Source organism: Pseudomonas sp. LB-090624, from assembly GCF_003205205.1.
Classification (GTDB): Bacteria; Pseudomonadota; Gammaproteobacteria; order Pseudomonadales; family Pseudomonadaceae; genus Aquipseudomonas.
Window position 1 is genome coordinate 1 of the sequence record NZ_QJRL01000031.1, and the last position, 51985, is coordinate 51985.

Sequence of the window (51985 nt, forward strand, 5' to 3'; positions counted from 1 at the left end):
CCTTGAGCGACGGCACCACCGTCATCACCGTGCCGGCCAACAGCACCGTAGGGACTGCTACCGTCACCGCTCCGGACAACGTCTACGTCGGCAGTAACCCGGCGGTGATCAAGTCGATCGCCTCGGTCAGCGGCGATGACGTCGGCAAGTTCGAGAAACTGACCCTGGATAAAACCCAGGTGACCACCACCGTTACCGACGAGCCAGGTGTGGGCACTCCGGGCACTGGTAACCAGGGTGATGTCACCACCGTCGGCATCAGCGGGACCACTTCGCTGACCGAAGGCGACACCGGCCATTACACGCTGACCTTGAGCAATGCGTCGAAGTCCGAGGTCACCATTACCCTCAGCTACAGCGGCACTGCCAAAAATGGTGAGGACTTTACCGGTGTCGCCACCGTGAAAATTCCAGCCAACAGCAGCAGCACCACGTTCGACATCGCGACCATCGACGACAAGCTGGTCGAGGGGACCGAGAACTTCGTGGTGAAGATCGACGCCGCCACTGGTGGTAACTTCGAGAACCTGCAGGTCGACAGCAGCAAGTCGAGCGTGACCACGACCATTCTGGACAACGACCACCTGCCAGTTTCGCCTGGCGGTGCGGTGTTCGGTGTGGAAGACACTGACTACGTCTTCGCCTGGAGTGATTTCAAGGTCACCGATGCCGATGGCAACACCGGCTTGTCAGTAACCATTTCTTCGCTCCCGGCCGCGGGCACCCTGCAGTTCTTCAACGGGACTGCATGGGTGAACGTGACCGCTGGCCAGGTGATCAGCCAGGCTGATATCACCGCCCAGAACCTGAAGTTCGTACCGGCTCAGAACCAGTCGGGTGCGGACAACTATGGTGGCAACGGCGTGGGTAACCAACAGGCCGATTACGCGCAGTTCAAGTTCAAGCCGAACGACGGCACCAACCTGGGCAGCGAAGTGACCATGAAGGTCGACATCAGCCCGGTTGCCGACAAACCGACATTGAGCTTCGGCAGCGCCGATGTTGCGTCCAAAGGCCTGACCAAGGAAGTCTGGACTACCCTCAAAGGCCTGGGCACCGATGGCAATGGCATTACCGGTGATGCGCTCAAGACGGTCTTTGCCAACTCCGGCAACGCTGCCTCCAGCTCCACCACCACCAACGTGCAGTCTGATGGCAGCGTCACTGCCGGCACCGGCTCGAAAACCTCGGGCCTGATCTACCTGGAAGCCGGCAAGACCTACACCTTTAGCGGCACTGCTGATGACAGCTTCGTGGTCACCATTGGTGGCAAGACTGTGGTCACGGCCACCTGGGGTGGCGGTGGCCAGGTTTCGGGCACCTTCACCCCGAACACCAGCGGCTACTACCCGATCGAGGTCTACCATGCCAACCAGTCCGGTCCGGGCAGCTATGACCTGAACATCCAGGTAGGCTCGGGTGCGGTCACTGACCTGAACAGCTCGAACGTCAAGATGTACCAGAACGTGACCGAGATGGCCAATGCTGGCCTGGGCGTGTCCGACCTGCATACCGTAAATGGTCAGAGCTACTACGACGGCTACAAGCTGAACGAAGGGCCGGAAGGTGGCTCGGTGAAATTGGTCGGTATTACTACCGCCCTGACCGATACCGACGGTTCAGAAACCCTGAGCGTGACCCTCAGCGGTATTCCGAAAGGCACTGTACTCAGCGATGGCGCAGGCCACACGGTCACGGTAGGCAGCACTCCAGTGGATGTGACCGGCTGGAAGCTCGGCAGCCTGACCTTGACTCCGCCGGCCTACTACAAAGGCTCGTTCGACATCACTGTCATCTCGACTGCCACTGAAAGCCTGGGCGGTTCGGCCATGACCACTGGCAACATCCCGGTGACTGTGTACGCCGCGACCTACAAGGCCAGCGTGGGCACCGCGGGCAACGACACCATGACCGGCAGCGAAGGCAACGACATCATTGTCGCCGACGTGGCTGGCCTTAATGTGGTCCAGGGCAAGAACTACAACATCGCCTTCATGGTCGACAGCTCGGGCAGTATGAGCGACAAGTCGATTTCCGACGCGAAGGCGCAGTTGGCGTCGGTGTTCAACTCACTCAAGTCCAGCCTGGGCTCCGACACTTCGGGTACCGTGAACATCTTCCTGGTCGACTTCGATACCCAGGTGAACAAGAACGTAGCGGTGAACCTTGCCGACCCGGATGCCCTGAGCAAGTTGCAGGCGGTATTGAACTCGATGGTGGGCGGCTACTACGGTGGCGGTACCAACTATGAGGACGCGTTCAAGACCACTGCCAACTTCTTCAAGAGCACCATGGCTACCAGCAACACCGGTGCAGAAAACCTGACCTACTTCATCACCGACGGTAAACCCACGTACTACCAGAACGGCGAGTCGACCAACCCGCGTCTGTGGACGGGCGGCAAGTACCTGGACGATGTGGTCAACGTCAACAACTACAAGATTGGTGACTCCTTCAGCACCATGGTCGACAGCACCCACAAGCTGGAAATCAGCAGCAACGGGACGGTCACGCTCTATACCTACCGGAGCAGTGGTCGCCTGGATTCGACCAGCGACTTGGGCACCATCCATGCCCAGGGTGACGGTACCTACGAGCTGTCCAATCTGGCCGGCAACGGCGGGACAAGCTCGAATAACCTTTCCAATGCGGCTGATGGCTCGACGGCGAGTTTCAACCTGCTTTCTGGCGTGACCAAAGTGCAAGCCATCGGCCTGAACAGTGATGTCACGCTGAGCGACCTGTCGCCGTACGACAGCGCTGGCAAGCCACAGACCAACATCGATCCGTCCGACCTGGCCAAGGCGATCCTCGGCCACTCCGAAGCAACGGTACCGGGTGCTGATACCATCGACGGTGGCAACGGCAACGACATCATCTTCGGTGACCTGATCACCCTCAACGGTGTGGTGAGTGAGGGCTATCAGGCCCTGCAAACCTATGTCGCGCAGAAGAGTGGGGTCGAAGTCAGCGCCGTCAGCACCAGCAATGTGCACCAGTACATCAGCGAGCACTACAGCGAATTCGATATCTCTGGCGCCAAAGATGGCAACGACATCCTGTCGGGCGGCAATGGCAACGATATCCTCTTCGGCCAAGGTGGTAACGACACGCTCAACGGTGGCAAAGGTAATGACATCCTGCTGGGCGGTACTGGCAATGACACCCTGATCGGTGGCGAGGGCAACGATATCCTGATCGGTGGCAGCGGTGCCGACACCTTCGTGTGGAAGGCTGGCGACATTGGCAGCGACGTGATCAAAGACTTCAAGGTGGCCGAGGGCGACCGGATCGACCTGAAGGACCTGCTGCAGGGCGAGAAGGGCAGCACCATCGACAACTACCTGAAACTCTCCACGGTGGAAGGCACGACTACGTTGCAGGTCAGCAGCGAAGGCAAGCTCAACGCCGAAGGTGGTATCGCCAACGCCGACGTGACCATCAAGCTGGAAGGGGTGAACTGGTCCAACACCACGATCAACTCGTTGATCAGCGGTGCTGACCCGACCATCATCATTCACAACAAGGACAGCTGATTGCTGATGCGTTAGCGGGCTGCTCTGCAGCCCGGTCGCTGGCAAGCCAGCCCGCATAGGTACAGTGCAAGCCTTCAAGGTTGTGCTACCCCTGTGGGCGCTGGCTTGCCGGCGATTGGCCGCGCAGCGGTCACGGCTCTTTCCTGCCATCTCTCGACAGCGCATACTCTGGCGCCGGGCCTGCGTGCCTGCTGATCTTTGCCTATGCTGCTGCCTACCAACAAGGAATCAACGTGACGAGGGACACCGCCATGTTCTACGTGCAACGCAATGCTGCTGGTGAGTTGCTGCGGGTAGAGGCAGCCGCTTTTGACCAGTTCACCGAAATGCTACCCGCTGATCATGCCGATATTCAGGAGTGGTTTGCCGACGATGTCGTGGAAAACAGCCTCAACCAGCTCAAGCAAAGCGACTTGGACATGATCCGTGTGCTTGAAGACCTGATTGATGTACTGACCGCCAAGGGTGTGTTCAAGATCACCGATCTGCCCGCAGGCGCACAGGCCAAGCTGCTCAACCGTTCCACGGCGCGCAAGGCGCTCAGCAGCCTGAACAACCTGATCGATGAGGAGGAGCAGGGCGGGCTGATCTGAGCAAGGCTCGGTGCTATGGTTATTCTTTAAAGGTATTTAAATTATTCTTCTTATGACTTTATAGTCGCTTCCACTGCGTACCCGTCGACCAATCGATGCGCCGCACGACTTGAACCCACACGGGAAATCCCCGTGCGTTTCTGATCGTTGCGCGCCATTGAAGTCGCGCACTGCGTGGGAGTGAAAAATGTCAGCCGCCTCGAACGCCTTGTCGACCATCGACAGCGCCCAGCCGCAATCCTTCGAAATCCGCCCGTTCGCCGGTGCCGTCGGCGCCGAAATCATCGGCCTGGACCTCGCCACACCGCTCAACGCTGGGGATTTCGCGCGTATCCATCGCGCCCACCTCGATCACCATGTGCTGGTGTTCCGCGACCAGCGCATCAGCCCAGATCAACAAATTGCCTTCAGCCGGCGCTTCGGCGAATTGCAGATCCACGTGCTCAAGCAGTTCCTGCTTGCCGGCCACCCCGAGATCCTGATCGTTTCCAACATCATCGAGAATGGCCAGAACATCGGCCTGGGTGATGCCGGCAAGTTCTGGCATTCAGACCTGTCCTACAAAGCGTTGCCCAGCCTTGGCTCCATGCTGCACGCCCAGGAACTGCCCAGCGAAGGCGGGGACACGCTGTTTGCTGACATGCACAAGGCCTGGGACGCTGTGCCTGACGCCCTGCGCAAAGTGGTCGAGGGCCGCGATGCAGCCCACTCCTACACCGCCCGTTACGCCGAAACCAAGTTCGAAGGTAATTGGCGCCCGATCCTGACTGCCGAGCAACTGGCACAGGTTCAGGAAGTGATTCACCCGGTGGTGCGCACTCATCCGGAAAACGGCCGCAAGGCACTGTTCGTCAGCGAAGGCTTCACTACCCGCATCCTCGGCTTGCCAGATGACGAAAGTCGCGACGTGCTGCAGCAGCTCTACGCCCTCAGCGTGCTGGAGCAGAACATCTACCGCCACCAGTGGCGGCCCCACGACCTGGTGTTCTGGGACAACCGCTCGCTGATTCACCTGGCCACCGGTTGCCCCGCCCACCTGCGGCGCAAGCTGTATCGCACCACTATCCAGGGCGATGCCCCTTTCTGACGTCTGAGGAATACCATCATGCGCAAATCCATCAGCCGCCTGGCGGCAAGCATCGGCCTGGGCGCTAGCCTGGTCGTCGGCAGCCTGGCGGCCCCCGCCGTGGCACAAGCAGAAGGCAAGATTCGCATCGCCGAGCAGTTCGGCATCGTCTACCTGCTGCTTAACGTGGTGCGTGACCAGCACCTGCTCGAGAAACACGGCAAGGAGCAGGGCATCGACATCGAAGTCGACTGGGCCCAATTGTCGGGTGGTTCGGCGATCAACGACGCCCTGCTTTCCGGCTCGGTCGATATCGCCGGTGCTGGGGTCGGCCCGCTGCTGACCGTCTGGGACCGCACCAAGGGCCGGCAGAACGTCAAGGCTGTGGCCTCGCTGGGTAACTTCCCGTATTACCTGGTCAGTAGCAACCCCAATGTGAAGACCATCGCCGACATCTCCGACAAGGACCGCATCGCGCTGCCGGCGGTAGGCGTGTCGGTACAGTCGCGCTTCCTGCAATACGCCGCTGCCCAGCAATGGGGCGACAAGGAATACAACCGCCTCGACAAGTACACCCTGGCCGTACCGCACCCGGACGCCACCGCCGCGTTGCTGGCCGGTGGCACCGAGCTGAACGGTCACTTCTCCAACCCGCCGTTCCAGGACCAGGTGCTGGCCAACAAGGACGTGCACGTGGTGCTCAACAGCTACGACCTGCTCGGGCCCAACTCGCCGACCTTGCTGTTCGCGACTGAAAAATTCCGCAAGGACAACCCGAAAACCTACAAGGCCTTCGTCGACGCCTTGGCTGAAGCCGCAGACTTCGCCCAGAAGGACAAGGCCGCTGCCGCCGACACCTACATCCGCGTGACCAACGCCAAGATCGACCGCGACGCGCTGATCAAGCTGATCGACAACCCGCAGTACGAGTTCACTGTCACGCCAAAGAACACCTACAAGCTCGCCGATTTCCTGTATCGGGTAGGCGCCATCAAGCACAAGCCGGAATCGTGGAAGGACTACTTCTTCCAGGATGAACGCCCGCTGCAGGGGAGCTGACTGATCATGACCGCCCCTTTGCCAGGCCACACGGTCAGCAACCTGAGCCGTGTCGTAATGCCACCTTTGCTGAAGGTGGATAACCTCAGCCTCGAATACCGCACCGCGCAACGCGTGGTGCGTGCCACCCACCAGGTCAGCTTCGAAGTCGATCGTGCCGACCGTTTTGTGCTGCTCGGCCCCTCTGGCTGCGGCAAGTCCACCTTGCTCAAGGCGGTTGCCGGGTTCATCCAGCCACAGGAAGGACAGATTCTGCTGCAAGGCCAGGCGGTACGTGGCCCCGGCCCTGACCGCATCGTGGTGTTCCAGGAGTTCGACCAGCTGCCACCATGGAAAACGGTGAAGCAGAACGTGATGTTCCCGCTGTTGGTTTCGGGTCAGCTCAAGCGCGCCGAAGCAGAAGAACGGGCACTGCATTACCTGGACAAGGTCGGCCTGGCGGCCTTTGCCGATGCCTATCCGCATACCTTGTCGGGGGGCATGAAGGCCCGCGTGGCGATTGCCCGTGCCTTGGCTACGCAGCCGAAGATCCTGCTGATGGACGAGCCATTTGCTGCACTGGATGCGCTGACCCGACGCAAGATGCAGGAAGAGTTGCTGCTGCTGTGGGAGGAGGTGCGCTTCACCCTGCTGTTCGTCACCCACTCCATCGAAGAAGCGCTGGTGGTCGGCAATCGCATCCTGCTGTTGTCGCCGCACCCGGGGCGGGTGCGCGCAGAAGTGCACAGCCACCAATACGACTTGGGCAGTCTGGGCGGCAGTGACTTCCAGGCCAGTGCCCGGCGTATCCATCGTTTGCTGTTCGACGAGGCAGAGGTCCCGGAACAGTCCGACGACCTGGGCTTCAACGACATTCGCATCGCCTACTGAAAGGAGCTTCAGCCATGACCACTACACCTGTACGCCAGGAATACGAGGTGCAGCTGCAGCCCCTGCTCAGTGTGCCGGTGGAGCGCCGATTACCGTTGGCCCAGCGCCTGTGGCAGCAGGGCTGGTTGCGCAAAGCGGTAATCCTGCTGGTAATCGCCGTGCTGTGGGAGGCCGCTGCGCGATACCAGGGTAACGACCTGCTGCTGCCCAGCTTCCTGCAAACAGCTGCAGCCCTGTGGGGCGGCTTGATCAGTGGTGAGCTGCCGGCCAAGGTCGGGGTTTCGTTGGTGATCCTGCTCAAGGGCTATGTATTGGGTATTGTCCTGGCCTTCGGTTTGACCAGCCTGGCGGTTTCCACCCAATTAGGACGGGACTTGCTGGGCACGCTCACTTCGATGTTCAACCCGCTGCCGGCCATCGCTTTGCTGCCGCTGGCCTTGCTTTGGTTCGGGCTGGGTGACAACAGCCTGATCTTCGTGCTGGTGCATTCGGTGCTGTGGGCATTGGCACTAAATACCTACGCAGGTTTTCTCGGCGTGTCCGAGACCCTGCGTATGGCTGGGCGCAACTATGGCCTGAAGGGGCTGCGGCTGGTGCTGCACATCCTGGTACCGGCGGCCTTGCCATCGATTCTGTCGGGTTTGAAGATTGGCTGGGCGTTTGCCTGGCGCACCCTGATCGCCGCCGAATTGGTGTTCGGCGCCAGCAGTGGCAAGGGCGGGCTGGGATGGTACATCTTCCAGAACCGGAACGAGCTGTACACCGACAAGGTGTTCGCCGGTTTGGCGGTAGTAATCCTGATCGGTTTGCTGGTGGAAGGGCTGGTGTTCAATACCTTGGAGCGGCTGACGGTGCGGCGCTGGGGCATGCAGCGCTGACCTGTACTGGCCCTATCGCCGGCAAGCCAACTCCCACAGGAGATTCACAAGCCTTGGGGGCGGTGGCATACCTGTGGGTGCTGGCTTGCCGGCGATAGGGTCACTACAGGTTCAATCAAGGTACTGCGCCGCCGCATTGCTCAGGATCCTGCCAATTTCTTCCCGCAACCCCGTAGGCTGTTCCACCACCACGCCATCGCCATGGCTCAACAGCCACCAACGCAGCGGCCAGCCATCGCTCACCGTGCCCCGCAACCGATGCCCATGCTCCAGCGCCGTCAGCTGCATGTCGCTGCTCAAAGGCGCTTCCCGCAACTGCCGCGCCAGCGCATCACTGATCCGCGCCACCAGCTCCACGCCCTCGCCCTGGACCGGTTGCAGCGCATCACCGCGCAGGTGCGTGAGCAGGTCGAAGTTACCGCGCAACTCGCCTACGGCACTTGCCGACCAGTGCCAGCCGAACGGAATGCTCTTGTCATTGCGCTCCAGGGGAAAGATCAGCGACAGCTCATTGAGGTCTCGCTCGACAGTGCGTTTGCTGACCGTAAAGCCCACATCGCGCAGGCGCCACACCAATTCGGCGCTGGTAATGCCAGGAGAGCGGCTGGGTAGCTGGCGCAGCAGCGCCCACTGACGGCTGAGGGTGGCGCGAGTGGTGGCGAACGGCAAAAGATAACGTCCTTGTCTAGGCTTTGCTGCAACAGGATGGCCGCAGGCGTGAAGTATGGCAATTGGCCACAGCCTGCTCAGATCAAGGAACTCGCATTTGGTTGCCTTGTGCCGAATCGTTCGCGACAGGTTTTGACGTGACGTCACGCAAAATCACGCCTCATCACAGCCGAAGGTTGGGGTTGTGCGTCGTTCAATGAGGATGAACATGTCTGCTGTCAGCAATATCCATTCGCTGCTTGCCCGCCTTTTGCCTGAACGGGTCATCGCCCCACCTGCGCCTGTCGGTAGGCGGCATCGAATGTTTGCCGGTGTGGGCCTGCCTAGCCAGCGTTCATTGCTGGTCAATCGCCTGGACGAGGCCAGCGATCTGCAGACGGTGTATGCCGACCTGCGCCACCAGGCCTTGCAAGGCAGCGTGGCGGCCCTGAATGACCTCGGCTGGATCTGGCTCAACGGCAAATACTGGCGTGCCGATACCGTACTGGCGGGGCACCTGCTGCGCATGGCCGCGTTGCAGGGCAATGCCGCCGCCTGGTTCAACCTCGGGCAGCAGCACTATTTTGGCAAAGGCATCGATCCATCCTACGTTCAGGCGGCCGATTGCTATCGGCAAGCCTTTGAGCGCGGCATGTTGCACGCGGCGGCGGCATTGGGCGACCTGTATGAGGAGGAAGTGTGCGACGGCGCTCTGGACTGGCAGGTCGACCTCGTGCAGGCCTACCAGTGGTTCATGCGCGGTGCAGAACGGGGCGAGGCGCGCTGCCGTTTTGAGGTGGGTTACCGGTTGATGCACGGGCTGCATGTGGCGGCTGACGTCAAGGCCGCGCTGTACTGGCTGGAACTGGCGGCAGCGGCCGGGGTGGTGCAGGCAGCCGAGGAGTTGGCTGTGCATTTCAGCAGCCGTGACGGAGTGCGATACCAGGAGTGGCGCGACCGCGCAGTGCACATGGGCAGTACGCTAGCTCTGACCATGAAGCTGGAAGATCAGATACAGCCCTGATTCTGTCGCCTGTACTGGCACTGCCGCCGGCACAGGCAGCCAAATACCCCCAGCATGAACAACAATTCATCCATACCCCTGGTCAGCCCCTGTTGACGACAGGGGGAGGCACAGGCGTATATTGATAGTTAGCAAACTATGAATATCCTTGGTTCCTTCAATGTCCCTTGATCTCCTGCGCCTGCAAGTCAGCAGCGGCATGGTGGTTGCCGCTCGCCATTGGCGGCGCATTTGCCATGCTGCGCTGACCGGTTACGGCATTTCCGAGGCTTGCGCCGCGCCACTGCTGATGATCGTGCGTCTGGGTGACGGCGTGCACCAGGTGGCTGTGGCCCAGGCCGCCGGGCTGGAAAGCCCATCGCTGGTGCGCCTGCTCGATCAACTGTGCAAAGCCGGCCTGGTCTGCCGCAGCGAGGACCCACTCGACCGCCGCGCCAAGGCCCTGAGCCTGACCGGCGAAGGCCGCGCCTTGGCCGAAGCCATTGAAGCCGAGCTGGTGCGCCTGCGCCGCGATGTGCTGCACGGCATCGACCAGGCTGACCTGGAAGCCGCCTTGCGGGTGCTGCGCGCCTTTGAGGCGGCCGGCCTGGGCAGTACGGGCGGCGTGGCATGAACGGCTTCTTCAGCTCCGTCCCCCCGGCGCGCGACTGGTTCTACGGCCTGCGCACCTTTGCCGCATCCATGATTGCCCTGTACATCGCCCTGCTCATGCAGCTGCCGCGCCCCTACTGGGCGATGGCCACGGTGTATATCGTCTCCAGCCCGTTCGTAGGCCCGACCAGTTCCAAGGCCGTTTACCGCGCCGTGGGAACCTTGCTCGGGGCCGGCGGGGCGATTTTCCTGGTGCCGCCGCTGGTGCAGTCACCGTTGCTGCTGAGCATTGCCATCGCCCTGTGGACCGGCACCTTGCTGTTCCTCTCACTGAACCTGCGCACGGCAAACAACTACGTCCTGATGCTGGCGGGCTACACCCTGCCAATGATTGCGCTGGCGGTTGTGGATAACCCGCTGGCTGTGTTCGACGTAGCGTCTTCCCGTGCCCAGGAAATCTGCCTGGGGATCGTCTGTGCGGCGGTGGTCGGAGCCATCTTCTGGCCGCGCCGGCTGGCGCCCGTGGTGGTTGGCGCCACCGGCAACTGGTTCGCCGAAGCGATTCGCTACAGCGACACCTACCTGGCCCGCGATGTCAGCGCCGACAAGGTCGGCGGCATGCGCGGGGCGATGGTCGCCACCTTCAACTCGCTGGAACTGATGATCGGCCAGCTCGGTCATGAAGGTGCTGGCCCGCATACCTTGAAGAATGCCCGCGAACTGCGTGGACGGATGATTCACCTGCTGCCGGTGATCGATGCGCTCGATGACGCGTTGGTCGCCCTTGAAGGCCGCGCCGCGGCCCAGTTCGCCCAGCTGCAGCCTGTGCTTGCAGCCGCCCGCGAATGGCTCAAAGGCACGGCCGACAGTGCGTCGGTGGCGCGCTGGACCGCATTGCACGAGCAAATCGACCGCCTGCAGCCCGCTGCCGCCATGCTCGACCAGCGCGCCGAACTGCTGCTGTCCAACGCCCTTTATCGCCTGACTGAATGGGCCGACCTGTGGCAGGACTGCTGCGCGCTGCAACATGCCTTGCGCACTGACGACGCCACGCCATGGCGTGCGGTCTACCGCCACTGGCGCCTGGGCCGCCTGACGGCATTCTTCGACCGCGGCTTGATGCTCTATTCGGTGGCCTCCACGGTTCTGGCAATCGTGGTCGCCTGCGGCTTGTGGATCGGTCTGGGCTGGAACGATGGCGCCAGTGCGGTGATTCTCGCTGCCGTATCTTGCAGCTTCTTTGCCGCCATGGATGACCCGGCGCCGCAAATCTACCGGTTCTTCTTCTGGACCTTGATGTCGGTGATTTTCTCCAGCCTGTACCTGTTCCTGGTACTGCCCAACCTGCACGACTTCCCGATGCTGGTGCTGGCCTTCGCTGTACCGTTCATTTGTGTCGGTACCCTGACCGTGCAGCCGCGTTTTTACCTGGGCACCCTGCTGACCATCGTCAACACCTCGACCTTCATCAGCATCCAGGGCGCCTACGACGCCGACTTCTTCACTTTCCTCAACTCCAACCTGGCCGGCCCGGTTGGCCTGCTGTTCGCCTTTATCTGGACGTTGGTGATGCGCCCGTTCGGCGTAGAGCTGGCGGCCAAGCGCATGACCCGCTTCGCCTGGCGCGACATCGTTGAAATGACCGAGCCAGCGACCCTGGCCGAGCACCGTCAGGTCGGTGTGCAAATGCTCGACCGCCTGATGCAGCACCTGCCGCGTCTGTCGCAAACCGGCCAGGACAGCGGTGTGGCCCTGCGCGATCTGCGCGTCGGGCTGAACCTGCTCGACCTGATTGCCTACCTGCCGCGCGCTGGCCAGCAGGCCCGTGAACGGCTGAACACGGTAATCGAGGAAGTCGGCGCGCACTACGCTGCTTGCCTGCGTGCCGGCGAACGCCTGCATGCCCCGGCCGCACTGCTGCGCAACATGGAGCGGGCGCGGCTGGCGCTGAACCTTGACGAGTTGTACGAGCGTGGCGATGCCCGCACTCATTTGCTGCACGCTCTGAGCGGCCTGCGCCTGGCGCTGCTGCCCGGGGTGGAGGTGATGCTCGAGCCCGCCGAACAACCACAACTGCCACCCGGCCTCGACGGAGCGCCCCTGTGATTGGTGAACTGGATATCAGCGGGGTGTTCCTGCCCACGCTGCTGGTAATGATGTTTGGCACCTACCTGCTGTTCCTGGGGGTGCACGCGGTGCTGTTGCGCGTGCATTTCTACCGCCTGGTCTGGCACCGGGCGTTGTTTAACGTTGCCCTGTATGCCGTGCTGCTTGGCGCGGTGGACCACTTTTGTCGAAACCTGATGCTGCCATGAAAAAACCTTTGCTGACCCTGGGCCGTGTGGTCCTGACCTTGCTGGTAGTGACCTTCGCCGCCGTGCTCGTATGGCAGATGGTGGTCTACTACATGTTTGCCCCCTGGACCCGCGACGGCCACATTCGTGCCGACGTGATCCAGATCGCACCCGATGTGTCGGGGTTGATCCAGAGGGTCGAGGTGCGCGACAACCAGACCGTCAAGCGCGGCGATGTGTTGTTCACCATCGACCAAGACCGCTTCACCCTGGCGCTGCGCCAGGCCAAGGCCACGTTGGGCGAGCGCCAGGAAACCCTCGCCCAGGCCTCCCGCGAAGCGCAGCGTAACCGCAAGCTGGGTAACCTGGTGGCCGCCGAGCAGTTGGAAGAAAGCCAGTCCCGCGAGGCCCGCGCCCGCTCCGCCGTCAGCGAGGCGCAGGTGGCGGTCGATACCGCACAGCTCAACCTCGATCGCTCGGTGGTCCGCAGCCCGGTGGACGGCTACCTCAACGACCGCGCGCCTCGTAACCACGAGTTCGTCACTGCCGGCCGCCCGGTGCTCTCGGTGGTCGACAGCGCCTCGTACCATGTCGATGGCTACTTCGAAGAAACCAAGCTGGGCGGGATCCACATCGGCGACGCCGTGGACATCCGCGTGATGGGCGACAACACCCGCTTGCGCGGCCATGTGCAAAGCTTCGCCGCCGGCATCGAAGACCGCGACCGCAGCAGCGGCGCCAACCTGCTGCCCAACGTCAACCCCGCGTTCAGTTGGGTACGCCTGGCCCAGCGCATTCCGGTGCGCATTGCCTTTGACGAAGTGCCGCAAGACTTCCGCATGATCGCCGGGCGGACTGCCACGGTGTCGATCATCGAGGGCCCGCGTCCATGAAACAGTTGATCCTGGCTGGCCTCTGCCTGTCACTGGGGGCTTGCATGATGGTCGGCCCCGACTACGAGGTGCCGAAGGACGCGGCGGTGCAACGCAGCGACCTCAACGGCCCACTGCGCCAGGATGCCGACAGCGTGGTCTCGGCGCCGGTGCCCGAGGACTGGTGGCAGCTGTATCAGGATCCACGTCTGAACGAGCTTGTACGCCAGGCCCTGAGCGCGAACACCGAACTGCGCGTGGCTGCCGCCAACATCGCCAAAGCCCGCGCTCAGGTGGACGTGGCCGAATCGCAAGGCGGCTTCAACGGCGGGGTCAAAATCGGTGCCCAGCGTTTGCAAGAGGCTGGCCAGGCATTCTTGCTGACCGAGAAGGTGCCGGTGGCCAACATTGGTGAAGCCATCGTCAGCGCTTCTTATCAGTTTGACCTGTGGGGTACCTTCAAGCGCGGCACCGAGGCGGCCAAAGCCAATGCCGACGCTGTCCAGGCTGCGGCCGACACCGCCCGTATCACCTTGGTCGCGGATGTGGTCAAGGCCTACACCCAGGTGTGCTCGGCCAACGAGGAGTACCACATTGCCCGCGAGTCACTCGATTTGCAGGAGCAGAGCGTGAAGCTCAACCAGCGTTTGCGTGATGCCGGGCGCGGTGATGAAACCCAAGTCACGCGTTCGCAGACCCAGTTCAAGTCGTTGCGCGCCGAACTGCCACGCTTCAAGGCTGAGCGTGAGACCGGCATGTACACCCTGGCCGCGCTGCTCGCCAGGCCCGTGGACCAGCTACCTGCCGGTACCGCTGATTGTGCCGAGCTGCCGCACCTGAACCAGCTGGTTCCGGTGGGCGACGGCGCGGCCTTGCTCAAGCGCCGCCCTGACGTCCGCCAGGCCGAGCGCCAGCTGGCTGCAGCCACTGCCTACATAGGTGTAGCGACCGGCGCGCTGTACCCGGACATCAGCATCGGGGCCCAGGTGGGGACCATTGGTATTCTCGAGGACCTTGGCGACCCTTCGACGAATCGTTGGGGCTTTGGCCCGCAGATCAGTTGGAGCATTCCCACCAACGGCACCCGCGCCCGCATTCGCATGGCCGAAGCCTCGACCCAGGCAGCCTTGGCCAGCTTCGACGGGGTGGTGCTGAACGCCATCCGTGAGACCCAAACCCGCCTGGCGCAGTACAGCGCCCTGCTGGACCGGCGCGATGCCCTTGCCGAAGCGGAGAAGTCGGCGAAAGAAGCGGCGGACCAGACGCACCGGTATTACCAGGCAGGGCGTGAGTCGTTCCTGGCGGATTTGCAGGCGACGCGAACGTATACCGATGTGCGTGCGCAGCTGGCGGCGGCCAATAGCCAAGTGGCGCTGGGGCAAATTGGGGTGTTCCTGGCGTTGGGTGGGGGGTGGAAGGACACCGTCAAGCCTTGAGGTCAGAGTGTCGAGGCGCTGAAAGAGCCAAGGCAGGTCAATAACCTTCAGGAATCTGGGGCCGCTTTGCGGCCCATCGCCGCCAAGTCAGCTCCGATAGTTTCCGGGCCACCCTAAGGTTGAATGCCATCCCGCTTCATCTGATTTGTAGCAAGATTTTTCATGAAATCCGCCCAGCACCCTTGAGGGAAGCAAAGTGGAAGTGAACAATGTTCTCTTTCGCATTCCCTTCGAGACTGGCCATGAAAACCCGTTCCCGTCTGCTCGCCTGGCTGCCGGCTTTGTTGCTTGGCCCGGTGCTGGCGCTGTGCAGCACTTTGGCGCTGGCCGAAGCCCCCGCTGAGGCTACCAAAGCGCTGCATTTGCTCGACTACATTGGCGCTGACTACCCGCCGACGGTGCAAGACGGCAAGGTGATCGACGATGGTGAATACCGCGAGCAGCAGGAGTTCAGCACGGTATTGGCCGACTTGGTCAGAGGCCTGCCAGCAAATGCCGAGCAAGCGGCTCTCATGCAGGGCGTCCAGGCGCTGCGCCAGGCCATCGACCAGCGTCAGGACGGCCCGGCGGTGGCCAAGCAGGCCCGCCAGCTGGGTGCACGCCTGGCCGTGGCCTACGAGGTCAGCCAAGCTCCGGTGATCACCCCGGACGCAGCCCGTGGCGCTTCGCTATACGCACAAAACTGCTCGATCTGCCACGGTGACACTGGCGCGGGCGATGGCCCGGCAGGCATCGGCCTGGAACCAGCACCCGCCAACCTGCGCGATGTTGCGCGCCTTGATCAGTTGAGCCTGTTCGACCTGTACAACACGCTTGCCCTGGGCATCGACGGCACCGAGATGCCGTCCTTTGCCGACCAGCTGGACGACCGCCAGCGTTGGGACGTGGCTGCCTACATCGCCAGTTTCACCGCCAAGCCGGAAGCCGGAAAAAGTGACAAGACCTGGAACATCGCCGATCTGGCTCGCCAGACCCCGGCCGAAGTCGCCGCCAGCGAAGGTAATGCGGTTGTAGCATCGTTCCGCGCCCAGCGTGCCCAGCCGCCACAGGTCAAACGCGGCCCGGCGCAATTGCTCGAATACACTGCCAGCACCCTGGACAAAAGCCTGGCGGCTTACCGCGCAGGCGACCACGACCAAGCCTACGACTTGTCGGTGGCGGCCTATCTGGAAGGCTTTGAGCTGGTAGAAAGCTCGCTGGACAACATCGACACCCAAGCGCGCAAGGACACCGAAAAAACGCTGATGGCTTATCGTCAGTCTCTGCAGGATGGCTTACCTCTGTCTCAGGCCGAGCAGCGTCTGGCCGAAGCCAAGGCCAAGCTTGAGCAGGCAGCCAAATTGTTGGGCAGCGATGGGCTGAGTTGGTCGCTGAGTTTTGTCTCCGGCCTGCTGATCCTGCTGCGCGAAGGGCTTGAAGCCATTCTGGTGCTGGCGGCGATCCTGGCCTTCCTGCGTAACACCGGTCAGCAGTCGGCGGTGCGCAGCGTCAATATCGGCTGGTGTCTGGCGCTGGTGGCCGGCTTCGCCACCTGGGCCTTGGCGGCGTACGTGATCGATGTAGGTGGTGCCCAGCGCGAGCTGCTGGAAGGCTGCACGGCGCTGTTCGCCGCGGTGATGGTGCTGTGGCTTGGCGTGTGGATGCATGACCGCCGCCATGCCGCTGCCTGGCAGGACTACATCAAAAGCAGCCTGGTCAGCGGCGGCGGGCGCTTCGGCTTTGCCGTGCTGGCGTTCTTTTCGGTGTACCGCGAACTGTTCGAAGTGATTCTGTTCTACGAAACCCTGTGGCTGCAGGCCGGCCCTGCCGGGCACCAGGCGGTGCTGGCGGGTGGCGCCACGGCATTGGTCCTGCTGGTAGGTTTGGCGTGGGTCATCCTGCGTGGGTCGGCCAAGCTGCCGCTATCGCTGTTCTTCAGCATCAACGCCGGGCTGCTGTGCGTGCTGTCGGTGGTGTTCGCCGGGCATGGCGTGAAGGCGCTGCAGGAGGCTGGAGTGCTGGGCACGCGGCCGGTTGGGTTCTTCGAATTCGACTGGCTGGGGATTCACCCCGATGCCTACTCGCTGTCGGCGCAGGCGCTGGCCTTGCTGGCCATTGTGTTGCTGTTCGGGCGCTCGCGCCTGGCGGAGAAGCGCAGGGCGGCGGCCAACTGACTGGAACCTGCACGGTCACTGTCGGAGCGGGTGAACCCGCTTCCACAGTGACCATGCAAGGTCTCAGATTGCGCAAGCCTGATGCTCAGGCCGGCTGTGGCACCTTGAGAATGTTCTGCAGCAACTGAACACTTTCGACAGCGTCGTGACCCAGGCTGGTCAGGTAACCGCCATCCGGTTGATCGGTCAGCCCTTTCTCATGCAGGCGCTGCGCAGCCGCGATCAGGGCGGGGGATGCGGTGCTGGTTATCTTTATGCCTTCCTGGCTGCTGTCGTGTTTGAACAGCGCGAGTACTTCCATTTCGTCGATCAAATCGGGGGTAAAAGGCATGGCAACTCCTGACTTCCAGACAAGGATTACGGCACTTTCTATGGTGCCTGACCTTCGAGTGTAGCCGGGTTATTCGTCGTCGCCTTGATCCATCTCAGGCGGCAGCTCCGGCAGCGCTCGCAGAGCGTTCTCATACCACTCGCCGTTGAACGCACGGTCCTCTACCAGCATGTTGTCGATCTCGAAGGCCAGCACGTGGGCCATCAGGTTGAGAATGTCTTCACGCTCATAGCCGACCAGGGTCAGCTTGTTGAAAGTGGCCTTGGCTGCAGCCGGCTCGCCGCTTTCGATCTGGTTTTCGATGGCCTGGGTCAGCGTTGCCTCGGCAAAGGCTTCGTCGTCATTGTCGATGTCGGTGGGCTCACTCATCGCGGTACTCCTGGGATGTGATGCAACAGTGTGCCATGCCTGTGGCGGCAATGCCCGGGCATTGACGGGGTGCATGACGCTGGTCAGGGGCCGCCGATCGGTCTATAAAAGCCCAGCCAACCCCTTACGGCCCGGAGGCTGTTACCTCATGCTCAAGCTTCATGGATTCTCGGTCAGCAACTACTACAACATGGTCAAGTTGGCCCTGCTCGAAAAAGGCCTGCCTTTCGAGGAGGTCACTTTCTATGGCGGCCAGGCACCACAGGCGCTGGAAGTGAGCCCGCGGGGCAAGGTGCCGGTGCTGCAGACCGAGCAAGGCTTTCTCAGCGAAACCAGTGTGATCCTCGACTACATCGAACAGACTCAAAGCGGCAAGGCACTGCTGCCGGCCGACCCGTTCGAGCAGGCCAAGGTGCGCGAGCTACTCAAAGAAATCGAGTTGTACATCGAGCTGCCGGCGCGTACTTGCTACGCCGAGTCGTTCTTTGGCATATCGGTCGAACCGCTGATCAAAGAGAAAGCGCGTGCTGACCTGCTGGCCGGGTTTGCCACGCTCAAGCGCAATGGGCGCTTCGCGCCTTATGTAGCGGGTGAACAACTGACGCTGGCAGACCTGATGTTCTGCTTCTCGGTCGACCTGGCTAATGCCGTGGGCAAGAAAGTGCTGAACATCGACTTTTTGGCGGACTTCCCGCAGGCCAAGGCGCTGCTGCAGCTGATGGCCGAAAACCCGCACATGGCGCGGATCTTGGCGGACAAGGAAGCGTCGATGCCGGCCTTCATGGAGATGGTTCGAAGCGGTAAACGCTAAGATTTGTGTCGGGCCATTCGCGGGTAAACCCGCTCCTACAGGTACAGCACAATCATTGTAGGAGCGGGTTTACCCGCGAACGGGGGCGAAGCCCTCGCCCTGAGGGTTCAGCGAGTCGCCAGCAAGGCCTTGCCACGAACAACGGCCGCACGCACCTGCGCCGGTGCCGTACCACCAATGTGGTCACGCGCATTCACCGAGCCTTCGAGGGTCAGCACGGCGAAGACATCCTGTTCGATCTGGTCGCTGAACTGGCGCAGTTCGTCCAGGCTCATCTCGGCCAGGTCCTTGCCTGTGTCCACACCATACTTCACCGCATGGCCTACGATTTCGTGGCAGTCACGGAACGGCAGGCCACGGCGTACCAGGTAGTCGGCCAGGTCGGTCGCGGTGGAGAAACCACGCAGGGCCGCTTCACGCATGATCGCGTGCTTGGGCTTGATCGCCGGGATCATGTCGGCAAAGGCACGCAGCGAGTCGCGCAGGGTGTCGGCGGCGTCGAACAGGGGTTCCTTGTCTTCCTGGTTGTCCTTGTTGTAGGCCAGCGGCTGGCCTTTCATCAGGGTCAGCAAGCCGGTCAGTGCGCCGAACACACGGCCGGTCTTGCCTCGTACCAACTCTGGCACGTCCGGGTTCTTTTTCTGCGGCATGATCGAGCTGCCGGTGCAGAAGCGGTCGGGCAGGTCGATGAACTGGAACTGGGCGCTGGTCCACAGCACCAGCTCTTCGGAGAAGCGCGACAGGTGCATCATCGCCACGCTGGCCGCGGCGCAGAATTCGATGGCGAAGTCACGGTCCGAGACGCCGTCCAGCGAGTTGCCACCCACAGCCTCGAAGCCCAGCAGCTTGCAGGTGAGCTCGCGGTCGATCGGGTAGGTGGTACCGGCGAGCGCGGCGCTGCCCAGTGGCATGCGGTTGGTGCGCTTGCGGCAGTCGACCAGGCGCTCGTAGTCCCGGCTGAGCATTTCAAACCAGGCCAGCAAGTGGTGGCCAAAGGTGACCGGTTGCGCCGTCTGCAGGTGCGTGAAGCCGGGCATGATGGTTTCGGCCTCGCGCTCGGCCTGCTCGAGCAGACCCTGCTGCAGGCGGGTGATTTCGGCCAGGATCAGGTCGATCTCGTCGCGCAGCCAAAGTCGGATATCGGTGGCTACCTGGTCGTTGCGGCTGCGGCCGGTATGCAGCTTCTTGCCGGTGATGCCGATACGGTCGGTCAGGCGTGCTTCGATGTTCATGTGCACGTCTTCGAGGTCGACGCGCCAGTCGAAGTTGCCGGCCTCGATTTCGCCCTGAATGGTCTTCAGGCCATCGATGATAGTGTCGCGCTCGGCATCGCTGAGCACGCCGACCTGCGCCAGCATGGTGGCATGGGCGATCGAACCCATGATGTCGTGGCGGTACAGGCGCTTGTCGAAATCGACCGAGGCGGTGAAACGGGCGACGAAGGCGTCGACGGGCTCACTGAAGCGGCCGCCCCAGGACTGATTGGTCTTGTCGGTGCTCATGGATTCACTCATTGCAGGCGTGAACGAAAAAGTGGCGCCGATGATAGCAGGGTTGGGCTGGCTGCCGCAGGGCACCGGTCGAGAGAAATGCCCGGAAAATGGCTGATAAGGATTTCAAGGAATGAACGGCAGTGTTCCACGGACCGTCTACAGTTGGACAGAGGACTGGCAGTGAATCTGCCAGCCGAGTGAATCTTTGGCCATCGCACCGGTCTAGAGCGTGACCGCAGTGTCGCTCGAACCACATCTGTCTACGCTATACCTGTGCGAGACTCATTCAGGAATCCAGCGCAATTATGAATGTCCTGATCGTTGATGACGAACCCCAAGGCCGTGAACGCCTCAGCCGCCTGCTTGGCGAACTGGAGGGTTACACCGTACTGGAGCCTAGCGCCACCAACGGCGAAGAGGCCCTGGCGCTGATCGAAAGCCTTAAACCCGATGTGGTCCTGCTGGACATCGGCATGCCAGGCCTGGACGGCCTGCAGGTGGCTGCTCGCCTGTGCGAGCGCGAGGCGCCGCCGGCAGTGGTGTTTTGCACCGGGGATGATGAATACGGTGCCGAGGCATTCAAGGACAGTACCCTCAGCCATGTGACCAAGCCTATTCAGGCCCAGGCGCTGCGCGATGCGTTGCGCAAGGCCGAAAGACCCAACCGCGCCCAGTTGGCAGCGCTGACCCGGCCGGCTAACGAAGGTGGCGGCCCACGTAGCCACATCAGTGCACGCACGCGCAAAGGCATCGAGTTGATCCCTTTGCCCCAGGTGATCTACTTCATCGCCGACCACAAGTACGTGACGTTGCGCCATGAAACCGGGGAAGTGCTGCTCGACGAACCGCTCAAGGCACTGGAGGACGAATTTGGCGAACGCTTCGTGCGTATCCACCGCAATGCGCTGGTCGCCCGCGAGCGTATCGAACGCCTGCAGCGTACCCCGCTGGGGCACTTTCAGCTTTATTTGAAGGGCCTGGACGGCGATGCCCTGACCGTCAGCCGCCGGCATGTGGCCGGTGTGCGCAAGATGATGCAGACCCTCTGAGGGCGTCTGCGCAACCCTGCGGCCGGGCGCTGCCCTTGTGGGGGTGGCCTTGTGTCGCGGGAGGGCCGTAAGGCCGCTCCCGACCACAGCCGCGCAGGACCTGTTGATCCGTATCTGCAAGCGATACCGGCGATGCTGTTATCATCGGCGGCATTTCTCTGGATCGGGGCGTTTCATGTCCACTCGCGAAATCCGCATTGCCACCCGTAAAAGTGCCTTGGCCCTGTGGCAGGCCGAATACGTCAAAGCCCGCCTCGAGCAGGCCCACCCCGGTCTGTTGGTGACCTTGGTACCTATGGTCAGCCGCGGTGACAAGCTGCTCGATGCGCCGCTGGCAAAAATCGGCGGCAAGGGCCTATTCGTCAAGGAGCTGGAAACCGCCCTGCTGGACAACGAAGCCGACATCGCCGTGCATTCGATGAAGGACGTGCCGATGGACTTCCCCGAAGGCCTGGGCCTGTACTGTATCTGCGAGCGCGAAGACCCGCGCGATGCCTTCGTTTCCAACACCTTTGCCAGCCTCGAAGCGCTGCCTGCCGGCAGCATCGTCGGTACCTCCAGCCTGCGCCGTCAGGCCCAGCTGCTGGCGCGTCGCCCGGACTTGCAGATCCGCTTCCTGCGCGGCAACGTCAACACCCGTCTGGCCAAGCTCGATGCCGGTGAGTACGACGCCATCATCCTCGCCGCGGCCGGGCTGATCCGCCTTGGCTTCGAAGACCGCATCACCTCCACAATCAGCGTCGATGACAGCCTGCCGGCTGGCGGCCAGGGTGCGGTGGGCATCGAGTGCCGCAGCGCCGACCATGAAATCCATGCCCTGCTGGCGCCGCTGCACCATGCCGATACGGCCGACCGGGTAGTGGCCGAGCGCGCCTTGAACAAACACCTGAATGGCGGTTGCCAGGTACCCATCGCCTGCTACGCGGTGCTTGAAGGCGACCAGCTGTGGTTGCGTGGCCTGGTTGGTCAGCCGAGCGGCGGCAAGCTGCTGGTGGCTGATGCTCGTGCCCCCCGCTCGGCTGCCGAGAGCCTTGGCGTCCAAGTGGCGGAAGACCTGCTGGGGCAGGGCGCCGACGCCATCCTCAAGGAAGTCTACGGCGAGGCCGGCCACCCGTGAGCCAATGGCGCCTGTTGCTGACCCGGCCTGCCGAGGACTGCGCGGCGCTGGCGCAAAACCTGGCAGCAGCGGGGGTGGCCAGCAGTTGCTTGCCGCTGCTGGAGATCGAGCCGGTAGAGCCCGAGGCTCCGCAGCAGTTGTTGCTGCAAGCCCTGAATGGCTTCCAGGCAGTCATCGTGGTCAGCAAACCGGCCGCCCGGCTGTTGCTCGAGCAACTGACCAAGGCCAGCTTGCAGCCGCCACGGCAAAACTGGTTCACGGTAGGCGAGGCCACTGCCGCAGTGTTGCAGGATGCTGCCCTTGAAGTGAGCTACCCACCACGGGGCGATGACAGCGAGGCCTTGCTGGCGTTGCCGGCACTGCGCCAGGCAGTTGCCGTACCTGCAGCGCGAGTCTTGATCGTACGCGGCGTCGGAGGTCGCGAACTGCTTGCAGAGCGTCTTGCAGAGCAAGGTGCTAGTGTCGAATATCTGGAACTGTATCGTCGCTGCCTCCCGGTTTACTCCCCAGGTACGCTGATGCGCCGCATCGAAGCGGAACGCCTCAATGGCCTGGTGGTCAGCAGTGGGCAGGGTTTCGAACATTTGCAGCAAATGGCCGGCGCCGATTGGCCGCAGCTGGCCCGGCTACCACTGTTCGTGCCTAGCCCGCGGGTCGCCGAGCAGGCCAGGGCCGCCGGGGCCCAACAGGTTGTGGATTGCCGTGGCGCCAGTGCCGCGGCCTTGCTGGCAGCCGTGCAGCGCAGCGCTGCACCTGCCTCTTAAGGCGCTAAGCTGAATGCGATGCGCCCCCATGCAAAGGATGGATACGTGAGCGAGACTGTCTTGTCCAATAACGATCAGCCGTCGGCACAGGCGCCGGCGGACCCCGTTACCGCCCCACCTGCCAAGCGCTCCGGCAGTGGTCTGGCAGCGCTGGCCTTGCTGCTGGGCGCGGCCGGGGTGGCGGTAGGTGGGTGGGGTGTCTGGCAGGTGCGTCAACTGCAAGGCAGCGAGTTCAACCAGGGCCAGCACATCGAGGCGCTGAACCAGCGTGCCGAGGCCCTGCAGCAGCGTGAACAGCAGATCAGCGCGCAACTGGCCAGCCTACCGGCAGCCAGCGAGCTCGAAGACCGCCGCCGCCTGGTGGCGCAATTGCAGGGCGACCAGCAGCGCCTTAGCCAGCGGGTAGAAACCGTGCTGGGTGAAAGCCGCAAGGAGTGGCGCCTGGCCGAAGCCGAGCACCTGCTGCGCCTGGCCACCCTGCGCCTATCGGCTCTGCAGGACATCACCAGCGCCAAGGCGCTGGTCGAGGGCGCCGACGAGATCCTGCGTGAGCAGAGCGACCCGGGTTCCTTCGCCGCCCGTGAGCAACTGGCACGCAGCCTGGCCACGCTCAACAGCACCCAGCAACCCGACCGTACTGGCCTGTTCCTGAAACTCGCTGCACAGCGTGAGCTGGTACAACAGTTGAGCGCCCAGTCGCCTGAGTTCGAGAGCAATGCCGATGCACTTGGCGCACTGACCGCCGACGGCGATGGCGCCAGCCGCCTGTCGCAGTGGTGGGACGAGATCTCCAAGTATTTCCAGATCGACTTCAACGCCGATGAGAACGTGCGGCCGCTGCTGGCCGGGCAACAATTGAACCAGCTGCGCCTGGCCCTGAGCCTGACCATCGAGCAGGCACAGTGGGCGGCGCTCAATGGTGATGCCAAGGTCTACACCCAGGCGCTGGACGATGCCCGCAGCGTGCTGCTGGCCAACTTCAACGCTGACAACCCGCAAAGCAAGGCCATGCTCGAAAGCCTCAATGCCCTGGCTGAGCAACCGGTGTCGGTGGTAACCCCAGACCTCAGCGAAAGCCTGGCGGCAGTGCAGGCCTATATCCAGCGCCGCCACTTGCCGGCCGAGGCTGAAGGGGGCAAGCCATGAAGCGTGTCTACCTGCTGGCCGTGCTGGCTATAGTGGTTGCCGCAGCGTTGGGCATCGCAGTCGCCAAGCATAGCGGCTACGTGTTGATCTCCTATGGTGGCTTCCGTTATCAGTCGGGGCTGTGGGCAGCCCTTGCCGGGTTGCTGGCGGTGGTCTTGTTGTTGGGGTTGCTGCGTTACCTGGTCGGCCTTGTGCTGACCTCAAGCGGTGTGGTCAACCCATGGTCGCGGCGCAACCGTAGCCGGCGCATTCGCCTGGCCATCGAGCAGGGCCAACTCGACCTCGCCGAGGGCCGCTGGGCCAGTGCCCAGCGCCACCTGCACCGTGCCGCCGAGGCCGAGCGCCAACCGCTGCTGTACTACCTGGGTGCCGCGCGTGCGGCCAATGAGCAAGGCCGTACCGAAGACAGCGACAACTTGCTGGAGCGCGCCTTGGAGCGCCAGCCACAGGCGGAGCTGGCCATTGCCCTGACCCATGCCCAGTTACAGATGGACCGTGGCGAAAGCGATGGTGCTCTGGAAACCCTGCTGGCCATGCAGGAGCGCCACCCACACAACAGCCAGGTGCTGCGCCTGTTGCAGCGCCTGCACCTGGAGCGCGGCGATTGGTCGGCCTTGATTCGTCTACTGCCCGACCTTCGCAAGGGCAAGGTGCTGCCGGCTGCGGAACTGGCCGCCCTTGAGCAACGCGCATGGGGCCAGAACCTGAGCCTGGCGACTACCCGTGGCGAGGACGCGCCAAGTGCCCGCCAGGCCCTGGAGCGGGCCTGGCAGCAACTGACTGCGGCCCAGCGCCAAGAGCCACAGCTGGTGCTGGCCTACGCCGAGCAACTGCGCCAGGTAGGCGCCCAGAGCGAGGCCGAGCAAGTACTGCGCACGGCCCTGAAACGCGAGTATGAGAGCCACCTGGCCCGTCTGTACGGCCTGGTGCGCGGCGAGGACCCGGCGCGCCAGCTGCAAACCGCCGAAGGCTGGCTCAAGGCTCACCCGCAAGACGCCAGCCTGCTACTGACCCTGGGCCGCCTGAGCCTGCAGAACCGGCTGTGGGGCAAGGCGCGTGACTACCTGGAAAGCAGCCTGCGCATGGAACGCAACCCTGAGGCTTGTGCCGAACTGGCCCGCTTGCTCGCTGGCCTGGGCGAGACCGAACGCAGTAACCAATTGTTCCAGGAAGGCCTTGGCCTGTTGGACGAACGCCTGCTGGCTTTACCGCTGCCAGAAGGCGTTCGCGCCTGACCTACCCCAAGGCCCGCGCCAAGGTGCGGGCTTTGGGGGCGGGTAATTTATCCACCGCTGCCAGTTAAATCTGACGTCCGCTTCTTCAGTCGCCTCCTACCTTGGCTCCGGAAATTTCCTACGTTATTCAGCGACTTGTCGTTGCTGTCGTGCCTTGAAACAAAGGGCGTCTTTCCTCTACCGTTTCAGGCCTCTATCTCTTCCCCGGGACCTGAACCGCCTATGCTGCCGGCCCGTTTGCGCACGTTTTTCCTTCCCGCCTGCCTGGCCGCACTGGCAGTGCTCGCCGCGTCCATGTACCTGGAAAACGTCCTTGGGCTGGTGCCGTGCCCGTTGTGTCTGAGCCAGCGGCTACTGCTTGGCGTATACGGGCTGCTAAGCCTGGCAGCGCTGGTGCAGGCACCGGGCACCCGCGGCATTCGCCTTTATGCACAAGTGACGCTGGGGTGCTCGCTGGCCGGCGCATTGTTGGCAGCACGGCATGTCTGGTTGCAGGGTGCAGGCGGTGCCAGCCATGTATGCCCGGCGCCGATCGGGCAGCTATTGGTGAACTCCTGGAGGGAAGCGACGCGGCAACTTCTGTTCGGCGGCCCGGATTGCCACTCACTGACCTGGAGTTTTCTCGACCTGACGCTGCCGGAGTGGAGCCTGCTGGCCTTCCTATTACTAGCGGCGCTGCCCTTGAGTTACCTGCTGGCGTATCGTTTCCGCAGCCTGGCAGGAACATGACCTGGCGCAAGGCTGGATCATTAGCGCGACCAATGGCGATGTATCAGGGGATTAAACACTTGTATGAACTTTGTCCTCTGCGTACCTTGAAGGGCAGCACGCGCGGGAATAATCTCGCAGCACGTATACCGAAAACACAACTGCTCGATGCCGTCCTGCTGATGTCACCTTTGTGCTGCGCGGTCGTGGTGCGAGGTGCAGCGGCATCTACCCAGAAGGGAAGAGATTGCCATGCTCGATAGTTGTCAGAATGCCCAGGAACGCTGGGGTGGGGTTCACGACCTGATCGACCGTTGGTTGAAGGCGCGCCAGGACCTGGTGCAGTCTTTCGGCGCACTGCGTGATTTGAAGCCAGCCTTCGCCGACAAGGACACAAACGGAGACTTTTGCGGCCTGCTTGTCGACTACTGTTCGGCGTGGCATTTCGAGGTCTGCGAACAGCTGGTCAGTGAGGCCAAGGCTTTCGACGATGAGAGAGCGCTGAAATTGGCCGAAGAGATCAATCCGCGGATCAACGACATCACCCAGATCGCGCTGGCCTTCAATGACCATTGCGCGAAAGGCGGGTGCAAGGACACCGAACGCTTCGCTAAAAAACTAGGCAAGCTGGGTGGCCTGCTGCATGAACGCTTCGAACTTGAAGACTGCCTGATCGAAGTGCTGCATAACGCGCACAAGGAACAAGGCGCGGTCGAGGCCTGAGGGTTGGCGTCAGTCGCCAACCGCCAGCAGTTCGATCTCGAACACCAAGGGTGTATAGGGTGCGATCAAGTCACCCGCGCCCTCGGCTCCGTAGGCTTGTGCTGATGGAATCACCAGGCGCCATTTGGCGCCGGCGTGCATCAGCGGCAAGGCTAACTGCCAACCTTCTATCACCGAGTCCAGGCTGAACCACTGTGGTGTCTGGTTCTGGTCGAATATCGAGCCATCCGGCAATTTGCCCACGTAGCGTACCTGCACCTTGCCGCCGGGTTTCGGCTGCGCACCCGTGCCTGCCTGCAGTTCGCTGTAGAGGATGCCCTGCGTTAACTCACGTACGCCATAACGCCCGCGCTCATTGGCCATGAAGCGTTTTTCGGCCGCTTGGAGTTTTTGCATCTCAGCATCACCCTCCTGCGCCTCATGCTGTTGAAGCACGGCCTGCATCCGAGCGTTGTCGAGCTTCAGCGGCTGTCCCTGGTAGGACTGGCGTAACCCATCGACCAGCGCGTCCAGCTGCAAGCCTGGCATATCCTGGCGCAGCCGCTCACCCAGGCTGGCGCCGAGGCTGTAGGCGAGGTCGTGATCATCGGTCTCGGCCGAGGCGATGGGGGCCAAAAGACATAAACCTAAAACAAGATATCGAGGCATGGTCGGTTCCTGCGCCAATGAGCGGGGGAGTATGCCAGCGTTCCGTTTTTGATTGTGTGCTCGCGCCCCTTGCAAAAAGAGACCTTGTGTTGCGAAAGGGGGGGGGCGAGGCTCGAGAGGATGGGCTGCAAGTCAGATAAGTGCCAAATTCCAGCAATGATTTATTCAGCAACTACACTTGCACGGAGCTGCAAGATAACAACTTTGCCCAGGCATGCAACGCGGCGTAAATATTACTGTCAACATGCCCTAGCGGCGGTAGCAGCAGAAGCATAGTATGAGCCGCAATCTCGTCAGCCAGGAGGTAAACCATGTCGGCCAAAAAGAAGCCAGTAAGTACGCCGTTACACCTGCTCCAACAACTTTCGGGCAGCCTGCTCGAACACTTGGAAGAGGCCTGCTCGCAAGCGCTGGCTGATGCGGAGAAACTGCTGGCCAAGTTGGAAAAGCAGCGTGGCAAGGCGCAGGAAAAACTGCACAACGGTCGCCTGAAACTGCAAGACGCAGCCAAGGCCGGTAAAGCCAAGGCGCAAACCAAGGCACAAAAAGCCATCGGCGAACTTGAACACCTGCTCGACTCCCTCAAGGAACGTCAAACCCAGACGCGTTCTTATATTCAACAACTCAAGCGTGATGCTCAGGACAGCCTCAAGCTCGCCCAGGGGGTAGGCAAGGTTCGTGAAGCCGCGGCCAAGGCCCTCGATTCGCGTGCTGCCAAACCAGCGGCCAAGCCAGCTGCCAGGGCGTCTGCTGCCAAACCAGCAGCCAAGCCTGCTGCCAGAACTTCTGCTGCCAAGCCTGCGGCGAAGCCAGCTGCCCGAACCACCGCTGCTGCCAAGCCTGCGGCGAAGCCAGCTGCCCGAGCCACTGCTGCTGCCAAGCCTGCGGCGAAGCCAGCTGCCCGAGCCACTGCTGCTGCCAAGCCTGCGGCGAAGCCAGCTGCCAAAGCCACTGCTGCCGCCAAGCCTGCGGCGAAGCCAGCTGCCAAAGCCACCGCTGCTGCCAAGGCTGCGGCGAAGCCAGCTGCCAAAACTGCCGCCGCTGCCAAGCCTGCGGCGAAGCCAGCTGCCAAAGCCACTGCTGCCGCCAAGCCTGCGGCGAAGCCAGCTGCCAAAGCCACAGCTGCTACCAAGCCTGCAGCCAAGCCAGCGGCAGCCAAAGCCACTGCCACCAAGCCTGCCGCGAAACCAGCTGCCGCCAAGCCTGTAGCCAGCAAGCCAGCCGAAGCCAAACCGTCTACGCCTACCGCCAGCACTCCGGCTGCCGCAAGCAACTCGGCCACTCCCCCCGCTGCGGCAGCACCCTCGGCACCTGCCGGCACCCCGGCTCAGGCGCCGTCTTCGGCGTCCTGAAGCGCAGCCGCCGCGACGCGCAACTGAACCAGCGCGTCGTTGTGGTGTGTCTGGTCCGGCGCCAGCCGGGCCAGCCAGTCATCCGTGGGTGCATGGGAATCCGCGGACCACTGCCGCGCATGCTCCTGCAAGCGTTCCAGCAAGGCCTTCTCGGCCTGCAATTCCAACCCTTTGAGTCGCTCACGCAACAGCCCCAGCTGGGCATCAGCCTGCGCTGCCGTTCGCCATTGCTGGCGCAGGCTGCGTAGCGGGGCGATCACTTCGCGTTGCCAGGGCTCGGCAACTGCTCTCAAGGCCTGCGCACGCTCGTCTAGCACTGCAACGCCACGCGCCTGCAGCCAGGTTGCGCACAGGAGCAGGCAGACATCGCCACCCAGCGCTTGCAACTCGAGGCAGGCCGCTTCCACGCCGGGCCTGGCATACAAGGCCAGGGCGTGATTCCACAGGTCGGTGTGCATGGTTCCACTCGCGCTATGGGCCGAGGAAGCTGGTAGACTCCGCGACCATCATGATCAGACTATCCAACCTCACTTTACAGCGTGGTCCGCAGCGCTTGCTAGAAGGCGCCGAGATGACCCTGCACGCCGGTCACAAGGCCGGCCTGATCGGCGCCAACGGTGCCGGAAAATCCAGCCTGTTCGCCTTGCTGCGCGGTGAGCTGTCGCCCGATGCCGGCGATTGCCAGTTGCCCGGCGACTGGCGCATCGCCCACATGCGTCAGGAGGTCGACACCCTCGACCGCCTGGCCGTGGACTATGTGCTCGACGGCGACGTGCGCCTGCGCAAGGTCCAGGCCGAACTGGCCATCGCCGAGCAGGCCCACGACGGTACCGCTCTGGCGCGCCTGCACAGTGAGCTGGAAAGCGCCGACGGTTACACCGCCGACGCGCGCGCGCGCAAGCTGCTGGCCGGCCTGGGCTTCACCAACGAGCAGATGGACCGCCGTGTCGGAGACTTCTCCGGTGGCTGGCGGATGCGCCTGAACTTGGCCCAGGCGCTGATGTGTCCGTCCGACCTGCTGCTGCTCGACGAGCCCACCAACCACCTGGACCTCGATGCGATCCTGTGGCTGGAAGACTGGCTCAAGGGCTACCCCGGTACTCTGTTGTTGATCTCCCACGACCGTGACTTTCTCGATGCCGTGGTCGACCACGTGCTGCATGTCGAGCAGCGTAAGCTGAACCTCTACAAGGGTGGTTACACCGCCTTCGAGCGCACCCGCGCCGAGCGCCTGGCGCAGCAGCAGCAGGCGTACGAGAAGCAGCAGGCGCAGCGCGCGCATATGGAAAAGTACATCGCCCGCTTCAAGGCACAGGCCACCAAGGCCCGCCAGGCGCAGAGCCGGATCAAGGCCCTGGAGCGCATGGAAGAACTGTCTGCGGCGCACGTCGATTCGCCGTTCGACTTCGTCTTCCGCGAGTCGCAGAAAATCTCCAGCCCGTTGCTGAGCATGTCCGAAGGCCGCTTGGGTTATGGCGACAAGGCCATCCTCGATAAGGTCAAGCTACAGCTGACCCCCGGTGCGCGCATTGGCCTGCTGGGGCCCAACGGCGCTGGCAAGTCGACCCTGATCAAGAACCTTGCGGGTGAACTGGAGCCGCTGTCGGGCCGCCTGGTCCGTGGCGAGAACCTGGCTGTTGGCTACTTTGCCCAGCACCAGCTGGACTCGCTGGACGACAAGGCCAGCCCGCTGCTGCACCTGCAGCGCATCGCCTCCACCGAGCGCGAACAGACTTTGCGCGATTTCCTCGGCGGCTTCGATTTCCACGGCGCCCGTTGCGACGAACCGGTGGTGAACTTCTCCGGGGGCGAAAAGGCGCGCCTGGCGCTGGCGCTGATAGCCTGGGAACGGCCGAACCTGTTGCTGCTCGACGAGCCGACCAACCACCTTGACCTGGAAATGCGCCTGGCACTGACCATGGCATTGCAGGAATTTGCCGGTGCCGTGGTGGTGGTGTCTCACGACCGTCACCTGCTCAAGAGCACCACCGACGACTTCTTGCTGGTGGCGGACGGCAAGGTCGAAACCTTCGACGGAGACCTGGACGACTACAGCCGCTGGCTGGTCGAGTACCGCCAGCGCAGCGCGCCGGCCAGCACGGCCCCGGTCAACCCGGACAAGACCGACAAGAAGGCCCAGCGTCAGGCTGCCGCGGCCTTGCGTCAGCAACTGGCGCCGCACAAGAAGGCCGCCGACAAGCTGGAAACCGAGCTCAACCAGGTCCACGTGCAACTGGCCGAGATCGAGACCACGTTGGGTGACGGTGGTCTCTACGAAGCGGCGCGCAAGGACGAATTGCGCGACCTGCTGGCGCGCCAGACCAAGCTCAAGCAACGCGAAGGTGAGCTGGAAGAAGCCTGGATGGAGGCGCTGGAAACCCTGGAGAGCATGCAGTCCGAGCTCGAGGCGCTGTCCTGATGGAGGAACTGCGTTCGCTGCTGCCTGGGCAATGGATGGACACCTTCTGGCTGGGCTTGCAGATTCTCTTGATCATGGTGGCGGCGTTCGTCCTGCAGCGCATCATTGCTCGCGGGTTGAGCCGCCTGGGCCAGCGTTACCCGTTGCCGCCAGAACTGCTGGTGCCGGTGCGTGGCAGCCTGCGCTGGCTGATCATGGGCAGCGCGCTGCTGTTCGTGCTGGAGCGGCTGGGCGTGTCGGCGACCGTGCTGTGGACGGCCTTGTCCGGCTTTGTCGCGGTGGCGGCAGTGGCTTTCTTCGCCATGTGGAGCGTGCTGTCCAACCTGCTGTGCGCGGTACTGATCTTCACGGTCGGGCCGTTTCGCATCGGTGACGTAGTCGAACTGGTCGATACGCTGGACAAGCCAGGCGTGAAAGGGCGGGTGATCGCTATCAACCTGCTGTTTACCACCCTGCTGGAAGTGCCCGAAGCGGGCGGGGCGCTGGTGCAGGTGCCCAATAGCCAGTTCTTTCAGAAGTCGGTGCGGCGCTGGCGCGGGGCCGAGGTTCAGGCCCTGCACAAAGAAACAGCTACCGAAGCTGACTGAACCTGACCTGGCCCTATGAATCCATCAGAAATCACTGGTTATTTTTTCACCAAAACCTTAGCTTAACGCTTTGCAACAAATGTTCGAGCGAGGTGTGTGATGTCGATGGAAGTATGGTTGGGCTTCTTTGCCGCCTGTTGGGTGATCAGCCTTTCACCCGGTGCCGGGGCGATTGCCTCGATGTCCAGCGGCCTGCAATACGGCTTCTGGCGCGGCTACTGGAACGCCTTGGGCCTGCAACTGGGCCTGATTGTGCAAATCGCCATCATTGCCGCCGGCGTGGGCGCCGTATTGGCAGCCTCGGCCACGGCCTTCCAGTTCATCAAATGGTTCGGCGTCGCCTACCTCGTCTATCTGGCCTACAAGCAATGGCGCGCCCTGCCGATGGACATGTCCGATGAGTCCGGCGTACGCCCGATCGGCAAGCCGCTGAGCCTGGTGTTCCGCGGGTTCCTGGTCAACGTCAGCAACCCCAAGGCGCTGGTGTTCATGCTGGCGGTCCTGCCGCAGTTCATCAACCCACATGCACCGTTGCTGCCGCAGTATGTGGCGATCACTGTGACCATGATCACCGTGGACATGCTGGTGATGGCGGGGTACACCGGGTTGGCTTCCCGGGTGTTGCGCTTGCTGCGTACGCCCAAGCAGCAAAAGCGCCTGAACCGGACTTTTGCCGGGCTGTTCATCGGTGCGGCTACCTTCCTGGCGACCCTGCGCCGCGCACCACTCTGATATACCGCTGGGGCCCGGCCGGGCCCCAACTCTATTTCTGCTTGTCTACCAGCCCCGACAGCAAGTCCACCGGCATAGGGAAGACAATGGTCGACGTCCTGTCTCCCGCAATCGCCCCCAGCGTCTGCATATAGCGCAACTGCATCGCCCCCGGTTCCTTGCCCAGCATTTGCGCCGCCTGCATGAGTTTCTCTGACGCCTGCAATTCCCCCTCGGCATGGATCACCTTGGCCCGCCGCTCGCGTTCGGCCTCGGCCTGCCGGGCGATGGCGCGTACCATCGATTCGTTGAGGTCGACATGCTTGATCTCGACGTTGGCCACCTTGATGCCCCAGGCATCGGTTTGCGCGTCCAGCACCTGGCGAATGTCCGCATTCAGTTGCTCCCGTTCGGCCAGCAACTCATCCAGTTCGTGCTTGCCCAGCACCGCACGCAGCGTGGTCTGGGCCAACTGGCTGGTCGCTACCAGAAAGTCCTCGACCTGGATGATCGCCTTTTGCGGGTCGAGCACGCGGAAGTAGAGCACCGCGTTGACTTTGACCGAAACGTTGTCGCGAGTGATGACATCTTGTGGCGGTACATCCAGCACCACCGTGCGCAGGTCCACCCGCACCATTTGCTGGATCACCGGGATCAACAGGATCAGCCCTGGCCCTTTCACCTGCCAGAAGCGCCCCAACTGGAACACCACGCCGCGCTCGTATTCGCGCAGGATGCGAAACGCCGACAGCACCAGCAGCCCCAGTACGATCAGCACCGCACCGATACCCACTTGCATGAACATGGTCAGTCTCCTTGCGTCGCAGGCGCGGCGGCGCTCACGTCCAGCATCACGCCATGGCGCGCGGTCACCCGCACGCGCTGGCCGGCTTGCAGTGGCGTCGGACACTGCACTTGCCATTGCTCACCCTGGGCCAGTACGACGCCACGCAGCGGGTCGGCTGCCATCACCTGGGTGACGGTAACCAGGCTGCCGACCAGGCCGGCGTCACCGCTGACCAGCGCCCGCTGGCGTGCCTTGAGGGCCATGGCCAGCACGCCGCCGATGAGCAGGGCCGAAAGCACTGCCAAGGTACCGATCAAGACCAGCGGGATGCCGAAGCCCGGGGCATCGGTGTCGATCAGGATCAGCGCGCCGAACACAAAGGCAACGATGCCGCCAAAGCCGACCACGCCGAAACTGGGCAGGAAGGCTTCGGCGATCATGAAGGCGATGCCGAGCAGGATCAGCGCCACCCCGGCGAAGCTCACGGGTAATAGTTGCAGGGCGTAAAGCGCCAACAGCAGGCAGATGCCACCGACCACACCCCCTACTGTAGAGCCGGGGATCATGAATTCGAACAGCAGGCCGTACACGCCGATCATGATCAGGATCAGCGCCACGCTGGGGTTGGTGATCACCGCCAGTAGCCGTGTGCGCCAGTCCGGCAGGTGCTCCACCAGGCTGGCGCCGGCAGTCTGCAACTGGCGTGGCTGGCCGGCGACCTCCAACGTTTTGCCATCGAGCTTGCGCAGCAGGGTGGGCAGGTCATCGGCTATCTGGTCGATCACATTCAGCCGCAAGGCCTCGCTGGCGGGCAGGCTGACGGCCTCGCGCACGGCTTTCTCGGCCCAATCGGCATTGCGCCCGCGCAGTTGTGCCAGGCCGCGGATGTAGGCAGCGGCGTCGTTGACCTGCTTGTGTGCCAGGGTTTCATCATTGCTGCCCTTGGCCTTGTCGTCTTTGGGTGCACCTGGGAGGCCGCCGATCTGCACGGGCGTGGCGGCGCCCAGGTTGGTGCCGGGGGCCATCGCGGCGACATGGCTGGCGTAAAGAATATAGGTGCCGGCGCTGGCCGCGCGGGCACCGCTGGGGGCAACGTAGGTGGCAACTGGCACGGGGCTGGCGAGAATCGCTTTGATCATCTGACGCATGGCGCCGTCCAGGCCACCGGGGGTGTCCATGCGGAGCACCACCAGTTGTGCGCCCTGTGCCTGGGCCTGATCGAGGCTGCGTACCAGGTAGTCGGCGCTGGCTGGCCCGATCGCTTCATCGATGTCGAGTACCCACACCGCACCGGGCGCTGCCTGGCCACCTGACATGATGCCAAGCAGCAACAGCACCAACAGCCAGCGCCAGCAGCGGGCGATCACCTGTCGTCACCTCGTTTGCCCTTCCTCCACAAGTTTAGCCCTGGCTGGCGCTACCCGGCCTAAAATTGAAGATTGGGGGCGAAACCGGAGGTGCATCATGCGTATGGCAAAGACCCTGCAGGCCCGCCTGGACAAGGCCAACTGCGACTACGACATCATTCCCCATCCACATTCGGCCACCAGCCTGGAGTCGGCACGCACGGCCGGCGTACCCGCAGAGCGGGTCGCCAAGTCGGTGATGCTCGATGACCGTCATGGCAACTACATCATGGCCGTGCTACCCGCCAACCGGCACTTGGACATGAGCAAGGTACGCATGTCAGGGGCTTGGCAGCTGACCCGCGAAAGCGGCCTGCCAAGCCTGTTCAATGACTGCGAACGCGGTGCCGTGCCGGCCCTTGGCGATGCCTATCAAATAAAGATGCTGCTTGATCCGAGTCTTACCCGCCAGGGCGATGTCTATCTGGAGGCAGGTGATCATGATCATCTGATTCATATGAGCATGGAGCAGTACATGAAGCTGGTGCCGCACGCCGAAGTGCGCGAACTGTGCTGATGTTTTCACACCAATGCCAGACGGGCGTCGTGGACGGCCTGCCTGGCGCTCAGGAGGAACCATGGAAGCGCCGATCCATCCCTTTGCCGACCTGTTCAAACAGTTGGGCTTGCCCGACGATCCCAAGAGTATCGATCAGTTCATCACCAGCCATTCGCCGTTGAAGAACGAGATAAAGCTGGTGGATGCACCGTTCTGGAGCGACTCCCAGCGTGCTTTTCTCAAGGAAAGCATCATTGAAGATTCCGATTGGGCCGTGCCCTTCGATCAACTCAACGAAGCGTTGCGCCGCCCCCGAAAATAAAGCGCCGAGCGGCACCTGACGAGTGATTGGCCGTTGCTATGCTCAGGAAAACAATAAGGGGATGGCGCGATGAAAGATCCCTATGCACCAGGTTTCTGGTGTTCCGTGACGATCCTGGGCACCCTGACGGCCAGTTACTTTTACGGCATCAGGCAGGCGCAACAGATGAACCAGGCGGTGCATTTTCTGTATGCGGCTGCCGCTGTCACCGTGGCTGTTGTACTGGTGGCGCTGACCTGGATTGCCTGGCAGCAGTTGCACCTGAACAAGCGCGAAGTGATTCAGGGACGAACGTTGCTGACCATCTGGAACACCAAGGTGGCGCTGCGCCGCGTCGAGACCGTATTCGACCGCTACTTCTGGGGCAGCTACTGGCATTCGGGGCGCACGTTCGAAGAGGTCATGGGTGAGCTCAAGGGCACGCCGCTGGAGCAGAGCCTGGAGGCCCTGAAGCGTCAGTGTCGTGTACTCGACCGAGAAATCCATGACCACCATCATCATTGGCTGGCCAATGCCCGCGACCTGTCCAGCGTGGCGCAGGCCATGGCCCGTGAACGCTACCAGCTGGACCTGGGCGAGCCCACCTGCAGTGGCCATGGCAATACTGCCGTGCTCAACCGTGACCTGGAGGTGCTGGTGTACACCTGGTCGGCGCGCCTGCGCAGCTTTGACCATCAGCTGGACGAGCTGGAGCGCACCTACCATTGAGAGGTTTCATTCGCCGCGGATGTACTGCTCAAGCTGCTGGATGAGGCTGGCTTGCTCAGTGATGGTTTCCTTGACCAGGTCACCGATCGACAGCAGGCCGAGCAGCTTGCCGTTGTCGACCACCGGCAGGTGACGCAGGTGGCGATCGGTCATCAGGTTCATGCAGAAATCCAGCTTCTGCTTGGGTTCCACGGTCACCACAGGCGCACTCATGATTTCGCGCACCGGGGTGGCGGCAGAAGAGCGCCCCTTGAGTACCAGCTTGCGTGCATAGTCCCGTTCACTGACGATACCCACCACCTGGGTGCCTTCCACCACGGGCAACGCACCGACGTTTTTCTCCGCCAGCATTTTCAGGGCGTCGAGCACCGAGTCATCCGGGCCGATGGTGTAAACGGTCTGGTGCTGGGACTTGGTCTTGAGGATTTGTTCGACGGTCTTCATACGGGCCTCTGCGGGTGAAAAAAGCGCTGTCTCGGAGTAACTAAAGCATCCGGTACGGCGCTCTGCACGGCAATGCAGGAAACGGCATGGAGTTGATTGAAAAACGTCATTGATCTGCGCTTGTCGCGCCCTCTCCGCGGCTTTAGCCGCGAGGAGGGCGCCACTGCCGATCAAAGCTTCGGCATCTGCCCGATCCGCGCCACCATTTCACTAACCACCTGCAAGTCCAGCATGAACTGCTCCACGGTCTTGAACTCGTTGTCGTTGTGCCCGGTGTATTTCACGTCTGGCATAGCCAGGCCGAACTGGACGCCGTTGGGCAGGTCGTGGACCGAGGTCGCACCAGCGGACGTGCCGAACGCGTGCTTCATGCCCAGGTTCTCGCTGGCCACCGCCAGCAGAGCCTTGACCCATTCGCCTTCGGGGTTGCGGTACATCGGCTCGTCCAGGCTGTAGTCGAAGGCTACGGAGATGTGGCTTTGCCGCGTCCATTGGCCCAGTTTGCCCGCCAGTTCATCCTTGATCGCGGCAATCGGCTTGCCTTTGGGAATACGCAGGTTCACCGCCAGCTTCAGGCCTTTGTCATCCACACCGACAAAGGTCGGCGAGGCGGTCAGCGGGCCCATGAACGGGTCCTTGAAGGCCACGCCAAGCTTGTTGCCCAGGTAGTCCAGGCCCCAGTTGTCGGCGGCGTAGCGAGCGGCGTCGGTGAAGTGGTTGTGCTTGAGCGGTACCTGGTTGCCCAGGCCATTGATGAAGTCGAGCATGCGTGCCACCGGGTTGACCCCGGATTCCGGCTCCGAGGAGTGTGCGGAAACCCCGGTAACCGTGAGTAGCACATGCTTGCCGTCGGCCCTGGCATCGATGCTGAAATCACCGCCATGCTGTTTGACATATTTGCCGCCGGCTTGCTGCAAATGCTTGGCCAGCGCTGCCGGGTTGTCGGTGATGAGGGTAGCCACTGAAGTGGTCGGGATCTGGTTGGTGGCCAGGCCGCCGGTCAGGTTGATGATTTCAGCACCCTTGCCAGTGGCTGGCCGCTTGCTGAAGCTGGCCATGACCGTGCCGTAGCCTTTTTCAGCGATCACCACCGGATAGCCACCATCCAGGGCCAGGTTGTAGTCGGGCGTGGGGTTGCGCTCGAAGTAGTAGGGAATGGCATCACCGCTGGTTTCTTCCGTGGTGTCGATCAGCAGCTTGAACTGCCGGGCCAGCGGCAGGTTTTCGTCCTTGGCCACTTTCAGTGCGTACATCGCTACGACGATACCGTTCTTGTCGTCTTCGGTGCCGCGGCCGTACATGCGGTCGCCAACCAGGGTGACTTTGAACGGGTCCAGGCGCGTGCCGTCGGCCAGTTTCCAGTTGTCCGGGTTGACCGGCACCACGTCGGCGTGGGCATGGATGCCGATCACTTCCTTGCCGCTGCCCAGCGAAATCTCGTAAACCCGGTTGTCGATGTTGCGGAAGGCCAGGCCAAAGCTGTCGGCCAGTGCCTTGATCTTGTCGGCGACTTTGAGGAACTCAGGGTTTTCGTACTGCGGCGTGCCCTCGACATTGAAAGTCGGGATGGCCACCAGTTCCTTCAGGGTTTCAGTAGCAGCCTTGCCGTACTTGATTCGCGTGTACAGGCCGAGCAGGCGGTTGATCTCATCCTGTTGTTCGGTAGCCAGCTGTTTGCCGGCCAGGTAGGCGTCCAGGGTTGCTTCAATGTTGTTGGCCTTGGCCAGGTCACTGCCTTTGAGCTTGCCGAGGAACTGCTTGAAATCGCTTGGGTCGCTGCCGTCGAAGGCTTTGACGATGGCGGCGGATTGCTGCTGGGAGAGGTTGGCCTGGGCCGGCTGTGTGAACAGACCGATGCTGGCCAGCAGCAAAGTGGTGGCGGTAAGTTTTTTCAGGTGCATGGTTGCGCGCATTCCTTCGCCAATCATTGTTATGGGTGACCCGTTCGGAAAACGGGAAGACGCCCACGCTAACACCAATGACCTGTGGCACGGGAGTGCCAGAAATGCGACATGTCGCACAAACGAAAAAGCCCCGGGCATAGGCCCAGGGCTTTTTGATATGGCGCACTCGGCGGGATTCGAACCCACGACCCCTGCCTTCGGAGTCCTAAAAGTCGGCGTTTGGAATCAGTACGTTAGCGGGGATTAGCTGGGATTTCAATGGGTTGTGGTAGCTGGGGTTAGCTGGTTTTCGCGCCGGTTAGCAGGGCGAGTGTGGCAGATTTGTGGCATGGAGGGAGAGGTTGAGCTTGCGGCCTGAATCGCTGAACCCGGTCAATGCGGCGACTTCTGCAACACCCACGAGAACGTCGTCGCCGAGTTTCTGTATTTTTTGGATGGTTTCGTAATCTACTGACATCTGGCTATCTCTCAATTGATCTGAGAGGTCAGTTTTTGCCTGTGGCGAAGCGATCAGGTAGGACAGATTTTTAACAGGATCTTCTCTTAGTGACTTCACGCGGACCGCACTCGCTGAGTGCGGATTCCACGACCATTCTCCCCCCGCGATCTTCGACGACTGGGGCTTGGGCGTTTGACGCTGCGCAAAGACGCGACATGCTCGAGTCGCTGGACGACTACTACGGCAATCGCCCAGCACTGATGACCAGCCAGATGCCGGTGGAAAGGACATGCGCAAGTGCGTAACGAAATTGACGGCAGCGGGGCCTTCAGATTAACAATGCCAACCTGCGTCTCTGCGCTCCGACTGCTTGGTCGGGCGGTCGGATGCAATGGAATCCGCGCTGTAGGGGCGGTATGTGGCTTACGTCGCCCAGTAAGGAGCTAAAAGTGGAAATCGAAAGTAAGCGCTGGCATGTCGCTATTTTTTTGACAATTGTTATGTCCATTGCCACAGGCATAGGCAATCTGTGCTCGTCATATCTTCTTTTGACCGTAAAAAACGAGGAGGAGATGGATCGGGCTGAGATTGCTAGGAAAGCAAGAGGGGCAGAAATGCATTGTGACAAGCTGCGCGAGGCAGCTTCACTAGCGGCTGAAATCGAATTCAGTGCCGATAGGGGATATCCCAACAGTATCAGCATCAGTGATCTTCTCGCTGGTGAAACATTTGAGCAGCATCAAAAGGTTCCACGTGAGGTGATCATCGATGAGCAGTTGGCGTACGAGAAAAGAGCATCCGCGCTTGTACCAATGCTCACCGAGGAAGAGGCCAGGATTCTTAATAGAGTGACGCTGCACCATTACGTCGTTACGGGTTTGCGAACCAGTAAAGTCCCGCCTGAGTTACGAGCATCTCCCCGTGAAGGGGGATTCAATGCAAATGAGGAGTTGCAAGGTATTCGCGACGGCGGAGCTTTGCTTGCGGCTACCTACAGGCAGATCTGTACTGAAGTGCGGTAAACCCTAAAAGTGGTAATTGCGCTGATTTGCCCCCTGTTTGCATTCGACTTGGCCAGCACCGGATGTGACCAGCGCACGGGTACCTCTTGACCGGCAGGAATCGACCCATAGCTGCCCTTCGCGGGGAGCAGCTTTCGGCAAGAAACGGACGATTGCAGCAAGAAATCATCTAACTAGATGCGGGCTACTTTTACAAGCTGGTTAGTCTTTCTCTTGTTTAACTCTGCACTTGCAAGAGACTTCTCCTGCAAACCGAAGCCTGCATAGGCTCATGCCGTATAAACCTTCCCTAGGATGAAGCTCAAGGGGACGTAAAAGTGGGAGTCCAGGTCGAGTCTGTGCCTGCGCTCTGCCGCGATAGCCTCACAGTGAAGGTGGTGCCGTTCTGCTTTGTAGAATCGACTAATACACAGCCCGCATGGGCCTTGGCTATTTGGCTCACGATAAAGAGCCCGAGGCCTATGCTGGTAGCGCCCCCAAGTCTCTGCTTCCCCCGCACCAAAGGTTCGAAAACATGCTTTAGCAGTTCAACGGAAATCGGTGCGCCGCTGTTGTGCACCGTCAGGGTAGCTGTCGTTTCTTCGACGCAAGATGTCACGTAAACGGACTTGCTTGGATCGCCATAGGCCACTGCGTTTGCCACCAGATTGCCGATCAGCTGGTAAAGGCGGTCGGAGTCGATCAGGGCGCTACGTTCGCCGGTATGCTGATAAGTCAGTTGACGGCCTGGAAACGTTAGCCGTAATTCTTCAAGGCACGCCTCCACGGTGTGCGGCAGGTCAGCAACCCTGGGCTGAATGGAGATACCGCGCCCGGCCTGAATGAGCGTGAAATCCAGCAAGTCCGCCACAAGCCGCTGCGCACGTGATACGGAGTGGCTGATCGCTGTGAGCAACTTGGGGTTTTCGGCAGCATGTGAACGTCGTGTCAACAAGTCGGTCGCCATTCTGATTGCCAGAAGTGGCGTACGCAGCTCATGACTGACGATACCAAGTATTTGCTCGGCCGGTAGGGACTTTGCACTCTCAGTAGGCTGCATCACGCAGACATGGCCGGGAGACAGTAATGCGCGCTGTGTCTTGAGGTTTTTAGCCAGACAGCGTTCGGCCAATAGGCGCGTGCGCAGCAGATCACGCTCGTAACACTGTTCGTCAGTGTTAAACATGGTCAGCTCGTGAACGATGCCATTAGAACGCGCGCAGGTAATAGCATTAGATATAAGCGGCAGGGTGAAGCCATTACAGTGCACGAAATCAAACTTGACGTTTGCCACCGCTCCCAACGTCCCCATCAGTGGCTGCCAGTACAACTGGTGAAGGGCCTTGGCTTCTATTGTAAGAAGTTGCTGAAGCCGCATGCGAACCAAGGCTTCATGTTTGTAGCCCAGCAGGCGGCAGAATGCCGCATTCGCGCTGGCGATCTGCCCGTTCTGCGATGTCAACAGCAACCCGACATCAGAAGTGTCTTCCCTTATTTGCGATGCTACGTCCGTGCATGTGCACGCCAAGTTAGCGGTTTGCTTTAAGAGCGCGTTCAAGGGGGGCCTCCAGCGAGCGGATATTGCCGCCCCTGCCGGCTAGACAGGGTTAGAAGCACCGCCGCTATTTCAAAAGCGGTGCATGTAGTCAGCTTGGGCGCCGGCCTGGTGCGAGTCTGTTCGCTACCGCACAGACGCTGCTCAACGACCGCCGCAGACTGACAGCTGAAAGGCTAGATCGGCAAACCAGAACACCATGGACAGTCCTTGGCTCAATGTACTCGCCTACCTTCGTCGCCTGTACGCACATGCAGGGCGTTGGCGCTCGCCCCCCAATGCATTCACCTATGAAAGTCTGCTGCGCTCGGAGCTGTACAACGCCGATCAGATGGCCGAGCACGGTCTCTGGCTGGCCCATCATCATCGCTTGAGCCGGTTGCCGGCGGACGACACGCTGCTCGACCGCCTGGCCGATAACGAGCGCATGCTCTCCACCAGTTGCACTGCCCTGGCCGGCGCCCTGCCCAGCTCGCGTCCGGCATTGCCCGCTGCGCAGTGGTTGCTCGACAACTTCTACCTGGTCGAAACCCAGATCCGTATTGCCAAACGCCATCTGCCAGCCGACTACAGCCTGCAGCTGCCAAGGCTGGACAACGGCCCCTCCAACGGCCTGCCACGTGTCTATGACATTGCGCTGGAGACCATTTCCCATGGTGACGGGCGGATCGACGCCGAAAGCCTCAGCCGTTTCGTCGAGGCCTATCAGCAGGCCGCCACCCTGACCCTGGGAGAGCTGTGGGCGATCCCGATCATGCTGCGCCTGGCCCTGATCGAGAACCTGCGGCGGGTGGCGGTGCGGGTCATGGCCAACTGGGCTGACCGCGACCTGGCCAATTCCTGGGCCGACCGGCTTGGCGAAACCGCCGAGCGCGACGCCAAGAGCGTGGTGCTGGTGGTCGCCGACATGGCCCGCTCGGAACCGCCGATGACCGCCGCTTTCGTCGCCGAGCTGGCCAGGAGGCTGCAGGGCCACAGCGCTTCGCTGACCCAGCCGCTGCTGTGGGTGGAGCAGATGCTCAGCGAATCGGCGCTGAGCATCGAACGCCATGTGCAGCTTGATGCTCAGCAGCAGGCCATCGATCAGGTGTCCATCAGCAACAGCATCGGCAGCCTGCGACTGCTGTCGACCATCGACTGGCGACTGTTCGTCGAGCACCTGAGCCATGTAGAGCAAACGCTGTGCCGCGACCCGGCCGCCGTCTACCCAGCCATGGACTTCACCAGCCGTGACTATTACCGGCACGTTGTCGAACGCCTGGCACGCCACTGCGCCTTCAGCGAAGCCGCCGTGGCACGCACGGCCATCGAACTGGCTGAGGCGGCCGGGGCCGCCCCCGGTGAGGAGGCCGAACATGTGGGCTTTTACCTGGCAGGTGCCGGGGTGCCGTTGCTGGAGCAGCGCCTGGCTGCGCGGGTACCGCTTGCCGAGCGGTGGCAGCGCCTGTTGCACCGGGCACCGCTGGCGTTCTATCTGGTGCCTGTGGCCCTGCTGTCCTGCCTGTTTGCGTGGGGTTTCATACGCGCCATCGACGTGGAGGGGTGGCCCATCGCGGTGCTCGCCGGCATGGCCGTGCCGATACTGCTGAGCACCAGCCGCCTGGCCATCGGCCTGGTGAACTGGCTGGTGACCCTGACCGTCAAACCGTCCTTCCTGCCGCGGTTGGACTACTCCGCCGGCATTCCCGCAGAGGCCCGCACATTGGTGGTAGTGCCCACCCTGCTGGCCACTGCCGACGATGTCGAGGAACTGCTCGAAGGGCTGGAGGTACGTTTCCTGGCTAACCGTGACGAGCACCTGCACTTCGCCCTGCTCAGCGACTTCATGGATGCCCGCGAACAGACACGGCCCGAAGACGAAGCACTGCTCGAACTCGCCAGCAAAGGCATCCGGGGGCTCAACCACAAGTATCCAGGCCCTGGCAGCGAGCGCTTTTTGCTGTTTCACCGGCCACGCATATGGAACAACGCAGAAGGCTGCTGGATGGGGCGCGAGCGTAAACGCGGCAAGCTCGCCGAGCTGAACGCGGTGTTGCGCGGCCACGGCCACGAGTGCTTCATGCGCATCGTCGGCAACCTGCAAACCCTCGGCCACGTGCGCTATGTCATCACCCTGGACACCGACACCCAGTTGCCTCGCGGTGCCGCCCATCAATTTGTCGGCGCCATGCAGCACCCGCTGAACCGCCCGCGCTTCGACGCACATACCGGTCGTATCCAGGCAGGTTATGCAATCCTGCAACCGAGGGTGGGCATCAGCCTGCCAAGTGTGTCGCGCTCGCGCTACGCGCGGCTGTTTGGCAGCGACGCCGGGGTCGACCCCTACACACAGGCTGTTTCGGATGTCTACCAGGACCTGTTTCTCAGCGGCTCGTTCACCGGCAAAGGCATCTATGCGGTGGATGCCTTCGAGCAGGCCCTGGAGGGCCGCTTCACCGACAACCGCATACTCAGCCATGACCTGATCGAGGGTTGCTACGCTCACTCAGGCCTGCTCAGTGATGTGCAATTGTTCGAAGCCTACCCGGCGCGCTACAGCGCCGACAGCAAACGCCACCACCGCTGGATACGCGGCGACTGGCAACTACTGCCGTGGCTGCTGCCGTGGCTGCGCACTGGCACGCAGGGCCTGGCGCAAAGCTCGCTCAGCGCCCTGTCGCGCTGGAAGATTTTCGACAACCTGCGCCGCAGCCTGGAGCCGGCGGCGCTGCTGACCCTGCTGCTGTGGGGCTGGTTGGCGAGTGCCACGCCACTTGCCTGGACGCTATCGCTGCTGGCGTTGCTGCTGACGCGCCCACTGCTCGACTCTCTGCTCGAAGTGCTGGGCAAGACCACCGATGTGCCCCTTTCAGAACACCTGCTGGCGGCTTTGCACACATCTGGCACCTATTTCTTGCGTACCGGTCTGTCACTGGCCTGGTTACCCTTCGAAGCCTACTTCAGCCTCGATGCCATCCTGCGCACCCTGTGGCGGCTCGTGGTCAGCAAAAGGCGTCTGCTGCAATGGAACCCCTCGCGCGAAGACGAACGCAGCAGCGCCGACACCCTGCAGGCGATGTACCGTGAGCAATGGGGGCAACCGGTCCTGGTGCTGCTGCTGGGCGGTGCGTTGGCGATGCAGCCAATGATGCTGCTGATGGCATCGCCGATCCTTGCCCTTTGGCTGCTCGGCCCGGCGCTGGCCTGGTGGCTCAGCCGCCCGAACAGCCGGGCCGAGTTCATGCCAGGGGCTGAAGACCTGGCATTCCTGCATCGACTGGCCCGCGCCAATTGGGCCTTCTTCGACAGCCACGTCGGCCCTGCCGACAACTGGCTGCCGCCCGACAACATTCAGGAGCCACCCTTCGCCAGCATCGCTCATCGCACCTCGCCGACCAACATCGGCATGGCCCTGCTCTCGCACCTGGCGGCCCATGACTTTGGTTACCTCAGTGCCGGTCGTCTTTTCGAACGCCTGGCCCAGATGCTCGACAGCATCGGCCGCCTGGAGCGCTTCAGAGGGCACTTCTACAACTGGTACGATACCCAGAGCCTCAAGCCGCTATCGCCGCTCTATATCTCCAGCGTGGACAGCGGCAACCTGGCCGCCCTGTTGCTGACACTCAGGCCCGGGCTGTTGGAAATGGCCGAAACGCCGCTGCTTGACCGGCGCCTGACCCAGGGGTTGCTCGACACTTTCGACAAGCTGCTGGACGTCTGCCCCAGCACAAGCTGTGACGCCTCACCGATCGAGGCAATGCGCGAACAGGTGTGGCAGGCCCACGTGCAGGCCAGCAACGTACCGGCCGCATTGCTGCCGATGCTGGTCGAACAGCTGCAGGCGCTGATCACGCAACCGGCTGCCATTGCGCCAGGGGCGCAAGCTGCTAACGACAGTGCATTCTGGCTAAATGCTCTGTATCAGCAATGCGTGGACCTGAGCGGCGAATTGCAGAACCTGCAACTGCCGCCAGGCAACGATCAGCAGCCCCCGGCCCCGCTGAGCTGGCGTCAGCTGGCACAGCTGGATGCAGAGCAGTGGCCGCAGCCCGAGCGACTTGCCGTGGCCAACGTCAGGGCACTTGCCCGCCAGCGCATCGCCCAGGCGCACGCCCTGGCCAGCCGCATCGAAACCCTGGCCGACATGGACTTCACCTTCCTTTACGACAGCCATCGCAACCTGTTCTCCATCGGCTACAACGCCGACGAGCATCGCCTGGATGCCGCTTTCTACGACCTGCTGGCATCAGAGATGCGCCTGACCAACTTCGTGGTCATCGCACAGGGCCAGGTGCCCCAGGACAGCTGGTTCGCACTGGGCCGGCTGCTCACCAGCAATGCCGGCGTACCTGTGCTGCTGTCCTGGTCCGGCTCGATGTTCGAGTACCTGATGCCGCTGCTGGTGATGCCGAACTATGAAGGCACACTGCTCGACCAGACCTGCCAGGCCGCTGTCAATCGCCAGATCGAACATGGCAGGCAGGCTGGCCTGCCCTGGGGCGTCTCGGAGTCGGCCTACAATGCGCTGGACGCGCACTTCAACTACCAGTACCGGGCGTTCGGCGTGCCGGGGCTTGGCCTCAAGCGCGGCCTGGGTGAAGACCGGGTGGTGGCCCCATATGCCAGCGCACTGGCCTTGATGGTGGCGCCCACTGCCGCCCGGCGTAACCTGCAACGGCTGGCCACGCTCGGGCTGGCTGGCCGCTTCGGGCTCTACGAAGCCGTGGACTACAGCGAGGCACGCCTGCCGCCCGGGCAGGACGCCGTGATCGTCCGCTCCTTCATGGCCCACCACCAGGGCATGAGTTTCCTGGCGCTGACCGCTGTGCTGCTGAACAAGCCCATGCAACGGCGCTTTGCATCCGACCCACAGTTCCAGGCCAGCATGCTGCTTCTGCAGGAGCGCGTACCGAAAACCGCTGCCCCGTACCTGCATACCCTCCAGGCCCCGCCCGTGGAGGCTGGCGAGCGCGCCGCCGAGATACGCCTGCGGGTGTTCGGCGAGCCAAACCGGCGCCACCCGGCCGTGCAGCTGCTGTCCAACGGGCGCTATCACGTAATGGTCAATCACGTGGGCAGTGGCTACAGTCAGCGCAATTCACTGGCGGTCACTCGCTGGCACGAAGACACCAGCTGCAACGACCTGGGCAGCTTCTGCTACCTGCGCGATGTTGCCAGTGGCGCTTACTGGTCCACCACCTACCAGCCGACGCGGTACCGTGCAAAAGTCCAGGAGGCGATCTTCAGCGACGGCCGCGCGGAGTTTCGCGTGCGCGAGCGCGACTTCGACTGCCACACCGAAATTGCCGTGTCGCCCGAGGACGACATCGAACTGCGCCGCCTGCACCTGACCAACCATGGTGACCAGCCCCGCACCCTTGAGCTGACCAGCTACGCTGAAGTGGTGCTGGCACCGGCCTTGAGCGATGCCATGCACCCGGCCTTCAGCAAGCTGTTCATCCAGACCGAACTGATCCGCCCGCTGCAAGCGATTCTCTGCACGCGTCGGCCGCGCTCGCAACAAGACCTCGTGCCGTGGATGTGCCACGTGCTGGCAGTGCACGGCGCCGACATCGATGCGCTGTCCTACGAAACCGACCGGGCCCGCTTCATCGGGCGTGGGCGCACCCTGGCAAGGCCGGCAGCACTGGACCGCGGCACCGAGGCATTGTCTGGCAGCGCAGGGGCCGTGCTGGATCCGATCGTGGCCATCCGCTGCCGCATCACCTTGATGCCCGGCCATGCGGCCACGGTCGATCTGGTCACCGGTGTGGCCGACAGCCGCGACGCCTGCCTGCAACAGGTCGCCAAGTACCGCGACCGACACTTGGCCGACCGGGTGTTCGACCTCGCCTGGCCACACAGCCAGGTGCTGCTGCACCAGCTCAACGGCTCGCTGGCCGACGCCCGGCTGTTCGAGCAGATGGCCGCCTCGGTGCTCTACCCCAATGCCAGCCTGCGCGCCAGCGGAGCGCTGCTGGCCAGCAACCGGCGCAGCCAGTCTGGCCTTTGGGGCCAGGGCTTGTCCGGTGACCTGCCGATCGTGCTGGTGCAGATCGGCGACCCGGCCAACATCCATCTGGTCAAGCAGATGGTGCTGGCCCATGCCTACTGGCGCCAGAAAGGGCTGGCACTCGACCTGGTGATCTGGAACGAGGACCAGGTGGGCTACCGCCAGCAGTTGCAGGAGCTGATCATGGGGATCGTCGCCTCCGGCAGCGAAGCCGCCCTGCTCGACCGCCCCGGGGGCATCTTCGTAAGCCCTGCGCAGCAACTGTCCGCCGAGGACCGGCTGCTGACCCTGTCGGTAGCGCGGCTGGTGCTCGACGACAGCCTCGGTACGCTGGCCGAGCAGCTGCACCTGCGGCGCCAGCCACCGGTTCCCTCAGCCCTCCAGGCCAGTGCGCCCCACCCCAGGCCCACACCTGTCAGCCATCTGCCAGCGGAACACACGGCGCTGATGCTGGGCAATCCTTATGGCGGGTTCAGCGCCGACGGCCGCGAATACGTCATCCCGTTGCTTCCCGGCACACCGCCGCCGGCGCCGTGGGTCAACATCCTGGCCAACCCGCAGTTTGGCTGCGTGGTCTCCGAGGCTGGCAGCGCCTACACCTGGTACGAGAACGCCCACGAGTACCGGTTGACGCCCTGGCACAACGACCCGGTCGCCGACCCCAGTGGCGAGGCCTTCTACCTGCGCGACGAAGACAGCGGCGAGTACTGGTCGCCGACCCCGCAGCCCTGCCCGGGCCCTGGCCGTTACCGCACCCGCCATGGCTTTGGCTACAGCGTGTTCGAGTACGCCGAAGACGGCCTGCATACAGAGCTCTGGGTGCATGTTGCACTGGATGCTTCGGTCAAGTTCAGCCGGCTCAAGGTGCACAACACCTCAGCCCGGGTGCGACGGTTGTCAGTCACCTGCTTCGCCGAGTGGGTGCTGGGTGACCTGCGCAGCAGAACCGCCATGCATGTGGTAAGCGAGACTGACCCGATCAGCGGCGCACTGTTTGCCCGTAACAGTTTCGCAGTGGATTTTTCCACCCATGTGGCGTTTCTCGACTGCGACTTGCCCGTGCAGGGCCAGACCTGTGATCGCAGCGAGTTCCTGGGACCCAACGGTGATTACCAGGCACCCTTGGGCATGCGCCAGACGCGGCTGTCGGGACGCACTGGCGGGGGCCTGGACCCGTGCGCGGCGCTGCAGGTGGCGCTGCAGCTGGAGCCTGGCGAAAGCCGTGAAGTGGTGTTTCGCCTGGGCGCCGCCCAGGACGCCAGCGCTGCCACCCGCTGCATCCAGCAATATCGTGGCCTGCAAGCCGCCAGGGACACCCTCGACAAGGTCTGCGCCTACTGGCGACAGACACTGGAAACCGTGCAGATCGAGACGCCGGAACCCGCGCTCGATGTGCTGGCCAACGGCTGGTTGATGTACCAGGTGATCGCCTGCCGGTTCTGGGCGCGCAGCGGCTACTACCAGTCCGGAGGCGCCATCGGTTTTCGCGACCAGTTGCAGGACAGCATGGCCATGGTCCATGCAGCCCCGATGGCGGCGCGCCAACACCTGCTGACCTGCGCCGCGCACCAGTATGCCGAAGGTGATGTGCAGCACTGGTGGCACCCACCGCTGCAGCGAGGCGTGCGTACCCGCTGCTCGGACGACCTGCTGTGGCTGCCACTGGCAGCCAGCCGCTACGTGGAAGTCACAGGGGACTACAGCGTGCTCGACGAGCCGGTCGGCTATCTGCAGGGGCGTGCACTCAACACCGGTGAAGAGTCCTACTACGATATGCCCACCCACTCGGAGCGGGTCGAGAGCCTTTACCAGCATTGCCAGCGCGCCCTCACCCATGCTCTGCAGTGCGGGGCTCACGGCTTGCCATTGATGGGCAGCGGCGACTGGAATGACGGCATGAACCGGGTCGGCGAACAAGGAAAAGGCGAAAGCGTATGGCTGGGCTTCTTTGGCCACGAAGTGCTGCGGGCTTTCGCCAGCGTCGCCCTGCGATACGGCGACAGTGGCTTTGCGCTGCAGTGCGCCAACCAGGCCGGCGCACTCGCACAAGCACTGGAAGCGCATGCCTGGGATGGCGGCTGGTATCGCCGCGCCTGGTTCGACGATGGCCAGGTGCTGGGCTCAGCGAGCAACCAGGAATGCCGAATCGACTCGCTGGCGCAAAGCTGGGCCGTGCTGTCCGGGGTCGCCTCGCCGGAACGTGCCCGCCAGGCCATGGCCGCACTGGGCAACCACCTGGTACGCCGCGACATGGGCATCGTCAAACTGCTCGACCCGCCCTTCGACCACGGTGACCTGGACCCTGGCTACATCAAAGGCTACCTGCCAGGCGTGCGTGAAAACGGCGGGCAATATACCCATGCGGCCATCTGGGCAAGCATGGCCTATGCACGCCTGGGCGATGCCGATGAAGCCTGGCAACTGCTGCGCCTGATCAACCCGGTACGTCAGGGCTGCAGCGCATTGATCGACACCTACAAGGTCGAACCCTATGTCATGGCCGCCGATGTCTACGCCGTTGCGCCCCACGCCGGTCGGGGTGGCTGGAGCTGGTACAGCGGATCGGCCGGCTGGATGTACCGGTTGATCATCGAAAACCTGCTAGGCCTGAAACGCGAGGGTGACACCCTGCGCCTGCAGCCTTTGTTGCCGGCGGGCTGGCCGGGGTATGTCCTGCATTACCGTTTTGGCAGCGCCCGGTACCGCATCGAGGTGCGCAACGGCAACTGCGGCGAACTGGCCCTGAGCCTGGACGGCGAGGCGCTTGCCGAAGCCTGGCTGAAGCTGGAGGATGACGGGCGCCTGCACCACGTCATCGCCCAGTGCCAGAGCTGCGCCTTGCCCATCAACTGAACCGTTGGGCGAGCAATGGCCTGGCGGACACAAGCCTCAGCCTCACTAGGCTAATCTTGTTCCGATACCCGTTGCCGTCAATGGTCCCGCGTATGCGCCCCGCGCCCCCACCCTTGCAGAACCACTTGCTGGCTGCACTTTCGGCAGAAACGTTCAGCCGGCTGGAGCCGCACCTGGAGCGCGTGAGCCTGCCTCTGGGCAAGGCTTTGTACGAGTCCGGCGACACCCTGCACCACGTCCACTTCCCGGCCGATGCGATCGTTTCATTGCTGTATGTGATGGAAAACGGCGCATCAGCCGAAATCTCGGTAGTGGGTAACGAGGGGCTGGTGGGCATTGCCGTGTTCATGGGCGGGGAAAGCACACCCAGCCGGGCCATCGTGCAAAGTGCAGGACATGCCTACCGCCTACCCGTGCAAAGGCTCAAGGACGAGTTCAACCGCCATGGCGAGATGATGATGCTGATGCTGCGCTACACCCAGGCACTGATCACCCAGATGGCACAAACGGCAGTGTGCAACCGCCATCACTCCATCGACCAGCAATTGTGCCGCTGGTTGCTGCTGTCGCTCGACCGCCTGCCAGGCGATCGCCTGTGCATGACCCAGGAGCTGATCGCCAACATGCTGGGGGTGCGCCGCGAAGGCGTGACGGATGCTGCAGGCAAGCTGCAGCGTCTCGGGGTGATCGAGTACAACCGCGGGCAGATCAAAGTTCTCGACAGGGCCCGCCTGGAACTGCTGAGCTGCGAATGTTACGCCGTGGTGAAGAAAGAGACCGATCGCCTGCTGCCCTACATGCCAGTGCCTTGAGTTGGCGCGAGGTTGTGTGTGCGAGCTGCCGATGAAGCTCATCAGCCATGCTGTCAGATGCCGGCCTGTAAATGATTCCAATGGGCGCTAGTAATGGCTATAGCGCTCGGCTTTGGAGGCCCGCGATGGGTCCGGCGGCCCCTGCCTCTGCTCGCGATGAAAGGGGGGCTTGTCGATGTAGTCATCGCGATCATCAGGGAGCGCTCTTTTCCCCTCGCCACCTTGACCCTCCGACGAACCGTCGCTTTTGGCTGGCTTGCTACCCAGCCGATTGTTATCTAACCCATACCTGTCTCTGGTCATACCCACCTCTCGATGCTCAGAAATTCTGAGCTACATCGAGTGTGCGCCCATGCTGACCAGAGAAGTTTTGTATCAGACCGCCGGGCCCAATCGGCCATTCAGGAATGGTTATACCGGAATGAAGTAGTGCCGCAAAAATAAGCGGAGATTTTTTCTCCAGATACTCAGCCATCCCACCAGTACTATTCGACTCCAATTGAAGCTTCAGCGCTTCATACTGCTGACAGATTGAGCCATCGCGCTTAAGCGAATCTCCGAACCCCAGCATCTGAGTGATCGTAAGGTGGCCACGGGCACAAGCGTGGAGCTTGTGTGGGTCGCTAAGCGGCCTCGTTATCAAGTGTCTGCTTTGGGTCGAGAGCAGACAGTCACCTCTGACTGCTATCGACCCATTGCGGACGTTCGCCATAAGATCGTCTGCGCCTATGAGATCGAGCGCCGCCCGCGCGGCGCATCGCGAGCTGCGCTCGCTCCTAC

44 protein-coding genes are annotated in these 51985 nt (G+C 62.4%); 31 read left to right on the forward strand and 13 right to left on the reverse strand.

Features of this window, described 5'->3' with window-relative positions:
* The 6 genes from DMX11_RS21765 to DMX11_RS21790 all read left to right on the forward strand — a co-directional run.
* Window positions 1-3536, forward strand: a 3536-nt coding sequence (locus tag DMX11_RS21765; protein ID WP_146230374.1) for a type I secretion C-terminal target domain-containing protein, incomplete at its 5' end; no start/stop codon positions are given.
* Between the two features lie 251 nt (window positions 3537-3787).
* Window positions 3788-4129 (forward strand): tryptophan synthase subunit beta, encoded by a 342-nt coding sequence (locus tag DMX11_RS21770; protein WP_110746723.1) that lies wholly within the window; start codon window positions 3788-3790, stop codon window positions 4127-4129.
* Between the two features lie 187 nt (window positions 4130-4316).
* Window positions 4317-5216, forward strand: a complete 900-nt coding sequence (locus tag DMX11_RS21775) for a TauD/TfdA family dioxygenase (RefSeq protein ID WP_110746726.1) — start codon at window positions 4317-4319, stop codon at window positions 5214-5216.
* An 18-nt stretch (window positions 5217-5234) separates the two neighbouring features.
* Complete coding sequence (locus DMX11_RS21780) at window positions 5235-6254, forward strand: ABC transporter substrate-binding protein (RefSeq protein ID WP_110746728.1); 1020 nt, start codon at window positions 5235-5237, stop codon at window positions 6252-6254.
* A 6-nt stretch (window positions 6255-6260) separates the two neighbouring features.
* On the forward strand, window positions 6261-7124 hold the full coding sequence (locus DMX11_RS21785) for an ABC transporter ATP-binding protein (RefSeq protein ID WP_110746731.1): 864 nt from the start codon (window positions 6261-6263) through the stop codon (window positions 7122-7124).
* 14 nt (window positions 7125-7138) lie between these two features.
* The gene (locus DMX11_RS21790; RefSeq protein ID WP_110746733.1) at window positions 7139-8002 is read left to right on the forward strand and encodes an ABC transporter permease; all 864 of its coding nucleotides are present in this window, start codon (window positions 7139-7141) and stop codon (window positions 8000-8002) included.
* A gap of 111 nt (window positions 8003-8113) precedes the next feature.
* Here the strand turns inward: DMX11_RS21790 and DMX11_RS21795 are convergent, their stop codons facing one another.
* Window positions 8114-8671, reverse strand: coding sequence for a WYL domain-containing protein (locus DMX11_RS21795; RefSeq protein WP_110746735.1), 558 nt, complete (start codon window positions 8669-8671; stop codon window positions 8114-8116).
* A gap of 208 nt (window positions 8672-8879) precedes the next feature.
* On the opposite strand from DMX11_RS21795, the gene DMX11_RS21800 reads away from it, so the two are divergent.
* The 7 genes from DMX11_RS21800 to DMX11_RS21830 all read left to right on the forward strand — a co-directional run bounded on the left by DMX11_RS21800 (window position 8880) and on the right by DMX11_RS21830 (window position 17020).
* Entirely contained in the window at window positions 8880-9674 is a 795-nt protein-coding gene (locus DMX11_RS21800; protein ID WP_110746738.1) for a tetratricopeptide repeat protein, read from the forward strand.
* 160 nt (window positions 9675-9834) lie between these two features.
* Window positions 9835-10287: a MarR family winged helix-turn-helix transcriptional regulator gene (locus tag DMX11_RS21805; RefSeq protein WP_110746740.1), complete on the forward strand. Its 453-nt coding sequence runs from the start codon at window positions 9835-9837 to the stop codon at window positions 10285-10287.
* Window positions 10284-12371, forward strand: coding sequence for an FUSC family protein (locus DMX11_RS21810; RefSeq protein WP_110746742.1), 2088 nt, complete (start codon window positions 10284-10286; stop codon window positions 12369-12371). The genes DMX11_RS21805 and DMX11_RS21810 overlap by 4 nt, the downstream gene beginning before the upstream one ends.
* Window positions 12368-12580, forward strand: coding sequence for a DUF1656 domain-containing protein (locus DMX11_RS21815; RefSeq protein WP_110746744.1), 213 nt, complete (start codon window positions 12368-12370; stop codon window positions 12578-12580). The genes DMX11_RS21810 and DMX11_RS21815 overlap by 4 nt, the downstream gene beginning before the upstream one ends.
* Window positions 12577-13452, forward strand: a complete 876-nt coding sequence (locus DMX11_RS21820; protein WP_110746746.1) for an HlyD family secretion protein — start codon at window positions 12577-12579, stop codon at window positions 13450-13452. The genes DMX11_RS21815 and DMX11_RS21820 overlap by 4 nt, the downstream gene beginning before the upstream one ends.
* A complete protein-coding gene (locus tag DMX11_RS21825) occupies window positions 13449-14867 on the forward strand; it encodes an efflux transporter outer membrane subunit (protein ID WP_110746748.1) in 1419 nt (472 codons plus the stop codon). The genes DMX11_RS21820 and DMX11_RS21825 overlap by 4 nt, the downstream gene beginning before the upstream one ends.
* Before the next feature lie 209 nt (window positions 14868-15076).
* Window positions 15077-17020 (forward strand): FTR1 family protein, encoded by a 1944-nt coding sequence (locus DMX11_RS21830; protein ID WP_110746750.1) that lies wholly within the window; start codon window positions 15077-15079, stop codon window positions 17018-17020.
* Window positions 17021-17105: 85 nt separating this feature from the next.
* Here the strand turns inward: DMX11_RS21830 and DMX11_RS21835 are convergent, their stop codons facing one another.
* Window positions 17106-17351, reverse strand: coding sequence for a TIGR02647 family protein (locus DMX11_RS21835; protein ID WP_110746753.1), 246 nt, complete (start codon window positions 17349-17351; stop codon window positions 17106-17108).
* A 69-nt stretch (window positions 17352-17420) separates the two neighbouring features.
* A complete protein-coding gene (locus tag DMX11_RS21840; protein ID WP_110746755.1) occupies window positions 17421-17720 on the reverse strand; it encodes a hypothetical protein in 300 nt (99 codons plus the stop codon).
* Between the two features lie 148 nt (window positions 17721-17868).
* Here DMX11_RS21840 and DMX11_RS21845 point away from each other — a divergent pair, with 148 nt between their 5' ends.
* Window positions 17869-18531 (forward strand): glutathione S-transferase, encoded by a 663-nt coding sequence (locus DMX11_RS21845; protein WP_110746757.1) that lies wholly within the window; start codon window positions 17869-17871, stop codon window positions 18529-18531.
* Window positions 18532-18638: 107 nt separating this feature from the next.
* Here the strand turns inward: DMX11_RS21845 and argH are convergent, their stop codons facing one another.
* Window positions 18639-20033 carry an argininosuccinate lyase gene (gene argH / locus DMX11_RS21850; RefSeq protein ID WP_110746759.1) on the reverse strand — a complete coding sequence of 465 codons (1395 nt, stop codon included), beginning with the start codon at window positions 20031-20033 and terminating at the stop codon, window positions 18639-18641.
* A gap of 296 nt (window positions 20034-20329) precedes the next feature.
* On the opposite strand from argH, the gene DMX11_RS21855 reads away from it, so the two are divergent.
* The 7 genes from DMX11_RS21855 (at window position 20330) to rsd (ending at window position 26766) form a co-directional block, all read left to right on the forward strand.
* Window positions 20330-21073, forward strand: a complete 744-nt coding sequence (locus DMX11_RS21855; protein WP_110746761.1) for a LytTR family DNA-binding domain-containing protein — start codon at window positions 20330-20332, stop codon at window positions 21071-21073.
* A 175-nt stretch (window positions 21074-21248) separates the two neighbouring features.
* Entirely contained in the window at window positions 21249-22190 is a 942-nt protein-coding gene (gene hemC, locus DMX11_RS21860; RefSeq protein WP_110746763.1) for a hydroxymethylbilane synthase, read from the forward strand.
* Complete coding sequence (locus tag DMX11_RS21865; RefSeq protein WP_110746766.1) at window positions 22187-22954, forward strand: uroporphyrinogen-III synthase; 768 nt, start codon at window positions 22187-22189, stop codon at window positions 22952-22954. The genes hemC and DMX11_RS21865 overlap by 4 nt, the downstream gene beginning before the upstream one ends.
* Before the next feature lie 45 nt (window positions 22955-22999).
* Window positions 23000-24100, forward strand: coding sequence for a uroporphyrinogen-III C-methyltransferase (locus DMX11_RS21870; protein ID WP_110746768.1), 1101 nt, complete (start codon window positions 23000-23002; stop codon window positions 24098-24100).
* Window positions 24097-25335: a heme biosynthesis HemY N-terminal domain-containing protein gene (locus tag DMX11_RS21875; RefSeq protein ID WP_110746771.1), complete on the forward strand. Its 1239-nt coding sequence runs from the start codon at window positions 24097-24099 to the stop codon at window positions 25333-25335. The genes DMX11_RS21870 and DMX11_RS21875 overlap by 4 nt, the downstream gene beginning before the upstream one ends.
* A gap of 222 nt (window positions 25336-25557) precedes the next feature.
* Window positions 25558-26064 carry a disulfide bond formation protein B gene (locus DMX11_RS21880; protein WP_110746772.1) on the forward strand — a complete coding sequence of 169 codons (507 nt, stop codon included), beginning with the start codon at window positions 25558-25560 and terminating at the stop codon, window positions 26062-26064.
* A 231-nt stretch (window positions 26065-26295) separates the two neighbouring features.
* Complete coding sequence (rsd, locus tag DMX11_RS21885) at window positions 26296-26766, forward strand: sigma D regulator (RefSeq protein ID WP_110746775.1); 471 nt, start codon at window positions 26296-26298, stop codon at window positions 26764-26766.
* 9 nt (window positions 26767-26775) lie between these two features.
* On the opposite strand, the gene DMX11_RS21890 is transcribed toward rsd, so the two are convergent.
* On the reverse strand, window positions 26776-27414 hold the full coding sequence (locus tag DMX11_RS21890) for an FKBP-type peptidyl-prolyl cis-trans isomerase (protein ID WP_110746778.1): 639 nt from the start codon (window positions 27412-27414) through the stop codon (window positions 26776-26778).
* Between the two features lie 311 nt (window positions 27415-27725).
* Here DMX11_RS21890 and DMX11_RS21895 point away from each other — a divergent pair, with 311 nt between their 5' ends.
* Complete coding sequence (locus DMX11_RS21895) at window positions 27726-28766, forward strand: AlgP family protein (protein WP_110746780.1); 1041 nt, start codon at window positions 27726-27728, stop codon at window positions 28764-28766.
* Here DMX11_RS21895 and DMX11_RS21900 read toward each other — a convergent pair.
* Window positions 28742-29224, reverse strand: coding sequence for a TIGR02444 family protein (locus tag DMX11_RS21900; protein ID WP_110746783.1), 483 nt, complete (start codon window positions 29222-29224; stop codon window positions 28742-28744). The genes DMX11_RS21895 and DMX11_RS21900 overlap by 25 nt on opposite strands.
* A gap of 50 nt (window positions 29225-29274) precedes the next feature.
* Here DMX11_RS21900 and DMX11_RS21905 point away from each other — a divergent pair, with 50 nt between their 5' ends.
* The 3 genes from DMX11_RS21905 to DMX11_RS21915 all read left to right on the forward strand — a co-directional run bounded on the left by DMX11_RS21905 (window position 29275) and on the right by DMX11_RS21915 (window position 32504).
* Window positions 29275-31185: an ATP-binding cassette domain-containing protein gene (locus DMX11_RS21905; protein ID WP_110746786.1), complete on the forward strand. Its 1911-nt coding sequence runs from the start codon at window positions 29275-29277 to the stop codon at window positions 31183-31185.
* Window positions 31185-31772 carry a mechanosensitive ion channel family protein gene (locus DMX11_RS21910; protein WP_110746789.1) on the forward strand — a complete coding sequence of 196 codons (588 nt, stop codon included), beginning with the start codon at window positions 31185-31187 and terminating at the stop codon, window positions 31770-31772. Before DMX11_RS21905 ends, DMX11_RS21910 begins: the two co-directional genes overlap by 1 nt.
* Window positions 31773-31871: 99 nt before the next feature.
* Window positions 31872-32504: a LysE family transporter gene (locus DMX11_RS21915; RefSeq protein WP_110746792.1), complete on the forward strand. Its 633-nt coding sequence runs from the start codon at window positions 31872-31874 to the stop codon at window positions 32502-32504.
* Between the two features lie 31 nt (window positions 32505-32535).
* On the opposite strand, the gene DMX11_RS21920 is transcribed toward DMX11_RS21915, so the two are convergent.
* A complete protein-coding gene (locus DMX11_RS21920; RefSeq protein WP_110746794.1) occupies window positions 32536-33288 on the reverse strand; it encodes a slipin family protein in 753 nt (250 codons plus the stop codon).
* Window positions 33289-33290: 2 nt separating this feature from the next.
* Window positions 33291-34637, reverse strand: a complete 1347-nt coding sequence (locus DMX11_RS21925) for a nodulation protein NfeD (protein WP_110746796.1) — start codon at window positions 34635-34637, stop codon at window positions 33291-33293.
* Window positions 34638-34734: 97 nt separating this feature from the next.
* Here DMX11_RS21925 and DMX11_RS21930 point away from each other — a divergent pair, with 97 nt between their 5' ends.
* The 3 genes from DMX11_RS21930 to DMX11_RS21940 all read left to right on the forward strand — a co-directional run bounded on the left by DMX11_RS21930 (window position 34735) and on the right by DMX11_RS21940 (window position 36205).
* Entirely contained in the window at window positions 34735-35193 is a 459-nt protein-coding gene (locus DMX11_RS21930; RefSeq protein ID WP_012270008.1) for an aminoacyl-tRNA deacylase, read from the forward strand.
* A gap of 61 nt (window positions 35194-35254) precedes the next feature.
* Window positions 35255-35497 carry a DUF2789 domain-containing protein gene (locus DMX11_RS21935; RefSeq protein WP_110746798.1) on the forward strand — a complete coding sequence of 81 codons (243 nt, stop codon included), beginning with the start codon at window positions 35255-35257 and terminating at the stop codon, window positions 35495-35497.
* A gap of 69 nt (window positions 35498-35566) precedes the next feature.
* Window positions 35567-36205, forward strand: coding sequence for an NADH:ubiquinone oxidoreductase subunit N (locus DMX11_RS21940; RefSeq protein ID WP_110746800.1), 639 nt, complete (start codon window positions 35567-35569; stop codon window positions 36203-36205).
* 6 nt (window positions 36206-36211) lie between these two features.
* Here DMX11_RS21940 and DMX11_RS21945 read toward each other — a convergent pair whose 3' ends face one another.
* The 3 genes from DMX11_RS21945 to DMX11_RS25905 form a co-directional block, all read right to left on the reverse strand.
* Window positions 36212-36649: a CBS domain-containing protein gene (locus tag DMX11_RS21945; protein ID WP_110746802.1), complete on the reverse strand. Its 438-nt coding sequence runs from the start codon at window positions 36647-36649 to the stop codon at window positions 36212-36214.
* A 170-nt stretch (window positions 36650-36819) separates the two neighbouring features.
* Entirely contained in the window at window positions 36820-38550 is a 1731-nt protein-coding gene (locus tag DMX11_RS21950) for a dipeptidase (protein WP_110746804.1), read from the reverse strand.
* Between the two features lie 301 nt (window positions 38551-38851).
* Window positions 38852-39109, reverse strand: coding sequence for a hypothetical protein (locus DMX11_RS25905; RefSeq protein ID WP_146230375.1), 258 nt, complete (start codon window positions 39107-39109; stop codon window positions 38852-38854).
* A 332-nt stretch (window positions 39110-39441) separates the two neighbouring features.
* Between DMX11_RS25905 and DMX11_RS21960 the strand changes: the two genes are divergently transcribed.
* Window positions 39442-40014 carry a hypothetical protein gene (locus DMX11_RS21960; protein ID WP_110746807.1) on the forward strand — a complete coding sequence of 191 codons (573 nt, stop codon included), beginning with the start codon at window positions 39442-39444 and terminating at the stop codon, window positions 40012-40014.
* 301 nt (window positions 40015-40315) lie between these two features.
* Here the strand turns inward: DMX11_RS21960 and DMX11_RS21965 are convergent, their stop codons facing one another.
* Window positions 40316-41551, reverse strand: a complete 1236-nt coding sequence (locus DMX11_RS21965; RefSeq protein ID WP_256590656.1) for a PAS domain-containing sensor histidine kinase — start codon at window positions 41549-41551, stop codon at window positions 40316-40318.
* Window positions 41552-41747: 196 nt separating this feature from the next.
* Here DMX11_RS21965 and DMX11_RS21970 point away from each other — a divergent pair, with 196 nt between their 5' ends.
* Together DMX11_RS21970 and DMX11_RS21975 are read left to right on the forward strand one after the other, a co-directional pair.
* Window positions 41748-50393 carry a GH36-type glycosyl hydrolase domain-containing protein gene (locus tag DMX11_RS21970; RefSeq protein ID WP_110746809.1) on the forward strand — a complete coding sequence of 2882 codons (8646 nt, stop codon included), beginning with the start codon at window positions 41748-41750 and terminating at the stop codon, window positions 50391-50393.
* 92 nt (window positions 50394-50485) lie between these two features.
* The gene (locus tag DMX11_RS21975; RefSeq protein WP_110746811.1) at window positions 50486-51205 is read left to right on the forward strand and encodes a Crp/Fnr family transcriptional regulator; all 720 of its coding nucleotides are present in this window, start codon (window positions 50486-50488) and stop codon (window positions 51203-51205) included.
* Between the two features lie 319 nt (window positions 51206-51524).
* On the opposite strand, the gene DMX11_RS21985 is transcribed toward DMX11_RS21975, so the two are convergent.
* Window positions 51525-51985, reverse strand: a 461-nt coding sequence (locus tag DMX11_RS21985; protein ID WP_177410778.1) for a GrpB family protein, incomplete at its 5' end; no start/stop codon positions are given.

Coding starts and splice junctions, on each gene's coding strand:
- DMX11_RS21770 (WP_110746723.1), top strand. CDS start 3,788: ATGTTCTACGTGCAACGCAATGCTGCTGGTGAGTTGCTGCGGGTAGAG.
- DMX11_RS21775 (WP_110746726.1), top strand. CDS start 4,317: ATGTCAGCCGCCTCGAACGCCTTGTCGACCATCGACAGCGCCCAGCCG.
- DMX11_RS21780 (WP_110746728.1), top strand. CDS start 5,235: ATGCGCAAATCCATCAGCCGCCTGGCGGCAAGCATCGGCCTGGGCGCT.
- DMX11_RS21785 (WP_110746731.1), top strand. CDS start 6,261: ATGACCGCCCCTTTGCCAGGCCACACGGTCAGCAACCTGAGCCGTGTC.
- DMX11_RS21790 (WP_110746733.1), top strand. CDS start 7,139: ATGACCACTACACCTGTACGCCAGGAATACGAGGTGCAGCTGCAGCCC.
- DMX11_RS21800 (WP_110746738.1), top strand. CDS start 8,880: ATGTCTGCTGTCAGCAATATCCATTCGCTGCTTGCCCGCCTTTTGCCT.
- DMX11_RS21805 (WP_110746740.1), top strand. CDS start 9,835: ATGTCCCTTGATCTCCTGCGCCTGCAAGTCAGCAGCGGCATGGTGGTT.
- DMX11_RS21810 (WP_110746742.1), top strand. CDS start 10,284: ATGAACGGCTTCTTCAGCTCCGTCCCCCCGGCGCGCGACTGGTTCTAC.
- DMX11_RS21820 (WP_110746746.1), top strand. CDS start 12,577: ATGAAAAAACCTTTGCTGACCCTGGGCCGTGTGGTCCTGACCTTGCTG.
- DMX11_RS21825 (WP_110746748.1), top strand. CDS start 13,449: ATGAAACAGTTGATCCTGGCTGGCCTCTGCCTGTCACTGGGGGCTTGC.
- DMX11_RS21830 (WP_110746750.1), top strand. CDS start 15,077: ATGTTCTCTTTCGCATTCCCTTCGAGACTGGCCATGAAAACCCGTTCC.
- DMX11_RS21835 (WP_110746753.1), bottom strand. CDS start 17,351: ATGCCTTTTACCCCCGATTTGATCGACGAAATGGAAGTACTCGCGCTG.
- DMX11_RS21840 (WP_110746755.1), bottom strand. CDS start 17,720: ATGAGTGAGCCCACCGACATCGACAATGACGACGAAGCCTTTGCCGAG.
- DMX11_RS21845 (WP_110746757.1), top strand. CDS start 17,869: ATGCTCAAGCTTCATGGATTCTCGGTCAGCAACTACTACAACATGGTC.
- argH (WP_110746759.1), bottom strand. CDS start 20,033: ATGAGCACCGACAAGACCAATCAGTCCTGGGGCGGCCGCTTCAGTGAG.
- DMX11_RS21855 (WP_110746761.1), top strand. CDS start 20,330: ATGAATGTCCTGATCGTTGATGACGAACCCCAAGGCCGTGAACGCCTC.
- hemC (WP_110746763.1), top strand. CDS start 21,249: ATGTCCACTCGCGAAATCCGCATTGCCACCCGTAAAAGTGCCTTGGCC.
- DMX11_RS21875 (WP_110746771.1), top strand. CDS start 24,097: ATGAAGCGTGTCTACCTGCTGGCCGTGCTGGCTATAGTGGTTGCCGCA.
- DMX11_RS21880 (WP_110746772.1), top strand. CDS start 25,558: ATGCTGCCGGCCCGTTTGCGCACGTTTTTCCTTCCCGCCTGCCTGGCC.
- rsd (WP_110746775.1), top strand. CDS start 26,296: ATGCTCGATAGTTGTCAGAATGCCCAGGAACGCTGGGGTGGGGTTCAC.
- DMX11_RS21890 (WP_110746778.1), bottom strand. CDS start 27,414: ATGCCTCGATATCTTGTTTTAGGTTTATGTCTTTTGGCCCCCATCGCC.
- DMX11_RS21895 (WP_110746780.1), top strand. CDS start 27,726: ATGTCGGCCAAAAAGAAGCCAGTAAGTACGCCGTTACACCTGCTCCAA.
- DMX11_RS21900 (WP_110746783.1), bottom strand. CDS start 29,224: ATGCACACCGACCTGTGGAATCACGCCCTGGCCTTGTATGCCAGGCCC.
- DMX11_RS21905 (WP_110746786.1), top strand. CDS start 29,275: ATGATCAGACTATCCAACCTCACTTTACAGCGTGGTCCGCAGCGCTTG.
- DMX11_RS21910 (WP_110746789.1), top strand. CDS start 31,185: ATGGAGGAACTGCGTTCGCTGCTGCCTGGGCAATGGATGGACACCTTC.
- DMX11_RS21915 (WP_110746792.1), top strand. CDS start 31,872: ATGTCGATGGAAGTATGGTTGGGCTTCTTTGCCGCCTGTTGGGTGATC.
- DMX11_RS21920 (WP_110746794.1), bottom strand. CDS start 33,288: ATGTTCATGCAAGTGGGTATCGGTGCGGTGCTGATCGTACTGGGGCTG.
- DMX11_RS21930 (WP_012270008.1), top strand. CDS start 34,735: ATGCGTATGGCAAAGACCCTGCAGGCCCGCCTGGACAAGGCCAACTGC.
- DMX11_RS21935 (WP_110746798.1), top strand. CDS start 35,255: ATGGAAGCGCCGATCCATCCCTTTGCCGACCTGTTCAAACAGTTGGGC.
- DMX11_RS21940 (WP_110746800.1), top strand. CDS start 35,567: ATGAAAGATCCCTATGCACCAGGTTTCTGGTGTTCCGTGACGATCCTG.
- DMX11_RS21945 (WP_110746802.1), bottom strand. CDS start 36,649: ATGAAGACCGTCGAACAAATCCTCAAGACCAAGTCCCAGCACCAGACC.
- DMX11_RS21950 (WP_110746804.1), bottom strand. CDS start 38,550: ATGCACCTGAAAAAACTTACCGCCACCACTTTGCTGCTGGCCAGCATC.
- DMX11_RS21970 (WP_110746809.1), top strand. CDS start 41,748: ATGGACAGTCCTTGGCTCAATGTACTCGCCTACCTTCGTCGCCTGTAC.
- DMX11_RS21975 (WP_110746811.1), top strand. CDS start 50,486: ATGCGCCCCGCGCCCCCACCCTTGCAGAACCACTTGCTGGCTGCACTT.